This is a genomic window from Streptomyces ureilyticus (assembly GCF_011045025.1).
Taxonomy (GTDB): Bacteria; Actinomycetota; Actinomycetes; order Streptomycetales; family Streptomycetaceae; genus Streptomyces; species Streptomyces ureilyticus.
Genome location: NZ_JAAKZX010000054.1, coordinates 1 through 49,582 on the forward strand (window position 1 = coordinate 1; position 49,582 = coordinate 49,582).

Genomic DNA, 49,582 nt, shown 5'->3' on the forward strand with positions numbered 1-49,582 from the left:
GCCCCCGCCGTACGTACAGCAGCCGGTGCCGAACACCGTGCCGACGCACCATGCGCCGTACCCGCCGTACGGACAGCCGGGCACCTGGCACCCCCAGCCGCAGTTCCCGCCACGCCCGCTCCCGCCCAAGAAGAACAACGTCGGCAAATGGATCGGCACCTGCGTCGCAGTGGTTGCCGGCCTGGTATGGCTCGGCGGCTGTGTGTCGGTCCTGAAGGACATAGGTGATTCGTCGGACGGCTCCTCGAGCAGTTCCAGCTCGAGTTCCAGCAACCCCTCACCGCTCCCGGACCCCAAGCCGGCCACCTTCAAGGACATCAACATCCCCGCCGGCTACTACATCCGGTTCGCGGACTCGCCGCCCAAGCCGCTCGATGACGACTCCTACGACGACTGGGACCTCTCCTACGACTCTGACGGCGCGGACACGAAGTCGCTGAACAGCAGCGGCAACAAGATGGTCCTGCTGAACAACGCCCAGAAGGGCTCCCTCAAGACCTGCCGGAACGAGACCCGGTACGCGGATCAGGTCACGCTCGGCCAGCTCTCCCAGGGTTCCCAGCTCTGCGTTCACACCCTGTCCGGACACATCGCCCTGGTCACCTTCGAGGGTTCCGCCCCGGCGACCGATCCCAGCGACTTCGTCACGGTGGACATGACTGTGTGGCGCAATGCCGAGGAGCCCACCGACGACGGCTACTGATCCTCGTCACGCCCGCTCACTCCGACAGTTCCCAGATCAGCACCTCCGCCTGGACTGACACGGCGACCAACTCCAGCCCCTTCTCGTCCTCGGCCCGCACCGCGTCCCCGGGCCCCAGCTCATGGGGCCCGACCCGGACGGCACCGCGTACGACGTGCAGATACGTGCGCGGCGCGTCAGGTACGGCCGTCCGCTCCCCCACCGCACCCAAACGCCGCACGTGCAGCATGGCGCCCGCCTCCGGGACGGCGTACGGCGTGGAGTCGGCGATGCCGTGAACGATCTCGTACGCGGGATCGCCGCCTGGCTCCAAGGGGGCCAGCCACATCTGAACGAAGGTCAGAGGCGCGGACCCGTCGTTGCGCTCCACGTGCCGTACGCCGCCGGCCGAGCTGAGCCGCTGGACGTCGCCGGGGCGGACCACCGTCTCGTGCCCCACGGTGTCCCGGTGGGTCAGCTCGCCCTCGACCACCCAGGTCACGATCTCCGTGTGGCTGTGCGGGTGCTCGTCGAAACCCGCGCCGGGCGCGAGCCGCTCCTCGTTGCAGGCTATGACCGCGCCGAAACGGAGGTTGTCGGGGTCGTAGAAGGGGCCGAAGGAGAAGGCGTGCAGGGACTCGATCCCGGCCGCCGGGTCGCCTCCGCGGTAGCGCTCACCAGAGCGCCGTACGTCCATCACGGAGCCCACCGTAGACCCGCAGCGCCCGTCATCTGAGACCCGCCGCCGCACACTCCCGTCCGGATAAGGCAGTCTTGTCCCGTGCCCGAACCCGAATCCCACGCCACCAAAGCCGCTGCGCACGCCGCTCACGCGCACACCGCGACCCTGAAGCGGCTGGAGAAGTCGTCCGGCAGTCTCGCCGCGCAGGCCATCGCGCGCATGGACGAGACGCTGCCGTGGTACCGGGCGATGCCTCCGGAGAACCGGTCGTGGATCGGGCTCGTCGCCCAGGCCGGTATCGCCGCGTTCACCGAGTGGTTCCGGCATCCGGACGCCCCGCAGGCCATCTCCACCGACGTCTTCGGCACCGCCCCACGCGAGCTGACCAGGGCGATCACGCTGCGCCAGACCGTGGAGATGGTGCGTACGACCATCGAGGTCATGGAGTCCGCGATCGACGAGGTCGCGGCCCCCGGCGACGAGTCCATCCTGCGTGAGGCCCTCCTCGTGTACGCCCGCGAGATCGCCTTCGCCACCGCCCAGGTGTACGCACAGGCCGCCGAGGCACGCGGTGCCTGGGATGCCCGGCTGGAGTCACTGGTCGTCAACGCCGTGCTGTCCGGCGAGGCCGACGAGGGTGCCGTCAGCCGGGCCGCGGCGCTCGGCTGGAACTCGCCCGAGCATGTGTGCGTGGTGCTGGGCACGGCCCCCGACGGTGACAGCGAGCTGACCGTGGAGGCGATCCGGCGGGCCGCCCGGCACGCCAAGCTCCAGGTCCTCACCGGAGTCCTCGGCGACCGGCTCGTCGTCATCGCCGGTGGCAGTGACGATCCGCTGGGCGTCGCCAAGTCGCTGATCGGGCCGTATGCGGCGGGACCGGTCGTGGCGGGGCCCGTCGTGCCCGATCTGCTGGCCGCGACCCGGTCCGCGCAGGCCGCCGCCGCCGGACTCAAGGCGTGTTTTGCCTGGCAGGACGCCCCGCGGCCGGTGCTGGCGGACGATCTGCTGCCGGAGCGCGCGATCGCCGGCGACCCCGCGGCGCGCGAGCAGTTGGTGGAGGAGATCTACAGACCACTGGAGGAAGCCGGGTCCGCTCTCCTGGAGACTCTGAGCGTGTATCTGGAGCAGGCGAGCAGTCTGGAGGGCGCCGCGCGGATGCTCTTCGTTCACCCGAACACCGTGCGCTACCGGCTTCGACGTGTGACTGACGTCACCGGCTGGTCACCCTCCGATGTACGATCCGCCTTCACACTCCGGATCGCGCTGATCCTGGGGCGTCTGGCCGATGGAGATCCCCAGCTCTAGGCTTTTGTCGGGGCTCCACAAAACCCCTTGCTGTTCTTCGTCCCTGTCCCCACGGGCGGCGTCGGCCGTCCACAAGAGAGAGTGTGAGAGTGCTCGTACTCGTCGCTCCCGGCCAGGGCGCCCAGACGCCCGGCTTCCTGACCCCCTGGCTCGAACTCCCCGGCGCCGCCGACCGTCTCGGCACGTGGTCGGACGCCATCGGCCTCGACCTCGCCCACTACGGAACGCAGGCCGACGCGGACGCGATCCGCGACACGGCGGTGGCACAGCCGCTTCTCGTCGCGGCCGGACTCCTGTCGGCGTCCGCACTCGGCGAGGTGGCACTGAGTGCCGTCGCGGGCCACAGCGTCGGCGAGATCACAGCCGCCGCCTTCGCGGGCGTACTGGACGACACGGCCGCCCTGGAACTCGTACGCAAGCGCGGTCTGGCCATGGCCGAGGCCGCCGCGATCACCGAGACCGGCATGTCGGCGCTGCTCGGCGGTGACCCCGAGACGACGATCCCGCACCTGGAGAAGCTCGGCCTGACCCCGGCGAACGTGAACGGCGCGGGCCAGATCGTCGCCGCCGGCACCATGGAGGAGCTGGCCGCCCTGGAGGCCGACAAGCCGGAGGGCGTACGACGCGTCGTCGCGCTCAAGGTCGCGGGCGCCTTCCACACGCACCACATGGCCCCCGCGGTCGCGAGCCTGGAGCAGGCCGCGGCGGAGCTGGCCCCGGCCGACCCGAAGATCACGTACGTCTCGAACAAGGACGGCCAGGCCGTCGCCACCGGTGCCGAGGTGCTGTCCCGCCTGGTCGGGCAGGTCGCCAACCCGGTCCGCTGGGACCTGTGCATGGAGACCTTCAAGGAGCTGGGCGTGACCGCGCTCGTCGAGGTGTGCCCCGGCGGCACGCTGACCGGCCTCGCCAAGCGCGCCCTGCCCGGCGTGAAGACGCTGGCGCTCAAGACCCCTGACGACCTCGACGCTGCTCGCGAGCTCATCGCCGAGCACGCTGGCTGACAAGGAGCCCCGAGAGCATGTCGAAGATCAGGCCCAGCAAAGGCGCCCCGTACGCCCGGATCCTGGGCGTGGGCGGCTACCGTCCCACCCGGGTCGTGCCGAACGAGGTGATCCTCGAGACGATCGACTCCTCCGACGAGTGGATCCGCTCGCGCTCCGGCATCGAGACCCGTCACTGGGCCTCCGACGAGGAGACCGTCGCCGCGATGTCCATCGAGGCCTCCGGCAAGGCAATCGCCGACGCGGGGATCACCGCCGAGCAGATCGGCGCCGTGGTCGTCTCGACCGTTTCCCACTTCAGCCAGACCCCGGCCGTCGCCACCGAGATCGCCGACAAGCTCGGCACGAACAAGGCCGCCGCCTTCGACATCTCGGCGGGCTGCGCGGGCTTCGGCTACGGACTCACGCTCGCCAAGGGCATGATCGTCGAGGGTTCGGCGGAGTATGTACTCGTCATCGGCGTCGAGCGGCTTTCCGACCTCACCGACCTGGAAGACCGGGCGACGGCCTTCCTGTTCGGTGACGGCGCGGGCGCGGTCGTCGTCGGCCCCTCCCAGGAGCCGCACATCGGCCCGACCGTCTGGGGCTCCGAGGGCGACAAGGCGGACACGATCAAGCAGACCGTGCCCTGGGACCAGTACCGGATCGGCGATGTCTCCCAGCTTCCGCTCGACTCCAAGGGCGAGATCAAGTTCCCTGCGATCACGCAGGAGGGCCAGGCGGTGTTCCGCTGGGCCGTGTTCGAGATGGCGAAGGTCGCCAAGGAGGCGCTGGACGCTTCCGGACTTTCGCCGGACGATCTGGACGTCTTCATTCCCCACCAGGCCAACGAGCGGATCATCGACTCGATGGTGAAGACACTCAAACTGCCGGAGCACGTCACGGTCGCGCGTGATGTGCGCACCACCGGCAACACCTCGGCCGCCTCGATCCCGCTCGCGATGGAGCGGCTCCTGGCGACCGGCGAGGCGAAGAGCGGCGACACCGCGCTCGTCATCGGCTTCGGGGCGGGTCTCGTGTACGCCGCGACGGTCGTTACCCTCCCCTAGGCACCCCGTGCCAGGTCCCCACGGACCTGGTCCGCTGTAACACCTGCCGCTGGCGCGGCGGGCGCCACACCCTCTGGATATCTACGAAGGAGCGCCTCACATGGCCGCCACTCAGGAAGAGATCGTCGCCGGTCTCGCCGACATCGTGAACGAGATCGCCGGGATCCCGGTCGAGGACGTCCAGCTGGACAAGTCCTTCACCGACGACCTGGACGTCGACTCGCTGTCCATGGTCGAGGTCGTCGTCGCCGCCGAAGAGCGCTTCGACGTCAAGATCCCGGACGACGACGTCAAGAACCTCAAGACGGTCGGCGACGCCACCGAGTACATCCTCAAGCACCAGGGCTGAGCAGGCCGCTGAGCCCAGGGCGCTGGGGGTCCTTTCAAGAAGGACCCCCGAAGGCCCCGCCACCCGGCGGTGGCGCCGCTGATCCTCGTAAACGTTGGAGAAAGAATTCCCGTGAGCCCGACCAATCGCACCGTGGTCGTCACCGGTATCGGCGCAACCACACCGCTGGGTGGCGACGCAGCCTCGACCTGGGAGGGTCTGGTCGCCGGTCGTTCCGGTGTCAAGCCCCTGGAGCAGGAGTGGGCCGCCGAGCAGGCGGTCCGTATCGCGGCCCCGGTCGCCGTGGAGCCGGCCGAGGTCATCCCCCGGCCGCAGGCCCGCCGCCTCGACCGCTCGGCGCAGTTCGCGCTGATCGCGGCCAAGGAGGCCTGGGCGGACGCCGGTTACACCGAGAAGGCCGGCGAGGGCGCTGACGTCGACCCGAACCGCCTCGGCGCGGTCATCGCCTCCGGTATCGGCGGCGTCACCACGCTTCTCGACCAGTACGACGTACTGAAGGAGAAGGGCGTACGCCGCGTCTCCCCGCACACCGTTCCGATGCTGATGCCGAACGGCCCGTCCGCCAACGTGGGTCTCCTCGTGGGTGCCCGCGCCGGCGTGCACACCCCGGTGTCCGCCTGCGCGTCGGGCGCCGAGGCCATTGGCTACGGGATCGAGATGATCCGCACCGGCCGCGCCGACGTGGTCGTCGCCGGTGGCACGGAGGCGGCCATCCACCCGCTGCCCATCGCCGCGTTCGGCAACATGATGGCGATGTCCAAGAACAACGACGACCCGCAGGGTGCCTCGCGCCCCTACGACACGGCACGCGACGGCTTCGTCCTCGGTGAGGGCGCCGGCGTCATCGTGCTCGAGTCGGCGGAGCACGCCGCCCGGCGCGGTGCCCGCGTCTACGCGGAGGCCGTCGGCCAGGGCATCTCCGCCGACAGCCACGACATCGTGCAGCCGGAGCCCGAGGGCCTCGGCATCTCGCACGCACTGCAGAACCTGCTCGACACCACGGACCTCAACCCGGCCGAGATCGTGCATGTGAACGCGCACGCCACCTCGACCCCGGCCGGCGACGTCGCCGAACTGAAGGCGCTGCGCAAGGTCTTCGGTGACGACACCGACCACTTCGCGGTCTCCGGCACCAAGTCGATGACGGGTCACCTCCTCGGTGGCGCGGGCGGCGTGGAGTCGGTGGCGACGGTGCTCGCCCTGTACCACCGGGTGGCCCCGCCGACCATCAACATCGAGAACCTCGACCCGGAGGCCGAGGCCAACGCCGACGTCGTCCGCGGCGAGGCCCGCAAGCTCCCCGTCGAGGGCCGCATCGCCGCGCTGAACGACTCGTTCGGCTTCGGCGGACACAACGTGGTGCTGGCGTTCCGTACCGTCTAGTCCTCCTCCAGTCCGGCTGATTCCAGCCGGACCGAAGAGCGATTTCCGGTCGTACGCAGTGTGATGTGCGGCTACGTGATGAAGGGCCCCACCGGTTGGTGGGGCCCTTCATCACGTTGTGACCGCGTGTGCTTGACGTGTCCTTGAGCAGGCGTCAGACCACCTGGTGAAGCCAGCGCACCGGAGCGCCCTCGCCCGCGTACCGGAAGGGCTCCAGTTCGTCGTCCCAGGGCTTGCCGAGGAGCTTGGTGAGTTCGGACTCCAGTTCCGTCTCGCCGCTCTGGGCGCGGACGAGGGCGGCGCGCAGCCGGTCCTCGGGGATCAGGATGTCGCCGTGGATGCCGGTGACGGCATGGAAGATGCCCAGTTCGGGGGTGCAGCTGTAGCGCTCGCCCTCGGCGGTGGCGGACGGCTCGGCGGTGACCTCGAAGCGCAGCATCTGCCAGCCGCGCAGTGCCGAGGCCAGTTTGGAGGCGGCGCCGGCCTCGGCCTGCCAGGAGAGTTCGGATCTCCACGTGCCCGGCGCCGCGGGCTGCCGGATCCAGTCGAGGTTGACACGTGCACCGAGCACGCCCGCGACTGCCCATTCGACGTGTGGGCACAGCGCGCGCGGCGCGGAGTGCACGTAGAGAACTCCACGTGTCGTCACTGGGACCTCCGGGCAGAGCGTTGCATCTTGTGACTTTGCGGACCGATCTCGGTGGCAGGGCAGCCACGTGGCGAGGCTATCGTGCGAGGGCGCAAGGAGTGTGACGTACCGTCTGTCCCAGCACCCCGAAAACACTGAGGTTCACTCGGGGGGACGCCCGTACTACGGGTTGTCGTTGCACTGATAGCGAGGAGATCCGGGAATGCGTAGACGTGGCCACCGATCACGTGCTGTTGCCGTCACAGCGGCGGCGGCGCTTCTCGGCATCGTGGGGACGGCCGGCTGCGATGCGGTCGGCGGCAACGAAGCGGCCCCCACCGGCAGTACCTCGCGGTCGAAGCCGTCCACGGAAGCCACCACCTGGAACCTCAGCCCGAACTCGATCGCCGCGGTCGGCGACTCCATCACGCGGGCCTTCGACGCCTGCGAGGCGCTGTCCGACTGCCCCAAGGTCTCATGGGCGACCGGCAGCGACGCGAAGGTCGACAGCCTCGCGCTGCGGCTGCTCGGGAAGTCCGGGGCCGCGCAGCGGAGCTGGAACTATGCGAAGACCGGCGCCCAGATGGCCGAGCTGGACGACCAGCTGGCCCAGGCGGCGACGAAGAAGCCGGAGCTGGTGACGATGCTGGCCGGTGCCAATGACGCCTGCCAGCCGACGGTGGCCGCGATGACCTCGGTGCCGGAGTTCCGCGCCCAGTTCGAGGACGCGATGAACACGCTGCGCGAGACGTCGCCCAAGACCCAGGTGTTTGTGGCGAGCGTGCCCGATCTGAAGCGGCTGTGGTCGATCGGCCGGACCAACGAGGAGAGCAAGGAGATGTGGCAGCTGGGCATCTGCTCCTCGATGCTGGCGGAGCCGGACGACCTGGGGGCGGCTGCGTCGTCGCGGCGCGACAAGGTGCAGGACCGGGTCAAGGAGTACAACGCCGTACTGGAAGACGTGTGCGAGAAGGACAAGCTGTGCCGCTTCGACGGCGGGGCCGTCTACAAGTACCGCTTCGACGCAGCACAGTTGAGCACCGTGGACTGGTTCCACCCGAGTACGAGCGGCCAGAAACTACTGGCGGAGATGGCGTATCGCGTGGTGACGGCGCCGAAGCCGGACGACTTGAAACTGCCGACCGGCTCCGGCTGACGGACCCCGGCGCGCGAAGGGGCCCACCCGGGCCTCTCTGCTGCCCCTCTGCCGTCACACGTCGATCGTCGTCGTGACCCGAAGGTCCGCGATCGACCGCCCCGCCTCCACCGCGTACGAACCCTTCACGAACGCCCACGCGTCAGCGATCTCCTCCCAGATCTCGAAGGCCCGGCGCGGAAGTTCGACGCTGACCTCGACGGTCTCACCGGGCCCGGCCTCGACGCCCGCGAAGCCGGCGAGCCACCGCACCGGCCGCTCGGGGTCGGTCTCCATCGGCGCGAGGTAGACCTGGACGACCTCGCGGCCCGTGCGCGTACCGGAGTTGGTGACGCGGACGGTGGCCGTGCTGCCCTCGACCTTGACCGATTCGTACGTCCAGTCGGTGTAGCCGAGGCCGTGGCCGAAGGCGTACGAAGGGGTCCTGCCCTCCTTCTGCCAGGCGCGGTAGCCGATGAACACGCCCTCGGTGTACGGGAGTTCGCCGTCGACCGGGGTGACCTGGGTGACGGGGGCGTCCGTCAAAGAGCCCCAAGTGGTGGGCAGTCGGCCGCCCGGTTCGTACGCACCTGTGAGCACGTCCGCCAGCGCGGCGCCGCCCTCCTGGCCGGGGAACCAGTCGAGCAGGACGGCGGCGACCTCGTCTCGCCAGGGAAGTTCCACCGGGGAACCGGAGTTGACGACCACCACGGTGTTCGGGTTGGCGGCGGCGACCGCGCGGACGAGGTCGTCCTGGCGGCCGGGGAGGCGTAGGTCCGAGCGGTCGAAGCCCTCGGACTCGACGCGCTCGGTGGTGGCGACCACGACGACGGCCGTGTCGGCGTTCCGCGCCGCCTCGGCGGCCTCGGCGATCAGGTCGTCGGGGTCGTGCTGCGGATCCTGGTGGGCGAGGGCGAACATGACCGCCTTCATCGGGACGTCCCCCTCGGCCAGTTCGACGACGTATGTGAGGGAGACGTCGACCGGTTCGCCGGCGGTGAGTCCGGCCTCGGCTCGAGGCACGGGTGCGCCGAAGAAGGTGATGAAGGGGTCGTCCTTGGCGGGGCGCTGGACGTCGTCGAAGTACGTCGTGCCGTCGATGGTGAGCCGGAAGGCGCCGACGCCCTGGATGCCGAAGGTGTGCGTGCCGGGCTCACGCGGGGTGAAGCTGCCGGTCAACTCCACGGTGTGCAGCCGGTCGTAGGTGACGCCCTCGGGCAGGCCCGGACCCATCCACTTGATCTGGCCGCCGGGCGCGGATTCGGAGCCCAGGACGTTGCCGTCGGCATCCCGGCACACAGCGCGCAGCTTGAAGCCCTCGTCGAAGACGGAGAGTTCGGTGTTCGGATCGGCCCCGACAGCGTAGTTGAGGCTGCCTTCAGGGAGGGCGGCGGTGAGGCCGTCGAGCGGGGAGACGGTGCGGACGGGGAACACCGTGGCGGAGCCGCCGCCGAGGACGCGGGCGTCGCGGGCGGCGGCGCCGATCAGCGCGACCTTGCCGGGCTTCAGGGGCAGGACGTCCCGCTCGTTGCGTACGAGCACGAAGGAGCGGCGGGCGATCTCGCGTGCGAGGGCCTCGCCGTCGACAGGGTCCGGCAGTGCGGTGACGACGGGCTCGGCGCCCTGGAGGATGCCGACGCGAGCAGCGAGCCGCAGGACGCGGCGGACGGCCTCGTCGATCTTGGCCTCCTCGACCCGCCCGTCCCGCACGGCCTGGGCGAGCGGCTCGCCGTAGACGGTCCGCGGACCCGGCATGGCGACGTCCAGGCCGCCCTCGAGTGCGCCGACGGTGGAGCGGGCGGCCATCCAGTCGGAGACGTTGAAGCCGTCGAAGCCCCATTCGCCGCGCAGGACCTCGTTCACGAGGTAGTGATGCTCGGTCATCGTCGAGCCGTTGACCGAGTTGTAGGCGGTCATGATGCCCCACGGATGGGCGTTCTCGACGATGGTCTCGAAGGGGGCCAGGTACAGCTCGCGCAGGGCGCGTGCGCCGACGACGTTGTTCACGGTGAAGCGCTCGGTCTCGGCGTCGTTCGCGACGAAGTGCTTGACGGTGGTGCCGACGCCGCCTTCCTGCACACCGCTGACGTACCCGGTGCCGATCCGTCCCGTCAGATACGGGTCTTCGCTGTACGCCTCGAAGTGGCGCCCGCCGAGCGGCGAGCGGTGCAGGTTGACGGTGGGCGCGAGCAGGACGTGCACACCCTTGCGGCGGGCCTCCTGGGCGAGCAACACCCCTGCCCTGCGGGCGAGTTCGGGATCCCAGGTGGCGGCGAGCGCGGTCGGGGACGGCAGCGCGACGGACGGATCGTCGGCGGTCCAGCGCACGCCTCGTACGCCGATCGGGCCGTCGGACATGACCAGGGACTCGAGACCGATCTCGGGCAGCGCGGGCAGGGACCACATGTCCTGACCGGCGAGCAACCGCGTCTTCGCGTCGAGGTCGAGCCTGCCGAGCGCGGCTTCGACCACAGCTTCGCGTGCCTGGTCGGCCGGCGAGTTGCCTTGGTGCTCCTGGGAGTTGCCCTGATTGCCCTGCGTTCCCGCCATGCCGGTGCCTCCTCATTGACGACGTCCGTGCCGTCCGTCCATCGTGCACGCATTACCTGTAGATAGGTAGGTTCCGTTATCTGGCCGTTATGTGAATCTTCATGTGCATGTCTTACGGTTGCTATATGTCGACGACCAGGGCAATCAGGGGTGCCGAGCGGCGCGCGGAGATTCTCCGGGCCGCCCTGGAGGTGATCGCCGAGCGTGGGTACCGGGGGGCGAGCCTCGGTGCGGTCGCCGAGCGAGTGGGACTCACCCAGCAGGGCCTGCTGCACTATTTCCCGACGAAGGAAGCCATGCTCGTCGCCGTCCTGGAGGAGCGGGACCAGTGGGACGCGATGCCGGACTCCCACTGGCGCCTCGACCTTCTCGCCTCGCTCGTCGACTACAACTCGATGCGGGCGGGCATCGTGCAGACCTTCTCGGCCCTGCTCGGCGAGAGCGTCACGGAAGAGCATCCGGCACGCGATTTCTTCACCGGCCGGTACGAGAATGTGCGCGCGAACATGGTGGGGATTCTGCGCTCCGAGTACGGCGAGCGGCTGCCGAGCGGGCTCACCCCGGAGCGGGCGGCTCCGCTGCTCGTCGCGGTGATGGACGGGCTCCAGTACCAGTGGCTGCTGGCTCCGGAGAAGGTGGACATGGCTGGCGCGTTTCGGGATTTCCTCACGTTGCTTGGCGAGAAGGAGAGTTGAGGGTTTCCGGGAGTTGACGGCTTTCGGGAGTTGACGGCTCCGGGGGCTGATGGTTTCGGCGCGGTTCGGCGACTGTGGCCCATGGCGTACGCCCCATCCGTCACGCGATACTTTCCGCCACCCGGCGTTTCGTGTGACGGAAGGACCTGAACTCCCTTGACTTATATACGTGTTCGGCTCGGCGCCCTCGGAGTGGCGGCCGTTCTCGCGGGCCTCGCGACTCCGCCCGCCCTGGCTGCTCCAGCGCCCGCTCCCGCCGAGGAGCCAACGGCTGCCGCGCCCACCGTGGAGGAACAGCGCCTCGACAGGGCGGCGCCCCAGGAGATCCTGCGCCGTTCCGGATTCGACGCGGTGGCGCCGGAGTTGGTGCGGGCGCTGGGCAAGGTGCGGTCGTATGCGGAGGCCGAGCGGGTGGTCGTACGACGGGGTGGGGAACTGTGGCGCCGGGCGGTGGACCGCGCTCAGGGCCGAGGCCCGGCGGGCGGTGATCTGAGCCGGGACGATGACCGGCCGCTGTACTGGGCTCGGCTCGGGATGACGCGGGAAGTACGTCAGTGGGAGCCGGAGTTCGGCCTGACCGATGCCCAACGCACCAAGCTGCTGGGGGCACTTGAGCGGACCTCGCGCGGTCAGGACACCATCCGCTATCCGCACGGCGGCAAGGGCGTCAAAGGCGTTAAGCGGATCCTGGTGACCGGCTTCGACCCGTTCACGCTGGACCGGGACGTACGGATCTCCAACCCGTCGGGAGCCACGGCCCTCGCCCTCGACGGCACGGTGATCAAGACGGCGGACGGCCCGGCCCGTATCGAAACGGCGCTCTTCCCGGTCCGCTGGCAGGACTTCACCGAGGGGACGGTGGAGCGGACGCTGCGTCCGTACCTCCCCCGCGTGGACCTGTTCACCACGGTCAGCCAGGGCCGGGTGGGCCGTTTCGACGTCGAGCGCACCAACGGCGCCTGGCGGGGCGGTTTCCCGGACAACGAGAACCTGTCGCGCACGGAGACCGTCCCGGTGAACGACCCGGCCTCGCAGCCGCAGTGGACGTCAACGACCTTGCCGTACAAGGAGATTGTGGCCGCCGATACGGGCCGCTTTCCCGTGTACGACAACACGGAGGTGACCGAGATCCCGGCGGGCGGCACGGATCCGGTCGTACGTCCCGGGGGACCGACGCCGGGCTCGACGGCGCGGGCCGGAGGCGGCGGGGACTACCTCTCCAACGAGATCGCGTACCGGGCGACGCTGTTGCGCGACCGCCTCGGCCTGCGCGGCTCGCTGCCCGGCGGGCATGTGCACACGCCGGTGCTCCAGTTCGGCACGGGCAACACGGATCCGGCGACGGGTACGGTCACGGATCCGCAGTTCGTCCAGAACCGGCTGGACATCATCGGGCAGGTCCGCGAGATCGTGAGGGTGGCGGCGGGGGCGTCCCGGTAGGTCAGGACGCGTATCGGCAGATCACCAGGTGACGGAGCCGCCCCGAACCTGGCCCTGCCCCTGACCGTGGCCCTCGCTCTCGTCCTCTCCGTCCCCGTCTCCCGTCTGCTCGCCCAGCAGGTCGCGGGCCATCAGTGTGGCGCCCGCGACCGCGCCGGGCATCAGGAACACGGCGACGAACGGTACGACGAAGGCGAGGGCGAGGGGGGTGCCGAAGCCCCACACCAGGGTCTTGCGGGCGCGCAACAGGCGGAGGCGGTCGCGGACTTCGACGCGACGACGCTGCATCGCGACCGACGTCAGCTCCTCGGTCAGGAAGAACCCGGTGACGAAGAACCCGATCACCGGCACGACGGTCTGCCCGACGAACGGGATGAACCCGAGCGCGAACAGCAACACGCCCCAAGCCGCCGCCCTGAAGACGATCCGCAGACTGTCCCGCCCTGAGATCACCAACTCCCGCCACAACGACAGCCCCGACTCGGGCGCCGTCCCGTCCGGCGAGACGTCCCGGTCCACGGACTCGGAGAGCTTCTCGTAGAAGGGCTGGCCGATGAGCAGCGTCACGGCGGTGAAGGTAACGACAGCGAGGAGCAGGGCGAGCGCGAAGAGTACGACGGTGAGGAACCCGCGGAAGAGTCCCAGCCAGGGGCTGTCCCAGTCGTCGGCGAAGGGGGTGGCCCAGGTGACGAGGTCGCTGCCCCACAACGCCAGGGCAACCAGCGCGCCCAGATACAACACAAGCGTGATCAGCCCCGGGATCAGCCCCACCCCGAACTGCTTCCCATGCCGGGCAACCCAACGCTGCCCTTGCACCAAGTAGCTGAACCCCACGCGCAGATCATGCATGGGGGCACCCTATCGGGGTCGTCGTGCACGGCACCCCGGGAGTTGGGGCTCCTCCGCCGGAACGGTGGCCCACCGTTCGGCGAGCCGGAACGTGCAGTGCCTTCCTGGGCTGACGTCCGCGCACACTGGATCAGCCTCTGGACGCACGCTCACCGTGACCGTACGACCTCAGCGTCATTGGCGGTCGCTTCTTTGGGGTGACGCGCTCGACATCCGCGAACTGGAGGATTGGTGCGGGCGAGGAGGACATCCGCCGCCCGACCGCATCAGCGAGTGGAGGCCCCATGAGTCCTGTGAGTTCCCGTTTCCGCACCCGCAAGGCGGCTTTCTTAGCCGTGGTCGTTGCGATCGCGGCTTCCGCCACCGCGGTCACTGGAGCCACCACAGCGCTCGGCAGCCCCCGAGAGCGGCCATCGCCGTGGTTTCGCGTAGTACGCGCAGCGCCTCCGCTCCCGAACCGTCCCGCGGGTCGAAGGTGTTGATGGCGATACGGGTGATATTGCCCGCGGTGTCCAGAAGTTGGCCGGTGATGTCGGTGGTGTTCCGTGCGATACGTGCCACGTCATCCCTGCTGGGGAGCGACGGAATCGTTGCCATGGACTACTCCTCGCCTGACGCCCTGCGCGTCGGCGTCTGGCCCCCGTCGCGCCGACGCCCACCCACAGCATGCCCGCTCGCCCACGCCAACGCCCTCTTGTTGCGGGTGAATTGAACCGGTACACCTCCCGGTACCGATTAACAGGAGGTACGCGTGCGTCTGCCGAGACCCGCCCTGATCGCCACCGCCACGGCCACCGCGGCGGCAACGCTCCTGCTCAGCCCACACGGCGCCGTAGCCGACCCGGTGCCCCAGCCCCCGACCCGCGAGAGCGAGACCGAAGCCGCCACCGGATCAGCATCCAGAGCGGCCGAGAGCACCGCCGACCGAGCTCTCACCTCCCCCGCCCCGGACCTCGCCACCGACTCCCGCGGTTACCCCCGCGAGCAGACCCTCACCCCGGACCCGCAGAACCCCGCGGACAAGTCCCTCAAGCTCGGCCTCACCCCGTACCACGCCATCGCCCCGAAGCTGAACGCCCTGCAACGGCTCGGCGACCGCGTCAGCGTCGAGATCGCGGGCCGTTCGGCAGGCGGTCACCGTCTGTACCTGGTCACCGTCACCGCCCCGGAGTCGACGAAGCAGGCCCGCGCTCAGGATCGTATGCGCGAGCTCATCGAGAACGCGCCCCAGGCCGCCGCCAAGGACCCCGCCCTCAAAGCCGCGTACAAAACACCCGTCTTCTTCAATAACAACATCCACGGCAACGAATGGGAGGGCACCGACGCCGCCCTCAAGCTCATCGAACGGCTCGCGAAGGCGAAGGACAAGGACACCACCGGCCTCCTCGCCCGCAACCGCCTCTACTTCAACATCACCGCGAACCCCGACGGCCGTGTCGCCGGCACCCGCGCCAACGCCAACGGCTTCGACATGAACCGCGACTTCATCACCGCCTCGCAGCCCGAAGTCCGGGCGATGCGGCAGATCGAGATCGACAAGCAGCCGGCCGTCATGCTCGACCTGCACGGCTACGTCAACGGCACCCTCATCGAGCCGACCACTCCCCCGCACGGCGAGAACTACGAGTACGACCTCTTCCTCAAGAACACCTACGCCAACGCCCTCGGCATGGAGTCCGCCGTCAACGGCCTCGGCTACACACCCGAGGACGACGGGGTCGAGCCGGCCCAGATCCCCTTCCGCGACCAGGAGGAGGGCTGGGACGACTGGCCGCCGATCTTCACCCCGCAGTACGCGGCCTTCCACGGCACGGTCGCCGCGCACACGGTCGAGATCCCCCTCAGGGTGAACAACGACGCGTACGACGAGCTGCCGGTCGCCGAGCTGCGCCGTCGTGCCGCGATCAACGTGGACGTGGCGGGCGCGGCGATGGACGCGACCCTCAACTTCGCCCAGAGGCACCGCACTTCACTCATCGCCGACCAGATCGAGGTCTTCCGGCGGGGTGCGACGGGTGCCGCGCAGGTGCCTGTCTCGCCGGAGACGGTGCCGGGTGTTCCGGGCATCGGTCCGGAGGACGTCTACACGACTGACTTCCCGCGCGCGTACGTCATTCCGTCCGGTCGTGGTCTGGGGGTTCCCCCGCTCGAGCGAAGCCGAGAGTGGGGGAGGTCCGCCACCGCCGCGGCCCGTCTCGTCGACCATCTGCTCGCCAACGACGTCCAAGTCCGGCGGGCCACAAGGGACTTCAGGCTCGGCGGCAAGTCGTATACGCGGGGCTCGTACGTCATCGACATGCACCAGCCCAAGCGCGGTCTCGCCAATGTGATGCTGGCGGACGGGCGGGACATCAGCGACAAGGTGTCGACGATGTACGACATCTCCGGCTGGAGTCTCGGCCGATTGTGGGGCGCGACGGTCACGGACGTACGGAGGAGCGGGTTCTACGTCCCCTCCCGCCCGGTCCACGAGGCCGCCCGCGTCGGCTATGTCGCCCCGTACGGCAACCTCCGTCTACGCCTGGACGACGCCCGCGAGATCGCAGCCCTCAACTCCCTTCTGACAGACGGAGTTTCAGTACGGAGGTCGAGCGACGGCAGCGCGATCATCCCCGCGTCGGCCCGGACGAAGGCGGCAGCGCTCGCCAAGAAGTACGACGTGGCCTTCGACGCGACGAAGGCCACGGGCGGCACCCCGCTCCACCGCGTACGCGTCGCCGCGGCCGTCACCCCCGGCGAGCTCTTCGCCCTCCGCGAGATGAACTTCGACGTCACCCCGGTGTCCACGGCGATTCTCAACGCGGGCTTCGACTGGTCGAAGGCGGACGTCCTGTTCGCATCTGCGGGGCTCGACCACGAGGAGCTCAACGCCGAGGCTCGTACCGCCCTGAACCGCTTCCTCGCCCGCGAGGGCCTCGTCGGCCGCGGAGCCACCGGAGCCGCGCTCAACGCCGCCGCGGACCTGCTCGCCGTGAAGCCGGTCGAGGGGAATGGGGATGCCAACGGCGTTGTGCGCGTGGCCAATTCACGCGGCGGCGTCACGCAGGGCGCTCCGGAGCACAGCTTCGTCTACACCCCCATGTGGTTCACGGACCTGGGTTCCGGAGTCCGTGTGGAGCAGTCGTACGCGACCGGGAATCCCCTGGTGTCCGGTCACTGGCGACCGTTGGATGACGGCACCGGCGGACCCGCGCAGGCAGCGGGCCAGGCGGCGGTCGTCAGCGGGCCGCACGCCGTTCTGTTCGGCACGGAGCCCCTGTTCCGCGCGCATCCGAAGGGGGTGTTCGCGCAGGTGGCGCGGGCCTTGTTGACCGTGTCCTGAGGTCCTGACAGGGGCGGCGGGACGCCGTTCGGTGTCTTCTCGTGCGCGAAGGGGGCGGCCTGCCTGATGGTCGCCCCCTTCTCAGCTTTCGTCCGACCAGTCGGACATTGTTCGAAAACTCTTGACGGTCCCCCACACCCCGGCTGACACTCTCGCAACGCGACGTCACACAGACGAAACAGCGGGGTCTCGTCTCGGGGGTCAGGGCCCGCCATCACGCGCCTCACTTCGTTCCTTCAGCGATAAGCGACGAACGACGTCTCAACGAGGAGACTGAAATGCCGCAGACCGACCGGCCTCGCAGACGCGCGAGACGCCTGGCGGGCCATCTCGCCGGGCTGACCACCGCGTCACTGTTCCTGGGTCTCGCCGGGCCCGTCTCCCCCGTGCAGGCGGCGGAGATCACCGACGGACTGGCCCTCTGGTACAAGCTCGACGCCGGCTCGGGAAGTGTGGCGGCCGATGCCTCGGGGAACGGCCGGAACGGCACCGTCAGCGGCACCGCCAACTGGTCCGGCAGCGGCGAGGGACTCGCCTTCAACGGCTCCGACACCTACATCGATGTGCCGGACGACATCATGAGCGGCATGGACTCGATCAGCGTCTCGATGGACGTGAAGATCGATTCCACGCAGGCCACCCCGTACTTCCTCTACGGCTTCGGCAACACCAGCGGCACCGCCGGCAACGGCTACCTCTTCACCACCGGCGACGGCTTCAGGACCTCCATAGCCACCGGCAACTGGTCGACGGAGCAGACCACCAGGCCGTCCGGGTCCGGCAATCTGAACCGCTCCGTCTGGAAGCAGGTCACGTACACGCAGACCGGCAACACGGGTGTGCTGTACGAGGACGGCGTGGAGGTGGCCCGCAACACCTCGGTCACCATCACCCCCGGCGCCATCGGCTCCGGCAAGACGACCGCCAACTACATCGGCAAGTCCGTGTACCCGGGTGACAAGCTCTTCAAGGGCCAGATCCGCGACTTCCGGGTCTATGACCGGGCACTCGGCGGCTCGGAGGTCGAGGAACTCTCCCTCCCCGTCGCCACCCAGGGCGTCGCCGACGACAAGGCCGCCCTCACCCTCGGCGACACCACCGGCGTCGTCTCCGACCTGACCCTGCCCGCCACGGGCACCGCCGGCGGCTCGAAGATCAGCTGGGCCACGGACAACGCCGACGTGGTCTCCGCCACCGGCAAGGTCACCCGCCCCGCCGCCGGTGAGCCGGACGGCCGCGCCACGCTCACGGCGACCCTGAAGAAGGGAACCGTGACCGACACCAAGAGCTTCGACATCACGGTCTCCCCCGCCTTCGACGACGCCACGGCCACCGAGCAGGCCGCCGAGGCGCTGTCCGTCCACAACCTCGACGACGTACGCGGCAACCTCACCCTCCCCGCGACCGGTGACCACGGCACGAAGGTCGCCTGGTCGTCCGCGAAGCCGGACGTCATCGACGCCGACGGCCTGGTGAAGCGCCCCGCGCACGGCGACGGCGACACCACCGTGGAGCTGACCGCGACGGTCACGAAGGGCGACGCGAAGGCGACGCGGACCTTCACCGCCAAGGTGCCGGAACTGCCGAAGAAGGAAGCCCTCAAGGGCTATATGTTCAGCTACTTCACCGGCGAGGGCACCTCGGACGGCGAGCAGCTCTACGCCGCCCTCAGCAAGGGCAACGACCCGCTGAACTGGCGGGAGTTGAACGAGGGCAAGCCGGTCCTGACCTCCACGCTCGGTGAGAAGGGTCTGCGCGACCCGTTCATCATCCGCTCCCCCGAGGGCGACAAGTTCTACCAGATCGCCACCGACCTGCGGATCTACGGCAACGGCAACTGGGACGCGGCCCAGCGCACCGGCAGCAAGTCCATCATGGTCTGGGAGTCCACCGACCTGGTGAACTGGACGAACCAGCGCCTGGTCAAGGTCTCCCCGGACTCGGCGGGCAACACCTGGGCCCCGGAGGCCTATTACGACGAGAAGCTCGGCGAGTACGTCGTCTTCTGGGCGTCGAAGCTGTACGACAACGAGGCGCACACCGGCGACACGTACAACCGCATGATGTACGCCACCACCCGCGACTTCCACACCTTCAGCGAGCCCAAGGTCTGGATCGACCGCGGCTACTCGGTCATCGACTCGACGATGATCGAGCACGACGGCACGTATCACCGTCTGTCCAAGGACGAGCGGAACAACACCTCCTCCACTCCGAACAGCAAGTTCATCTTCCACGAGAAGAGCGACTCGATCCTCGACCCCTCTTACGACTTCGTCGCCGAGGGCATCGGCAAGGGGGAGATGAGCGCCGCCGAGGGGCCGCTGGTCTTCAAGTCCAACACCGAGGAGAAGTGGTACGCGTTCCTCGACGAGTTCGGCGGCCGCGGCTACATCCCGTTCGAGACGACGGACCTCGACTCCGGCAACTGGACGCCGTCCACCGGATATGACCTGCCGTCAAAGCCCCGTCACGGCACGGTACTTCCGGTCACGCAGGCCGAGTACGACCGGCTGCTGAAGGCCTATCAGTCGGACGAGCTCGTCAAGTCGGTCGAGGACGTGAAGGTGACGACGGGCATCGGTGAGGCACCGGTCCTGCCGGGCACCGTGATCGCCGAGTACGCGGACGGCGCCAAGCGGCCCGTCGCCGTCACCTGGGACGACGTCCCGGCCTCGGCGTACGCGCAGGCCGGCACCTTCACGGTGGAGGGCAGCCTGCCCGACGGCGCCGCACTCAAGGCCAAGGCCGAGGTCACGGTCTCGGCTCAAGGCCCGGACGTGCCCGCCGACCTGCTGCTGCGCTACGACTTCGACGAGACCGGCGGCAACATCGCCCGTGACTCCAGCGGGCACGGCTACCACGGCACGTACGTCCGTACGCCCGACTTCGGAACGGGGGTCAAGGACGGCTCCTTCAAGATGTCAGGCGGTGCCGGCTCCTCCACCACCTCCCCGTACGTCAGCATCCCGAACGGCGTTCTGAAGGGCGCTGACAGCGTCACCGTCTCCACCCACGTGAAGTGGAAGGGCGGGGACAACTTCCAGTGGCTCTTCGGGCTGGGGCCGGACAGCGACAAGTACCTCTTCGCCACCCCGTCCAACGGCGCCGGCAAGGTCTTCTCCGCGATCACCAAGGCCACTTGGTCGGGCGAGACGCAGATGATCGGCGGCTCGCAGCTCACCCCGGACAAGTGGAAGCACGTCACCGTCACGGTGAACGGCGCGACCGAGACGGCGGTCCTCTACGTCGACGGCGCCGAGGCGGCCCGGGCGACCGGCGTCACCATCAAGCCGTCCGAGATGTACGACGCGTCGAAGGGCTACTCCGGCTACATCGGCAAGTCCATGTACGCCCCCGACCCGTACTTCGGCGGCGAGGTCGACGACTTCCGGATCTACAACCGGGCGCTGTCGCCCGCCGAGATCCTGGAGCTCAGCGGGAACACCACGGGGATCGCCTCGGCGACCCACCCCGCGCTGAAGACCGACGCGATCATCGACGACGCGGACAGCAGGATCACGCTCCCGCTGACCGCGGGCAGTGATGTGACCGCCCTGGCGCCGGAGTTCGGCCTCGCCCACGGCGCGACGATCAGCCCCGCGTCCGGCACCCTGCGCGACTTCACCGGGCCGGTGACGTACGAGGTGACCGGCTCGGACGGCGAGAAGCGCACCTGGACGGTCCGGGCCCTGGAGATGAAGAGCCCGGTCCTGCCGGGGCTCACCGCCGACCCGAACATCGTCAGGTTCGGCGACACCTTCTACATCTACCCGACGACTGACGGCTTCCCGGGCTGGAGCGGCACGCAGTTCAAGGCGTACTCCTCCAAGGACCTGGTCAACTGGGAGGACCACGGCGTCATCCTCGACCTGGGACCGGACGTCAGCTGGGCCGACAGCCGGGCCTGGGCGCCGACGATGGGCGAGAAGGACGGGAAGTACTACTTCTACTACTCGGCCGACACGAACATCGGCGTCGCGGTCTCCGATTCGCCCACCGGCCCGTTCAAGGACCCCCTGGGCAAGCCGCTGGTCCCGCGTGGCGCCTACCCGGGCCAGATGATCGACCCGGCGGTCTTCACGGACGACGACGGCCAGTCGTATCTGTACTGGGGCAACGGCAGGGCGTATGTCGTGCCGCTGAACGACGACATGGTGTCGTTCGACGCCTCGAAGGTCACCGACATCACCCCGAGCGGCTACAACGAGGGCACCTTCGTCATCAAGCGCAAGGGCACCTACTACTTCATGTGGTCGGAGAACGACACGCGGGACGAGGACTACCGCGTCGCCTACGCCACCGGGAACTCCCCGACCGGTCCCTGGACCAAGCAGGGCGTGATCCTGGAGAAGGACCTCTCGCTGGGCGTCAAGGGCCCCGGCCACCACTCGGTGGTGAAGGTGCCGAACTCCGACGACTGGTACATCGCCTACCACCGTTTCGCCATCCCGGGCGGTGACGGCACCCACCGTGAAACCACCCTCGACAAGCTGGAGTTCGACTCCGACGGCCTGATCAAGAAGGTCGTCCCGACCCTGGAGAGCATCGACCCGGTCACCGTCGTCCGCGCGGGCCCGGACGCCTCCGGCACCGAGGGCAGCGCGATCTCCCTCACCGGCACCATCTCCGGAGCCGGCGACCCGAAGTGGTCGGTGGAGGACGGAGCGCCCTGCGTCTTCTCCGACCCCGACGCCATCCTCACCGCGATCACCTGCGACGACGACGGCACGTACGAGGTCACGCTGACCGGTGGCCGCAGCAGCGACACGCTCACCGTGACCGTGGACAACGCGTCCCCGGTGATCACGGCCGGTACGGGCCCGTCGTCGCCGGTGTCGGTGGGCAAGAGCGCGGTCGTCACGGCCGACTTCACCGATGTCGGCTCCGGCGACACCCAGACCTGCCGGGTCGACTGGAAGGACGGCACCGAGCCCACCGCCGGCAAGGTCACCGCCTCCGGCTGCGAGGCCGCGCACACCTACACCAAGGCGGGCCTCTACCGTCCGGAGATCACCGTCAAGGACGACGACGGCGGCTCGGACAGCAGGAAGCTGGCCGAACTGGTCGTGTACGACCGGGCGGCCGGTCCCGTGGCGGGTGCGGGCATCATCGCCTCCCCGGCCGGCGCCTACCCCGCCAAGCCCTCCCTGAAGGGTCCGGCGGCCTTCTCCTTCGGCGCCAAGTACAAGAAGGGCGCCACCGTTCCGAGCGGCAACGCCACCTTCGACTACGCGGCCGCCAAGCTGAAGTTCCGTTCCACTTCCTCCGACTGGCTGGTGGTCACGGATTCCGAAGCCCAGTACCAGGGCTCCGGCACGGTCAACGGCACCGGCGGCTACGGCTTCCGTATCACCGTCACCGATTCCCCTGACACGTACCGCATCAAGATCTGGAAGAAGTCCACCGGCGACGTCGTCTACGACAACCGCACCGGCAGCAAGGCCTTCGGCATCATCTTCAGCTGACGGACCGGCTCGCCACGATGGAGCGGCGTCCGGGGCATGTGCCCCGGGCGCCGCTTCGTGTGTGAGGCGGGCCGCAAACTCGGCAGTAAGGCTGCCGCGACCTCGGCGCGCACTTTAGCCTTCAAACAGAATTCTGTTCACCGAGGGCTCTTGCGTTTCACAGCTCAAGATCTCGAGCCGGGAGAAACGAGACTCGAAGAGGATGAGCCGGCACCAGGACACCGCGCGAGAAGGACCGAAGGACCCCTTCGACGAGGCCGGTTCGGCACAGGCGGTCATCGACAGCACCGGCGCCGTCGTCGAATGGGGCGAGGGCGCCCAACGGCTGCTCGGGCACACGGCGCCTGACGTCGTCGGCCGGCCCGCGGAGCGGCTGCTGGCCCCGGGCAGCAAGATCGTACTTCCGGAGGCGGCGGCCGACCGCTGGAGCGGCGGCCTCACCCTGCGCCACCGCGACGGCCATGAGGTGTCCGTGTGGCTGCTCGCCCACCGCAGTCGGCCGGAGTCCGGCGACCGCGTCGAGTGGCGGGTGATCTGCCCGCTGGGGGACAGAGGCCCGCTGCCGTCCGACGACCCTTTGTCGGCAGCGCTGCTGGCGCAGTCTCCGTGCCCCATGGCGATCTACGACGACCGGTTACGGCTGCACAGGATCAACGAGGCGATGGAACGCGTCATCGGTCTGCCCGAGGAGCGCATCCGCGGCCTGCGGCTCACGGAGATCGGTGGCAAACGGCAGAGCGAGGAACTCGAGCGGCATCTGCGCCGGGCGTTCCGCACCGGGCAACAGCAGGACGTGGACGTCTACTTACGTACGGGCGGGGAGGAGCACGCACACCCGTGGTCGGCGAAGTTCGCGCCCCTGACCGACGCCGACGGCGTGGTGCGCGGGGTCTGTCTGACCGCCCACGACATCACGGAGCAGGATCTGGCCCGCCAGCGGCTGCAGTTGGTCAACGAGGCGAGCATTCGCATCGGCACCACGCTCGACGTCACGCGCACCGCCCAGGAACTGGCCGATGTGTGCGTCCCCGGTCTCGCCGACTTCGTGAGCGTCGACCTCATGGATCCGCCGGACGACAGTGGCGCGTCCCCGGCGAGCACGCCGGACGCCCCCGTGGTCCTGCGCCGTGCCGCCCATCGGTCCATCACGCCGGGCTGCCCCGAAGCCGTGATCGAGCCGGGCGAGGCCGACACATATCCGGCCTCGTCGCCGCAGGCGGACGCGCTGCTGGCCGGGCGGACGACCGTGCGGTCGGACCCGGTCGCCGCCCTCCAGGAATGGCTCGCCGGGGACTCGATGCGCACGGAGCGGGTCAAGGAGTACGGCCTGCACTCGGCGATGTCGGTCCCGATCCGGGCCCGTGGCGCGACCCTCGGCGTCGCCGTGTTCGTGCGGTACCGCAGCCCCGAGCCCTTCACCACCGAAGATGTGCTGCTGGCCGAGGAGATCACGGCCAGAGCGGCCGTCTGCGTCGACAACGCCCGCCGCTTCTCCCGCGAGCGCGAGACCGCGCTGGTCCTGCAACGCAGCCTGCTGCCGCAGACGCTGCCCCGAACTGCCGCGCTGCAGACGGCTTCGCGCTACCTTCCGGCGGCGCGCGCGGGGGTGGGCGGGGACTGGTTCGACGTCATTCCGCTGTCCGGGCTGCGCGTCGCCATGGTCGTCGGTGATGTCGTCGGCCACGGGATCCAGGCTTCCGCCACCATGGGGCGGCTGCGCACGGCCGTACGCACGCTCGCCGACGTCGACCTGCCGCCGGACGAGCTGCTGACGCACCTGGACGACCTCGTCGTACGACTTTCCGCGGAGGCCGGGAACGGACATGCCACCGGCGAGGTGGGCGCCACCTGTCTGTACGCGGTGTACGACCCGGTCTCTCGCCGCTGCTCGTTCGCCAGGGCCGGCCATCCGCCACCGGTCATGGCCGTCCCGGGCGGTTCCCCCCGGCAGATCGACGTGCCCGCGGGCCCGCCGCTGGGCGTGGGCGGACTGCCCTTCGAGTGCATGGAACTCGAACTGCCCGAAGGAACCGTGCTCGCCCTGTGCACCGACGGCCTGATCGAGAATCGTGTCCGGGACATCGACGGGAGTTACGAGCTCCTGTGCCAGGTGCTGGCGCGATCCGCCGGTTCGCTGGACGAGACGTGCCAGGACCTCGTACGGACCCTGCTGCCGCCTGACGGTGCGGCGGACGACGTGGCGCTCCTGCTGGCCCGCACTCAGGGCCTCGCCGCCTCCCAGGTCGCGACCTGGGATGTTCCTCCTGCCGCGGCCCTGGTGGCACGTGCAAGGAAGTACGCGACCGAGCAGTTGGGCGTCTGGGGTCTGGACGAGGCGGCGTTCGCGGCCGAACTCGTGGTGAGTGAACTGGTCACGAACGCCATCCGGCACGGCAGTCCGCCCGTCCGGCTGCGCCTGATCCACGATGACGCCACGCTGATCTGCGAGGTGTCGGACGGCAGCGACACGGCCCCGCATCTGCGCCGGGCCAAGACCTTCGACGAGGGCGGCCGCGGACTGCTGCTCGTCGCCCAGCTCACCGAGCGCTGGGGCAGCCGCCACACGGACGACGGCAAGACCATCTGGGCGGAACTGTCGGTGAGCTGATGAACGCGACAGCAAGGGAGCCCCTCTCAGCGGGGTAACTCCCTTGCTGTCACGGTGCGTTGACCGGAGCCTGCGTCCGGGTCAGGCTTTCTTACGAGTCGTCATCGCCCGCTGGATCAGGATGAACGCGCACAGCAGCACACCCGTGGCGATCTTCGTCCACCAGGAGCTGAGCGTGCCCTCGAACTGGATGATGCTCTTGATCAGGCCCAGGACGAGGACGCCGAACAGGGTGCCGATCACATAGCCGGAGCCGCCCGTGAGCAGCGTGCCGCCGATGACGACCGCGGCGATCGCGTCGAGCTCCATGCCGGTGGCGTGCAGCGGGTCACCGGACTGGATGTACAGGGTGAACAGCAGCCCGGCGAGCGCCGAGCAGAAGCCGCTGATCGTGTAGACGGCGATCTTCGTGCCGCCCTGCGGAAGGCCCATCAGCAGCGCCGACTGCTCGTTGCCGCCGACGGCGTACACCCGGCGTCCGAAGCGCGTGTAGTGCAGGACGTAGAACGCCCCGGCGAGGACGACCAGCGCGACGATCGCGCCGATCGAGAGGAAGCCCGCCCCCAGGTTCACCTGCGCCCCGGCCATGCTGCTGACCGAGGGGTCGCCGATGGAGATGGACTCCTTGCTGATGACCAGGCACAGGCCCCGGAAGAGGAAGAGGCCGGCGAGGGTCACGATGAAGGGCTGGATCTCGAAGTTGTGGATCACATAGCCCATCAGGAAGCCGCCGAAGGCGCCCACGGCCAGCGCCATGGGGATGACGACCAGGATCGGCAGGCCCTGACGCTCCACCAGCCATGCCGTGAACATGGTGGTGAAACCGATGACGGAGCCGACGGAGAGGTCGATGCCGCCGGAGAGGATGACGAAGGTGACCCCGACGGCGGCGACCAGCAGATAGCCGTTGTCGATGAACAGGTTCATGAAGACCTGCGGTTCGCCGAACCCGTAGTTCTGGTACCGGCTGAGGCCCGCCACGTACATCGCGAGGAAGAGCCCGGCCGTCACCAGGACGGGCAGCCGCCGGTCGCCGAGCAGAGTCGCGGCCCTGGACGGCGCCGGCGTACGGCTCTCGGGGGCCGTGGGGGTCTTCGTGGTCGTGCTCATCACGACACCTCCATCTTGGGAGCGGCCTCGGGCGCCGGGGCGGTGTCCGCCGGGGCCGCGGCGGGCTGACCGGTGCCGCCCTTCGCGCCGGGCTTGGTGCCGAACTTGCCGCGGAAGACCTTGGCGCGGAACTTCGGGGACTGCAGCAGGCAGACGACGATGACGACGGCGGCCTTGAAGACCAGGTTGGTCTGGGTCGGCACACCGATGGTGTAGATCGTGGTGGTCAGGGTCTGGATGACGAGGGCGCCGACCACCGTGCCGCCGATGGAGAACCGGCCGCCCAGCAGCGAGGTGCCGCCGATCACCACGGCGAGGATCGCGTCGAGTTCGATCCACAGGCCGGCGTTGTTGCCGTCCGCGGCCGAGGTGTTGGAGCTGATCATCAGGCCCGCGATGCCCGCACACACCGCGCAGAACACGTACACCATGATCTTGATGCGGCGGGACCTGATGCCCACCAGACGGCTGGCCTCCGCGTTGCCGCCGACCGACTCCACGAGCAGGCCGAGCGCCGTACGGCGGGTCAGCATCACGGTCACGGCGACGACGACCGCCACCACGAAGATGGAGAACGGCAGGGTCAGCCAGTAGCCGCCGCCGATCATCTTGAACGGCTCGCTGTTGACGGTGATGATCTGCCCGTCGGTGATCAGCTGGGCCACGCCACGTCCGGCGACCATGATGATCAGCGTGGCGATGATCGGCTGGATGCCCATCCGGGCGACGAGGAAGCCGTTCCACAGTCCGCAGATCACCGCGGCCAGCAGGCCGATGCCCATGGCCAGGAAGACACCGGACAAGGCGCTCTGATCGGACTGATCACTGATGTACGAACAGGTCAGGGCCCCGGTGATGGCGACCACGGCGCCGACGGAGAGGTCGATTCCGCCGGTGGCGATGACCAGGGTCATGCCGACCGCCACCAGGATCAGGGGCGAGCCGAACAGCACGATGGAGACGAGGCTGCCGTGGAGGTGGCCGTTCGTCATCCGGATGGAGAAGAAGTCAGGGGTGAAGGGAACGTTGACGAGCAGCAGGACGACCAGGACCGCGACGGGCCAGAACAGGTGGTGGTGGGTCAGTGCTCGCCATCGGGGAGTGGTGGTCACTGGTGTTCTCCGCTCGCGATGGTCTCGAGGATCTTGCTGGTGGTGATCTCGGGCCCGTTGGTGAGCCGCGCCACCAGCCGGCGGTCACGCAGCACTCCGATGGTGTGGCTGAGCCGGAGTACCTCCTCCAGCTCGGCCGCGATGTACAGCACGGCCATGCCCTCCTCGGACAGCGAGACCACCAGCTTCTGGATCTCCGCCTTCGCGCCGACGTCGATGCCGCGCGTCGGCTCGTCCAGGATCAGCATCTTCGGCTGGGTGATCAGCCAGCGGGCGAGCAGCACCTTCTGCTGGTTGCCGCCGCTGAGCTGGCCCACCCGTGCCTCCGGGTTGGCGGGGCGGATGTCCAGCGCCTTGATGTACTTGGCGACCAGTTCATCGCGCTGGGAGACCGGGATGGGCCGGGTCCAGCCGCGGGCCGCCTGGAGGGCCAGGATGATGTTCTCCCGCACCGTCAGATCCGGTACGAGGCCCTCGGTCTTGCGGTTCTCCGAGCAGAACGCGACGCCGGCGCCGATCGCGTCGTTCGGCGCGCTCATCGAGACCTGCTTGCCGCCGATGGTCAGCTTGCCGCTGTCCGGCTGGTCGGCGCCGAAGAGCAGCCGGGCGAGTTCCGTACGGCCCGACCCGAGCAGGCCGGCAAGGCCGACGACCTCGCCCTTCTTGATCTCCAGGTCGAAGGGGGCGATGCCGCCCGTCCTGCCGAGGCTGTCCGCCTTGACCAGCGTCTCGCCGACGTCGGAGTGCAGCTGGTGCTCGTGGAGCCCCTCCAGCTGGTCCAGGGCCTTGCCGATCATGAGCTCGATCAGTCCGACCTGGTCGAGCTCGCTCACCATGTGCTCGCCGACGAGGCCGCCGTTGCGCAGGACGGTCATCCGGTCGCAGATCTCGTAGATCTGGTCGAGGAAGTGCGAGACGAAGAGGATCGCGACGCCCTCATCCCTCAACTGCCGCATCAGGCGGAACAGTTCGAGGACCTCGTCGCGGTCCAGGCTGGACGTCGGCTCGTCCAGGACCAGCACTTTGGTGCCGGATCCCTCGCCGTCGCTGTCGCCGGTGCCCACCGACCGTACGATCGCCACCAGCTGCTGGACGGCCAGCGGGTACGAGGACAGGGGCGCGGTCACGTCGATGTCGAGGCCGAGCCGGTCGACCAGTTCCGCCGCTTCCTTGCGCATCCGGTTCCACTGGATGCGGCCGAAGCGGGTGGGTTCACGTCCGATGAAGATGTTCTCCGCCACCGACAGGTTGGGGCAGAGGTTCACCTCCTGGTAGACCGTGCTGATCCCGGCCTGCTGCGCCTGCAGCGGGCTGTCGATCTGCACGGGCTGCCCGTCGAGGGTGATGGTGCCGTCATCCAGCGCGTAGACGCCGGTCAGCACCTTGATGAGGGTGGACTTCCCGGCTCCGTTCTCGCCCATCAGGGCGTGGATCTCGCCGGGGAAGAGCCGGAAGTCGACACCGGACAGAGCCCGTACCCCCGGAAATTCTTTGACTATGCCCGTCATCTCCAGGACGGGCCGCGGCTCTGCCATGGCAGCGCTCCTCGTTGAATTCATGGAATTCGTTTCGGCCCGCAGGGAGCCCCGGGACCAAGGGTCTGGTCGGCCGTGGGCTCCCTGCCGGTGGGTGCGATCGGTCAGTACTTGCGGCTCGGGAGGACTTCCTTGGCCTGGTCCTGCATGAAGTCGCTCTCCTCGGTCTTGATCCAGCGCTCGACCGTCTCGCCGTCCTTGACCTTCTGCACGACCTCCATCAGCTGGGGGCCGAGCAGCGGGTTGCACTCGACGATGGCGTTGATCTTGCCCTCGGACATGGCGACGAAGCCGTCCTTCACGCCGTCGACCGTGACGATCAGGATGTCCTTGCCGGGCTTCTTGCCGGCCGCCTCGATGGCCTGGATGGCGCCGATGCCCATGTCGTCGTTGTGCGCGAACAGCACGTCGATGTCCGGGTTGGACTGCAGGAAGGCCGCCATGACCTGCTTGCCGCCGGCGCGGGTGAAGTCACCGGTCTGGCTGACGACGATCTTCCAGTCGTCCTTGTGGTCGGCGTCCATGACCTCCTTGAAGCCCTTGGCACGCTCGATCGCGGGGGCGGCACCGGTGGTGCCCTCCAGCTGTGCGATCTTCACGGCACCCTTGTGGCCGGCCTTCTCGAGGACCTTCTCCAGGATCTTGGCCGCGCGCCGGCCCTCGTCCGTGAAGTCCGAGCCGACGAGGGTGACGTACAGGGACTCGTCGGAGGTCTCGACGGAGCGGTCGGTGAGGACGACCGGGATCTTCTTGGCCTTGGCCTCCTTGAGCACCGCGTCCCAGCCGGTGACGACCACCGGCGAGAAGGCTATGACGTCCACCTTCTGGGCGATGAAGCTGCGGATCGCGGAGATCTGGTTCTCCTGCTTCTGCTGCGCGTCGGAGAACTTGAGGTTGTAGCCCGCCTCCTTGGCCGACGCCTTGACCGAGTCGGTGTTGGCGCTGCGCCAGCCGCTCTCCGAGCCGACCTGGGAGAAGCCGAGGGTGAGCTTCTTGCCGCCGCCGCTGCCGCCGGAGGAGGAGGTGGAGGAGCCCTCGTCCTCCTTGGCGCAGGCCGCCAGGCCGCCCGCAGCCGCCACGCCGACCGCCGCGGTGAGGAAGTTCCTTCTGTTGAGCATCTGTCTTCTCCTTTGAAGAGCCGGCCCGGGTATGGACCCGCTGGTACTCGATGGGACCGGCCGCACAACGTCCAGCCTGTCGATCATTGTTCGAAATACCGGCCGCGTAGGTGCGTATGCGACCGATGGGTGTCGCGTCAGTTCAGCACGCCCTCCGGCTGAGGGGCGTACGGAAACGTACTGGCGCGAACGACGAGTTGCGGTTCGATGGCGATCCGGGGTGCCCCGGACAGAGCCCGGCCCTCCACGAGGTCGAGAAGCAGGGCGATGCTCCGCTTGCCGACGGTCGAGAAGTCCTGCCGGACGGTGGTGAGTGGCGGAGCGAAGAACTCCGACTCCGGGATGTCGTCGAAGCCGACCACCGCCACATCCTTGGGAGTTCGCACCCCCGCCTCACGCAGGGCCCGCAACACCCCCAGCGCCATCTGGTCGTTGGCGACGAAGACGGCGGTGAGCCCGCGGCCCACCCAGCCGGCCAGTTCCTGGCCGGCGCGGTAGCCCGACAGCGGACTCCAGTCCCCGTGCAGCAGCGTGGGCGGCTCGATACCGGACTCCTCGAGGGTCGCCCGCCAGCCGACGACCCGGTCGGCCGCCTCCTGCCAGTCCTCGGGCCCGGAGAGGTGCCAGACCTTGCGGTGCCCGGCGGCCAGCAGATGACTGGTGGCCAGTCGCGCCCCCAGGTGCTGGTCCACGCTGACGCTGGGGATGTCCCCTTCCGGCTGCCCACCGCCGACGACAACCACCGGGAAAGGGCTGGAGAGTTCGGCCAGGGCGTCCACCGCCGACCGCTGGGGGGCGATGGCGATGACCCCCTCCACCCCGCCCTCGCTGAGGTGGTCGAGGGCCTCGGACAACGTCTCCACGGTCAGCTTGCGCAGACTCACCGTCGAGACGAGATACCCCTCGGCACGTGCGGCCTCCTCGATCGCGAACAGCGTGCTGGCCGGCCCGAAGAGGGTGGTGTTGGAAGCGACCACACCCAGGGTGCGGGTGCGCCGGGTTGCCAGGGCTCGTGCGGAGGAGTTGCGGCGGTAGCCCAGTTCCTTGATCGCGTGCAGCACCTTGGTCCGGGTCTCGTCCCGCACATTGGGGTGGTCCCCCAGGACGCGGGAGACGGTCTGGTGCGAGACCCCTGCGAGTTGTGCGACATCCGCCATCGTGGGCGGTCGAAGCTGTGCGTGTGCCACGGCCGCGCCTCCTTGGATGCCGTTGAACACCGTTGGCCGGCGAGGGTCGCCGACTGGTGAATGCGGACGTCATTGTGAGCGCTAACAATCCATGACGGTCAAGAGGGCTGCAAGGAGAAGGCGTCACGGTTGAGTAACGTGGCGCTCTTCTGGGTTGGGCGAACCGAAGAGGCCGCACCCATATTGAATGGGTGCGGCCTCTCCCTGGCGGTCCTGAGGCTCCGTCAGCTTTTGGGCTGAGGGGCCGTCAACTGTCAGAGCTTGACGATCATTTTGCCGGTGTTGTCGCCGCGCAGGACGCCGAGGAACGCCTCCAGGTTGTTCTCGATGCCCTCGACGACCGTCTCGCGGTACTTCATTTCGCCGGAGCGGATCCAGGGGCCGACCTCCTGGACGAACTCGGACTGCAGGTCGTAGTGGTCACCGACCAGAACACCCTCGACGCGGAGCCGGTTCTGGAGGATCTTGACCATGTTGCGCGGGCCGGGAGTCGGCTCGGTCGCGTTGTACTGCGAGATCATGCCGCAGATCACGACCCTGCCCCGCAGGTTGAGCGCGCCGATCGCGGCCTCGAGGTGCTCGCCGCCGACGTTGTCGAAGTAGACGTCGATGCCGTCCGGGGCGGCCTCCTTGAGCTGCTCCCAGACCGGGCCGTTCTTGTAGTTGAAGGCGGCGTCGAAGCCGTACTCCTCGACCAGCAGCTTGACCTTCTCGTCGGACCCGGCGGAGCCGATGACCCGTGAGGCGCCCTTGAGCTTGGCGATCTGCCCGACCTGGCTGCCGACGGCACCGGCCGCACCGGAGACGAAGACCGCGTCACCCTCCTTGAAGGCGCCGACGCGCAGCAGCCCCGCGTACGCGGTCAGGCCCGTCATGCCGAGCGCACCGAGGTACGTGCTCAGCGGCGCCGCCTCGGGGTCGACCTTGACGGCCTGCTTGGCGGCCACGACGGCGTACTCCCGCCAGCCGAGGAAGTGCAGGACGTGGTCGCCGACCGCGAAGCCCTCGGCGTTCGAGGCGACGACCTCGCCGACGGCGCCGCCCTGCATGGGCTCACCGAGTTCGTAGGGGGCGACGTACGACTTCGCGGCGCTCATACGGCCGCGCATGTACGGGTCCACGCTGAGGTACTGGTTGCGTACCAGCACCTGGCCCGGGCCCGGCTGCTCGACCTCGGTCTCGACGAGGGCGAAGTCCTCGGGCTTCGGCCAGCCGGCGGGGCGGCTGAGGAGGTGCCATTCGCGGTTGATCATGGGGAGCCTTTCAATTTACTTCAGTACCTGAAACAAGCATGCGCCCGAATATTTCAGTTTGTCAAGTAATGCGGGTACGCTGGAGCGCATGGCCGCCCCGCAGAAGACCCGCCCCGATGCCCTGACCCTGGAGGTCGTCGACCTCATCGGCACGGTGGTGGCTCGCTACCACGAGGAGTACGACGACGCTGCTGCCGAGCATGCGCTGACGGGGGCGCAGGCTCGGTTGCTGAGCCTGCTCTGCCTGGAGCCGTTGCCCATGCGGCGACTGGCCCAGAAGCTCAAGTGCGAGCCGTCGAATGTGACCGGGATCGTGGACCGGCTCGAGTCGCGCGGGCTCGTCGAGCGGCGGCCCGACCCCGGTGACCGGCGGGTGAAGTTGGCGGCGGTCACCGATGAAGGGCGACGGGTCGCCCGGGGGCTTCGTGAGTCGCTCCACTTTGCGCGTGAGCCGTTGGCGGAGTTGCCCCGGGATGAGCGGTTGGCTTTGCGGGACCTGCTTCTGCGGATGCTCGGGACTGCATCCTGAGCTTTGGGCGCCACCTTGAGGCCCGCTGCCCGAGCCGTGACGCACCTGAGAGTGCCGTCCGGCACAGGGCCCGACACTCCCCAAGATTAGAACCGTTCTTTTTCTTGAATCGTTCGTGTTAGGCGATGTAGGTTGGGCGCCATGACCGCCTCCCAGTCCCCGAGCACCGCCGATGAGCTGCGCGGTGTCGGTCTGCGGGTGACGGCCGGCCGTGTCGCGTTGCTGGAGACCGTTCGCCGTGGTGATCACCTCGGTGTCGAGGCGATCGCCTCCGGGGTGCGCGAGCGGCTGGGCCAGGTCTCCCTGCAGGCCGTGTACGAGGGGCTGCACGCGCTCGTCGCGGCGGGCCTCGTACGCCGTATCGAACCGCCCGGCAGCCCGGCCCGGTTCGAGGGGCGTGTCGGGGACAACCATCACCATCTCGTGTGCCGGTCGTGCGACGTCCTCGCGGACGTCGACTGTGCGGTCGGCCATGCCCCCTGCCTCACCGCGTCCGACAGCCGCGGCTTCTCCGTCGATGAGGCCGAGGTCATCTACTGGGGCGTGTGCCCCGACTGTTCCACCCCCCGCGGTACCTGATGAGCACCGTGATCCACTAGTAGTTCGGAAGGATTCCCCCAATGGCCGAGAACCCCGACGCAATCGTCACCGATCCCAAGGCGGAGGGCGCGGGCGGCTGCCCGGTCGCGCACGGGCGTGCCCTGCACCCGACGCAGGGCGGCGGCAACCGCCAGTGGTGGCCGGAGCGGCTCAACCTGAAGATCCTTGCCAAGAACCCCGCCGTGGCCAACCCGCTGGGCGAGGAGTTCGACTACGCCGAGGCGTTCAAGAACCTCGACCTGGCCGCGGTGAAGCAGGACATCGCCGAGGTGCTCACCAGCTCGCAGGACTGGTGGCCCGCCGACTTCGGCAACTACGGCCCGCTGATGATCCGTATGGCCTGGCACAGCGCCGGCACCTACCGCATCAGCGACGGCCGTGGTGGCGCCGGCGCCGGTCAGCAGCGCTTCGCCCCGCTCAACAGCTGGCCGGACAACGGCAACCTGGACAAGGCGCGCCGTCTGCTGTGGCCGGTCAAGAAGAAGTACGGCCAGTCCATCTCCTGGGCCGACCTCATGATCCTCACCGGCAACGTCGCCCTGGAGCAGATGGGCTTCGAGACCTTCGGCTTCGCCGGTGGCCGTGAGGACGTCTGGGAGCCCGAGGAGGACGTGTACTGGGGCCCCGAGACCACCTGGCTCGACGACCAGCGCTACAGCGGTGACCGCGAGCTGGAGAACCCCCTCGGCGCCGTCCAGATGGGTCTCATCTACGTCAACCCGGAGGGCCCGAACGGCAACCCGGACCCGATCGCCGCGGCCCGTGACATCCGCGAGACGTTCCGCCGGATGGCGATGAACGACGAGGAGACGGTCGCCCTCATCGCGGGCGGTCACACCTTCGGCAAGACGCACGGCGCCGGCCCGGCGGACGCCGTCGGCAACGACCCCGAGGCCGCCTCCATGGAGGAGCAGGGCCTGGGCTGGAAGAGCACCCACGGCACCGGCAAGGGCGGCGACGCCATCACCTCCGGCCTGGAGGTGACGTGGACGGAGACGCCCACGCAGTGGAGCAACAACTTCTTCAAGAACCTCTTCGAGTACGAGTACGAGCTCACCCAGAGCCCGGCCGGCGCGAACCAGTGGGTGGCGAAGAACGCCGAGGCGATCATCCCCGACGCGCACGACGCGTCGAAGACGAAGCTCCCGACGATGCTCACCACCGACCTGTCGCTGCGCTTCGACCCGATCTACGAGCCGATCTCGCGCCGGTTCTACGAGAACCCGGCGGAGTTCGCGGACGCCTTCGCCCGCGCCTGGTACAAGCTGACCCACCGCGACATGGGCCCGAAGTCGCTGTACCTCGGCCCGGAGGTCCCGGAGGAGACCCTCCTGTGGCAGGACCCGCTGCCTCAGGCCGAGGGTGAGACCATCGACGCCGCGGACATCGCGTCCCTCAAGGCCAAGCTCCTCGACTCGGGTCTGACCGTCTCGCAGCTGGTCAGCACCGCGTGGGCGTCGGCCTCGACGTTCCGCGGCAGCGACAAGCGCGGCGGCGCCAACGGTGCGCGCATCCGCCTGGAGCCGCAGCGCAGCTGGGAGGCCAACGACCCCGACCAGCTCGCGACGGTCCTGCGCACCCTGGAGAGCATCCAGCAGGAGTTCAACTCCGGCGCCAAGAAGGTCTCCCTGGCCGACCTGATCGTGCTCGGCGGCTCGGCTGCCGTGGAGAAGGCCGCCAAGGACGCCGGCCACGACGTCGAGGTGCCCTTCACCCCGGGTCGTGTGGACGCGACGGAGGAGCACACCGACGCGGAGTCCTTCGCCGCGCTGGAGCCCAACGCCGACGGCTTCCGCAACTACCAGGGCAAGGGCAACCGCCTGCCGGCCGAGTACCTGCTGCTCGACCGTGCCAACCTGCTCACCCTGAGCGCCCCCGAGATGACGGCCCTCGTCGGCGGTCTGCGCGTCCTGGGCGCCAACCACCAGCAGTCCTCGCTCGGCGTTCTCACCGAGACGCCCGGCAAGCTGACGAACGACTTCTTCGCGAACCTGCTCGACCTGGGTACGACCTGGAAGTCGACGTCCGCCGACCAGACCACGTTCGAGGGGCGCGACGCCGCCACGGGCGAGGTCAAGTGGACGGGCACCCGCGCCGACCTGGTCTTCGGCTCGAACTCCGAGCTGCGTGCGCTGGCCGAGGTCTACGCGAGCGACGACGCGAAGGCGAAGTTCGTGCAGGACTTCGTCGAGGCGTGGGTCAAGGTCATGAACCTGGACCGGTTCGACCTGGCCTGATCGCTCCGGTCACTGGGATCACTCCGATTACGACCTGAGTGACCTGAGTACGACGTCCGGGCCGACCCGCTGGGGTCGGCCCGGACGTTGTCGGTTCTGGTGCCAGAAGCGGAGTTACGAGCAGAAGAACAGGAACCGCGTGCACGTCTCCGTGGGCGTCGGCTCCGGCGCCGGAGGCTTCGTCGTCGGGCCGGGATCCGGGGTGTCGGGGTCCGACTGGGGCGGGCGCGTGGGGTCCTCGGGATCCTCCTGCGTCGGCGTCGGCGTGGGCGAGGGCTTCTTGCTCTCGTCCTCGTCCTTGCCCTTGTCTCCCGGCTTCCTCGATTTCGAGGGCGAAGGAGAAGCCGACGCCTCCGGCGACCGGGAGTCCGTCACGGCGGAGCCTGCCGCCCCGCCCTCCGACGAGCCCGACCCTCCGTCCTGAGAAACCCCCGAACCCGAGCCCTCGTCGTCCGTGGCGGTGTTCGGCTGCCCCGACGGCGACTCCCTGCCCAGCTCCGCGAGGCTCAGCCCGCCGGCGGCGAGCAGCAGCCCCGCCCCGATCAGCAGCGCCCGCTGCCGGCGACGCCGGTGCACCGCCGCCCGCCTGTCCCGCCGGGTCTCCCGCGCCCCGCGGTGGGACCGGCCACGGGACCGGCGTCCACCGGCGGCCGAGGAGTCCTCGGGGCCGTCGGAGTCGCCGTGTCCGTCGTCGCCCGCGGGCGCACCCGCGCCCTCCCGCGCGTGTGCGGCGTCCAGCGACGCGGCGTACGCCCGGCAGGCTTCGGCCGGTGTGCCGCACCCCGGACAGGCGAGGGCGCCGTTGAGGTGCCGTTGGCACGGGTGGCAATAGTCCATGACGCCGGAAGACTAGATTCCGGGCAGGTAACGTTCCTAGGGGTAGCTGTGAAAGTTGTGTAGGGAGTGGCCTGTTCAGGCATACCGAAGCCCTGTTCAGGCAGGCCGAGGCGCGGACAGCCCGGACCATTCCACGCCATCCCACCGCCTTCGCGCCAAAACCGTTACGCGTTCGACCGCTCGACCCATTGACACTCCGACCGCCGGATCCTTACTGTCGCGACAGCATTTCGAACGTGTGACGAAATCTCGAACAGGGCCGACGAGTACAGGGAGCAGCTGCAGTGCGCATCACTGGAATCAGCACGCACGTGGTAGGGACGCCGTGGCGGAACCTGACCTACGTCCAGGTGCACACCGATGAGGGGCTCACCGGAGTCGGTGAGACCCGCATGCTGGGTCATACCGACGCGCTGCTCGGCTATCTGCGGGAGGCAGAGGCCAACCACATTCTCGGCTCCGACCCGTTCGCTGTCGAGGACCTCGTCAAGCGCATGAAGTACGGCGACTACGGCCGCGCCGGCGAGATCGTGATGTCCGGCATCGCCGTGATCGAGATGGCCTGCTGGGACATCAAGGGCAAGGCCCTCGGCGTCCCCGTCTGGCAGCTGCTCGGCGGCAAGGTCACCGACAAGGTCAAGGCGTACGCCAACGGCTGGTACACCACGGAGCGCACTCCGGAGGCGTACCACAAGGCCGCCCAGCAGGTCATGGAGCGCGGCTACAAGGCCCTCAAGATCGACCCCTTCGGGACCGGCCACTTCGAGCTCGACCACGAGGCGACCCTCTACTCCGTCTCCCTCATCGAGGCCGTGCGGGACGCCATCGGGCCCGACTCCGAGCTGATGCTGGAGATGCACGGCCGCTTCTCCCCCGCCACCGCCGTACGGCTCGCCAAGGAGCTCGCGCCCTTCAAGCCGGCCTGGCTGGAGGAGCCGGTTCCGCCGGAGAACCTCAAGGCGCTGGAGAAGGTGGCGGCGAAGGTGGACATGCCGGTCGCGACCGGTGAGCGCATCCACGACCGCATCGAGTTCCGCGAGCTCTTCGAGAGCCAGGCCGTGGACATCATCCAGCCCGACGTCGGCCACATCGGCGGCATCTGGGAGACGCGCAAGCTGGCCGCGACCGCCGAGACCCACTACATGCTCGTCGCCCCGCACAACGTGGGCGGCCCGGTCCTGACCGCCGCCTCCCTCCAGGTCGGCTTCAGCTCCCCGAACTTCAAGATCCTCGAGCACTTCAACGACTTCGCGGACGCGGACATCAAGAAGGTCGTCAAGGGCGCGCCCCAGGTCGTGGACGGGTACTTCCACCTCTCCGACGCCCCCGGTCTCGGCGTCGAGCTGGACACGGACGCGGCGGCCGAGTTCCCCCAGCAGCAGGCCCGCTTCGACCTGTGGGCGGACGGCTGGGAGCAGCGCAAGCCCAAGGGGTCCCAGTGAGCACTGCCGTCGTCATCGAGGCGCCGGGCGAGCACCGGCTGGTGCCGCACGAGCCCGTCGCTCCGGCCGCCGGGGAAGCTCTCGTACGGGTCCACGCGAGCGGCATCTGCGGCAGTGACCGTGAGGTGTACGAGGGCAACCGGCCCGAGGGGTACGTCCGTTACCCCCTCACGCCCGGCCATGAGTGGTCCGGCACGGTCGCGTCGGTCGGCTCCGGGGTCCCAGAGTCCCTCGTAGGCCGCAAGGTCGTGGGCGAGGGCTTCCGCAACTGCCAGGTCTGCGACCGCTGCCACGCGGGCGAGACGACGCTGTGCTCCGCCGGGTACGAGGAGACGGGCTTCACGCAGCCCGGCGCGATGGCGGGCACGCTGACGCTCCCGGCACGGCTGCTGCACGTCCTGTCCGACGACGCGGACCTGACCGCCGCCGCCCTGCTTGAGCCGGCCGCCTGCATCGCCGCCGCCGCGCTCAAGGCGAACGCCCGGCCGGGCGAGAGGGTGGCCGTCGTCGGCACCGGGACGCTCGGGATGTTCGCCGTGCAGTTCCTGAAGGCCGGCTCCCCGGGCGAGCTGCTCGTGGTCGGCACCCGCCCGGACCGTGCGGTGCTCTCCAAGGACTTCGGCGCCACGGACTTCCGTACGAAGGACGAGGAACTCCCCGACGACTTCGACGTCGTCATCGAGACCGCCGGGTCCGCGGACGCGGCGCGCACCGCCGCCGCTCTGCTCCGGCGGGGCGGACGGCTCGTCCTGACCGGTATCCCGGCTCCGGGTGCCGACGGACTCGACCCGACCGATCTCGTCGTACGGCAGCTGGAGGTGCACACCGTGTTCGGTGCGGCCCCGGACGCCTGGGCGCACACGGTGCGGGTCTTCGGCGCCGGTCTGCTCAATCCGCTGCCCCTGGTCACCCACGAGCTGCCGCTGGAGGAGTTCGCGAAGGCCATCGAGCTCGTCGGCTCCGGCGACCCGAAGGTCGGCAAGGTACTGATCAAGCCATAGTTCCCGTAGTTCCCGTGGCGCCCGCACCGCCCCACGAGCCGCACGCCGGTACGGAGACCCTGACGCTCCGTACCGGCGTGCTCCCAAACCCCACGAACCATGTCCGAAACATCGAACGCGAAGGACAGCTAGTGACCGACCCTTCCGCCACGGCAGCCCGACGACCCGGTGAGCCGGCGCTCTCCGCTCTCGGCCTGGGCGCGCCCGCCCCCGATCCTGCCGACGCCTCACCGCACACCTTCCCCGGTGGCGGCCGCTGGCGCACCGAGATCCCCTCCTGCGAGGGGCCCGAGGCGCTGGCCGTGGTCCTCAAGGAGTCTTCGCGCCTCGATGTGCCGATCCACCGGATCAGCCAGGGCAGCGGCATCTGGATGCTGAACGACGCCGAGATCACCGAGATGGTCGAGGCCACCGCCGAGCGCGACATCGAGCTGTGTCTGTTCACGGGCCCGCGCGGCACGTGGGACATCGGCGGCTCGACCCGTACCGACTCGCGCGGCGGGGGCCTGCGCGCCCGCGGCCATGACGCGGTGGCCGGATGTCTCGAAGACGCCGTCCGCGCAACGGAGTTGGGCGTAAAGTGCCTCCTCGTGGCTGATGAGGGCGTGCTGTGGACGCTGCACCGCGCGCGTGCGGCCGGGATCATCCCCGCCGACACGACGCTGAAGGTCTCCGCGCTGATCGGCCCGGTCAACCCGGCCGCGTACGCCGTGTACGAGCAGCTCGGCGGAGACTCCATCAACGTGCCCAGCGACCTGACCCTGGACCACCTCACGGAGATCCGCCGGGTCAGCGCGGCCCCCATGGACATGTACATCGAGGCCCCGGACGATCTCGGCGGCTATGTGCGCATGTACGAGGTCGCCGAGCTGATCCGGCGCGGCGCCCCGCTCTACCTGAAGTTCGGCCTGTCCAAGGCCCCCGGAATCTACCCGTACGGGGCCCATATGCGGGACCTGACGCTGAGCACGGCCAAGGAGCGGGTGCGGCGCGGCCGGCTCGCTCTCGACCTGCTGGAGCGGCACGGAGCGGACGGCGATATGGCACCACTGGGCTCGCGGCTGCCCGGCGAGCTGAAACGATTCGGGATTCCCTCATAACGTTCCGGATAAACCCCCTTCACAAAAGCTCACGCAGCCGCACACAATCCGACAGCCTCGCCAGTTTCGGCGCACCCTCACACATCAAGGATGATGATCATGCGCAACCGCAGAAGTGCACTCGCCGTCATAGCCGCGGCCTCCTCCCTGGCCCTGACGCTGTCTGCCTGCGGGCAGAGCGGCGAGGGCGGCAGCGAGGAGAACAAGGGGGACGCCAAGGGCTCCACCGTCGGCATCGCGATGCCGACCAAGTCCTCGGAGCGTTGGATCGCTGATGGTGCCAACGTCGAGAAGCACCTGAAGGACGCGGGTTACAAGACCAAGCTCGTCTACGGTGAGGACGACCCGGACCAGCAGGTCTCCCAGATCGAGAACCTGATCACCCAGGGTGTCAGCGCCCTGATCATCGCGGCCATCGACAACAAGTCGCTCGACAACGTTCTCCAGCAGGCCAAGGACGCCGACATCCCGGTGATCTCGTACGACCGCCTCATCCTCAACAGCCCGAACGTGGACTACTACGCCTCGTTCGACAACGAGAAGGTCGGCCAGCTGCAGGGCCAGTACATCGCCGACAAGCTCGGTCTGGCGGACGGCTCCAAGAAGGGCCCGTTCAACGTCGAGCTCTTCGCCGGCTCGAACGACGACAACAACACCAAGTACTTCTTCCAGGGCGCGATGAGCGTCCTGCAGCCGTACATCGACAAGAAGCAGCTGGTGGTCAGGTCGGGCCAGACCAAGCTGAACCAGGTCACCACCCTGCGCTGGGACGGCGGCACCGCCCAGAAGCGCATGGACGACCTGCTGACCGCCGCGTACAAGAAGGAGCGCGTCGACGCGGTCCTCTCGCCGTACGACGGCATCTCCATCGGCATCCTGTCGGCGCTGAAGTCGGACGACTACGGCTCCGCGAACAAGCCGCTGCCGATCGTCACGGGCCAGGACGCCGAGGTCGCCTCGCTGAAGTCGATCAAGGCTGACGAGCAGACGCAGACGGTCTTCAAGGACACCCGTGAGCTCGCCAAGGTGGCGGGCAACATGGTCGACTCCCTGCTCAACGACAAGAAGCCGAAGACCAACGACACCGAGACGTACCAGAACGGCGCGAAGGTCGTTCCCGCGTTCCTCCTGGAGCCGGTGAGCGTCGACAAGACCAACTACCAGAAGGTCGTCGTCGACTCCGGCTACGTCAAGGCCAGCGACGTCAACTGATCGCCGCACCAGCACCAAGGATTGGAAGGCACGACCATGGCGGGACCCGTCCTGGAAATGCGCTCGATCGTCAAGACCTTTCCCGGCGTCAAAGCGCTGTCGGACGTCACACTGACCGTCCAGCAGGGCGAGGTCCATGCCATCTGCGGGGAGAACGGCGCCGGCAAGTCGACCTTGATGAAGGTCCTCTCCGGCGTCCACCCGCACGGAAGTTACGAAGGGGACATCCTCTTCGAAGGTGAGATCTGCACCTTCAAGGACATCAGGGCGAGCGAGCAGCACGGCATTGTGATCATTCACCAGGAGCTTGCCCTGGTGCCGTATCTCTCCCTCGCGGAGAACATCTTCCTCGGCAACGAGCACGCCACCCGCGGGATCATCAGCTGGTCCGAGACGCTGAAGCACGCCACCGAGCTGCTGCGGCGGGTCGGTCTCAGCGACCACCCCGACACCCGCGTCGCCGACATCGGCGTGGGCAAGCAGCAGCTCGTGGAAATCGCGAAGGCCCTGTCGAAGAAGGTGAAGCTGCTCATCCTGGATGAGCCGACCGCGGCTCTGAACGACGAGGACAGCGGCAAACTCCTGGATCTCATCCTGGAGTTGAAGAAGCAGGGCATCACCTCGATCATCATCTCCCACAAGCTCAACGAGATCCGCAAGGTCGCGGACTCGGTGACGATCCTGCGCGACGGCCGCTCCATCGAGACGCTCGACGTGAAGGCCAAGGAGACCACCGAGGACCGGATCATCAGCGGGATGGTCGGCCGCGACCTCGAGCACCGCTTCCCGGAGCGCACCCCGCACGAGCCGGAGGTGGGCGCGGCTCCGGCCCTGGAGATCCGCAACTGGACCGTGCACCACCCGATCGACCAGCAGCGCAAGGTGGTCGACGATGTGTCGCTCCAGGTGCGCCGCGGGGAGATCGTCGGCATCGCGGGACTGATGGGCGCCGGGCGCACCGAGCTCGCGATGAGCGTCTTCGGGCGTACGTACGGCCGGTACCACGGCGGCAAGGTCTTCAAGGACGGCAAGGAGATCCGTACGAAGCACGTGCCCGAGGCGGTCAAGCACGGCATCGCGTACGTCACCGAGGACCGCAAGCACTACGGGCTCAACCTCATCGACACCATCGGCCGCAATATCTCCCTCAGCGCGCTGGGGAAGGTCTCCAAGCGCGGCGTGGTCGACGAGCACGAGGAGCGCCAGGTCGCCGAGGACTTCCGCAAGTCCATGAACATCAAGGCGCCGACGGTCTTCGAGCAGGTGGGCCGGCTCTCGGGCGGCAACCAGCAGAAGGTCGTCCTCAGCAAGTGGATCTTCGCCGGGCCCGATGTGCTGATCCTGGACGAGCCGACCCGCGGTATCGACGTGGGCGCCAAGTTCGAGATCTACACCGTGATCGACCAACTGGCCGCGCAGGGCAAGGCGGTCGTCTTCATCTCCTCCGAGCTGCCGGAACTGCTCGGTATGTGTGACCGCATCTACACGATGGCCGCGGGGCGGCTGACCGGCGAATTCTCGCGTGCGGAGGCCACGCAGGAAGTGCTGATGCGCCAGATGACGAAGGACAAAGAGGTAACGCGATGAGCACCGATGTGACCGACAAGAGCCCGGCCCCCGCGCCGCCGGGCAAGGCCGCCGACGGCGGCGGCCTGCTCCAGCTGATGCTGGACGGCATGCGCCGCAATATGCGGCAGTACGGCATGCTGATCGCCCTCGGTCTGATCGTGGCGCTGTTCGCGGTGTGGACCGACGGCGACCTGCTCCTGCCGCGGAACGTCTCCAACCTGGTGCTGCAGAACAGCTACATCCTGATCCTCGCGATGGGCATGATGTTGGTCATCATCGCGGGCCATATCGACCTGTCGGTCGGCTCGCTCACCGCGTTCGTCGGCTCGATAGCCGCGGTGCTGATGGTCAAGAACGACCTGCCGTGGCCACTCGCGGTGGTGCTGTGTCTGCTGCTGGGCGCCGCCGCCGGTGCGATGCAGGGCTTCTTCATCGCGTATCTGGGCATTCCATCGTTCATCGTCACCCTCGCGGGCATGCTGCTCTTCCGCGGTCTGACGGAGATCTTCCTGGAGGGTCAGACCCTCGGCCCGTTCCCGAAGGGGCTGCAGAAGGTCGCCAACGGCTTCCTGCCCGAAGTCGGCCCGAACACCAACTATCACAACCTCACCCTGCTGCTCGGCTTCGCCCTGATCGCCTTCGTGATCTACCAGGAGATGCGGGACCGCAAGCGGTCGCAGGAGTTCTCGCTCGAAGTGCCGCCCGTGAAGCTGTTCGTGCTCAAGATCGTGGCGCTGGTCTCCGCCCTGCTCACGGTGACGCTGCTGCTCGCCAGCTACAAGGGCGCCCCGGTGGTCCTGCTGATCCTCGGTGTGCTGGTCGTCGGCTTCGGCTACGTCATGCGCAACGCGATCGTCGGCCGTCACATCTACGCGATCGGCGGCAACCTCCCGGCGGCCAAGCTGTCGGGTGTGAAGGACAAGAAGGTCACCTTCCTGGTCTTCCTGAACATGGGCATGATGGCGGCCCTGGCGGGTCTGGTCTTCGCCGCCCGCTTCAACGCGGCCTCGCCCAAGGCCGGCCTCAACTTCGAACTCGAGGCGATCGCCGCCTCGTTCATCGGCGGCGCGTCGATGAGCGGCGGCGTCGGCACGGTCCTCGGCGCCATCATCGGCGGCCTGGTCCTGGGTGTGCTGAACAACGGTATGAACCTCGTCGGCGTCGGTACCGACTGGCAGCAGGTCATCAAGGGCATGGTGCTGCTGGCGGCGGTCGGCTTCGACGTGTGGAACAAGCGCAAGGTCGGTTCGTAAGAAATCCATAGGTCGTACGGGGGTCCGAAAGGGCCCCCGTACCCATGTCCGCCCACGGCCACAGGAGGCAGGAAGCCCGTGAAGGAGCTCTTCGGCAAGCTCGCCGACGGCACGGAGATCTACCGCTGGTCGCTGGAGAACGGCGGCACCCGCCTGAAGGTCCTCTCCTACGGCGGCATCGTGCAGTCCCTGGAGATCCCCGACAGCCGCGGCCGGTACGCGAACGTGTCCCTCGGCTTCGACACCATCGAGGACTACGTCGCCTCCAGCCCGTACTTCGGCGCGCTGATCGGCCGGTACGGAAACCGCATCGACCAGGGCCGGTTCACCCTGGACGGCAAGGCGTACCAGGCGGACGTCAACGACGGCGCGAACGGTCTGCACGGCGGCGCCGAGGGCTTCGACAAGCGGGTCTGGGACATCGAGCCCTTCACCGAGGGCCCCGACGTCGGCCTGTACCTGCACCACACGTCCGTCGACGGCGAGATGGGCTTCCCCGGCACGCTGAAGACGAAGGTCACGTACACCCTGACCGGGCAGGGCGACTGGCGCATCGACTACGAGGCCACCACCGACAAGGCGACGGTCGTCAACCTCACCAACCACGTGTACTGGAACCTCGCGGGCGAGAGCAGCGGTTCGGTCTACGACCACGAGCTGGAGATCGCCGCCTCCCGCTACACCCCGGTCGGCAAGGGCCTCATCCCCACCGGTGAGCTGGCCCCCGTCGCGGGCACCCCCTTCGACTTCCGCGTCAAGAAGACCGTCGGCGAGGACCTCCGCGAGGCGCACCAGCAACTGCTGTACGCCCAGGGCTTCGACCACAACTGGGTGCTCGACAAGGGCATCACGGCGAAGCCGGAGCACATCGCGACGCTCCGCGACCCGGCCTCCGGCCGCACCCTGACGGTCTCGACGACCGAGCCGGGCCTGCAGTTCTACTCCGGGAACTTCGTCGACGGGACGCTCGTCGGCTCCGGCGGCTCCATCTACCGCCAGGGCGACGCGCTGTGCCTGGAGACCCAGCACTTCCCGGACTCCCCGAACCAGCCGGAGTTCCCGCCCACCACGCTCCGGCCAGGTGAGACGTACCGCTCGACGACTCTCCACTCGTTCAGCTACTGAAACATGCTGGGGAGAACAAATCCCCTCAGCTTTCCCATGAGTTGAACACCGACGCAGCCACGTCCGTACAAGGGGACGGCCCGCATATGTCCGCGCGGGCCGCCCCACAGACGGAGGGTCCATGGCCGACAACGTCACCTCGCTGTTCCGCACCGGCGCGCACAGCCCCTCAATGGCCGCGCTGGCACGAGAGAGCGGCGGGGAGTCGGGTCCGCTGGACTTCTGCATCCCCTGCAATCCGTACTTCCCGACGCCGGCGATGTTCGACGAGCTGACGCACCGGCTGCGCGAGATCATCACGTTCTACCCGAGCAGCGCCGACACCATCACCGGTGAGCTGTGCAACCTGCTCCAACTGCCCCCGCAGTGCGTCGCGATGGGCAACGGGTCGACCGAACTGATCACCTGGATCGACCACTTGCTGGTACGCGAGTCCCTGGCCATCCCCGTCCCCACCTTCGGCCGCTGGACCGACCAGCCGATGGAGACCGGCAAGCGCGTCGACATGTTCCCGCTCCAGGAGAGCAACGGCTTCGCCCTCGACCCGGCGCAGTACATCCAGTTCATCCGCTCCCGCGGCAGCCGGGTCGCCGTCATCTGCAACCCGAACAACCCCGACGGCGGCTTCCTGCCCCGCCAGACGATCCTCGCCTTCTGCGACGCCCTCGCCGATCTGGACCTGATCATCATCGACGAGTCGTTCCTGGAGTTCGCCGACGCGGAGGCCGAGCCGAGCGTCGTCGAGGACGCGGTGATGCGCCCCAACGTGGTCGTGCTGCGCAGCCTCGGCAAGAACTTCGGCCTGCACGGCATCCGCTTCGGCTACCTGGTCGCGAACCCCTCCCTGGCCGGCAAGATCCGCTCCATGCTGCCGAAGTGGAACCTCAACTCCTTCGCGGAGACCGTGGTGTTCATGCTGCGGGACCATGGCGCCGAGTACCTGGAGAGCCTGCACCAGGTCCGCCGCGACCGCCTCGACATGTCCCGCCAGCTGTCCCAACTGCCCGGCCTGACGGTGTATCCGTCCCAGGGCAACTTCCTCTTCGTGCGCCTCCCCGTGGGCGCCGAGGGCACCGTGGTCCGGGATCAGCTGCTCACCGAGCACCGGATCCTGGTCCGCGAGTGCGGCAACAAGATCGGCTCGTCCAGTCGCTTCCTGCGACTCGTCGTCCGGCCTCAGGTGGATGTGCGTCGCCTGGTGTCCGGCCTGGAGTCGGTGCTCTACGGGTCCAGGAGGGGAGCCGCCGTGCCCGAGCCGAGCAACAACTACAGCTCGGGTACGGCGGCCGTGGACCGCCTGGTCAGCTCCACGAACGGATCGGGCATGCAGGGGCTGGCCGCCGCGGCCCAGGGGCAGGGCCAGCAGCGGCAACAGCCGCAGCTGGCGCCGGTCGCCCAGGCTCAACAGCAACAGCAGCAACCGCAGTTGGCGCCGGTCGGCCAGTGGCCGCAGCAGCAACAGCAACCGCAGCTGGCGCCCGTGGCTCAAGGGCGGCAGCAGCAGGGGCTGCTCACCGCTGTGGGCGCCATGGGTCAGGGACAGGGCCAGGGCCAGGGCCAGGGCCAGCAAGGTATGGGCCAGCAGCAGCCTCAGCAGCAGCCCATGACCGCCATGGCTCAGGCCCAGCAGCAGGCCGGCCTGAGTCCGGTGGGCGGAGGCCAGCCGCAGCAGCAGCCGGGGCTGAGCCCGGTGGCCGCGAACGGCCAGCCCCAGCAGGAACCGTGGCTGACCCCCGTGGGCCAGCCCCAGCAGCAGCCCGGCCTGACGCCGGTCGCCCAGCCCGGTCCGCAGCCGATGCCACAGCCCACGCGCTGGCCGGCCGCCGCCGCATCCAGAGGCACTCCTTGGCCGGAGGCCCCCGCAAACAACCGGGTCGGCTGACCGACGAGCCGGACCGGTTGCCCGGAGGCCTCGCTCTTCCCGCGACGAGGCCTTCGCCGGCCGGGAGGATCGGGCCGCGTCGCCCAGGACCTTCGCCAGCGGGTCCCATGTCCTCCCGGCCGCGGTCACACCGTGGCGTGGCTGCTTTGGACCGCCAGCACGGTCAGTAAGACCGCCAGCAAGGTCAATAGGCGACGGGCCATCCGCTGCTCCAGTTCAGGAGGTTGACGCCGAGCTTGGGAGTGCCGTTGTCCTGGCCGTCGTAGTAGTGGTAGACGATCAGGTCGCCGTCCGCGTCGTTCATGATCGACTGTCCGCCGGGGCCGATGTAGCGGCCGTGCGACTCCAGCACGGGCGTACCGCCGTTGTTCATCATGGCGACGCCGTTCTTGTCGCGGTACGGCCCCGTGATGCTGGTGGCGCGGCCGACCTTGACCTTGTACGTGGAGCTGGTGCCGGCGCAGCAGGTGTCGTACGAGGCGAAGAGGTAGTAGTAGCCGTTGCGCTTGACGATGTAGGGCGCTTCGACGGCCTTGGTCCCGGTCGGGCGGGAGGCGAGCGAGTACCGGGTGGTGTTGGAGGAGAGCTGCTTCCCGGTGGACGGGTTGATCTCGATCATCTTGATCCCGCTCCACCAACTGCCGAACGACAGCCACCACTTGCCGTCGTCGTTCACGAAGAGGTTCGGGTCGATGGCGTTGTAGTCGGTCGACGAGCTCGACGTGTGGACGACGCCCTGGTCGCTCCAGCTGCCCGGCTGACCGGTGGTCGAGGTCGCAAGCCCGATCGCCGAGTTCTGGGAGCCGAACGACGAGACGGAGTAGTACATCAGGTACTTGCCGCCGTGGTACGAGATGTCGGGCGCCCAGGCCTCCGGCACGGAGGAGTAGTTCCGCCACCAGCCCGGCCGGCTGGGGAAGGCGTCGCCGCCGTTCCTGAAGGCGATGCGGTCGCCGGACGTCTTGCTGGAGATGCCGCCGCCGGTGGCGTAGAGCAGGTACTGGCCGGAGGAGGTGCGGATCATCGTCGGGTCATGGGTGACGATGTCGCCGGTGACGCGGCCGGGGTTCGGGTATGCGGACGCCGTGCTCGGGACGAGGGCGAGCAGGATCGCGGCGGGGAGGGCGAGGAGGGCGGTTCTTCGCGAGGCGCTTCTGGAGGTGTATCGGGCGCTGTTTCTGAAGGTACTTCGGGAGGTGCGGCTCACGCGGATCCTCCTACGAGTGGGGTCGTTCTACGGAGGTCGTTCGAGATTCTGAACAGCGGTCACCACTTCGAACGGGACCGTAGAATCGAACCCCTTGCGCGTCAACGGTTCGCGCAGCAACTCCCCTTGCGCCGGTCGTCGAACGCCATTCGACAACTCACCGCTCGCAGAAGCGACTTGACGTGAGGGCGGGGTCGGCGGGCCGGCTGCGCGAGACGATGCGCAGACCGGTGGCGTCCACGACGCGCATCTGCAGCGAACCGCAGCCGCAGCGGGTCCACACCGTGACGCCCGCCGCGGTGGTGTGCCGGGACACCACCTGGAAGGGCTCGGCATGATCCGGCCACCCGCAGTGCGGGCACGCCCCGCCGGCCCTGCGGTCGGCTGTGCTGGTCATCTCGGACTCCTCGTGCTGTAGCGGCTGGGCTGACCGTCGCGACACAGCCAGGGTGCATCGAGGCCTTTGTGTGTCCAGGTTGACTTCCTGGACCTCACCGTGAAGCGTGGGCTTCATGATTGACCTGCGCCGACTGCACGTCCTGAGAGCGGTCGACCACTACGGAACGGTCACCGCCGCCGCCCGCGCCCTGCACTTCACTCCGTCCGCCGCCTCGCAGCAGATCCGGCAGCTGGCCCGTGACCTGGGTGTCAACCTGCTGGAACCGCAGGGCCGCGGCGTACGCCTGACTCCGGCGGCCCGGAGCCTGCTCACCCACGCCGACGCGATCCAGGCCCGCTGGGAGCGCGCGGAGCTCGACCTACGGGCCGACCACAGCGAGCCCGCCGGGTTGCTACGGGTGAGCGGTTTCCCGGTGGCCATCTCGATCCTGCTCGCCCCGATGGCCGCGCAGCTGCGCGAACGCCACCCGCGCCTCACCGTCCAGATCCAGGAGCTGGACGTAACGGCGTGCTTCGACCTGCTCTTCGAGGGTGAGATCGACTTGGCGGTCGTCGAGGCGACCCCCCTCAACCCGCCGCTCAGCGACACCCGCTTCGACCAACAACCGCTCCTGGACGACCCGTTCGACCTGGTCGTCCCGAAGGGGCACCGCCTGGCCGGCCGGGACCGCGTCGACCTCACGGAAGCCGCCCACGAGCCCTGGATCGCCCCCGTCCCCGAGAGC

36 protein-coding genes and 2 pseudogenes are annotated in these 49,582 nt (G+C 68.7%); 24 read left to right on the top strand and 14 right to left on the bottom strand.

Annotation, left to right across the window (positions count from 1 at the left end; all coding sequences use genetic code 11):
* A pseudogene (locus tag G6048_RS18810) lies at positions 1-703 on the top strand (serine/threonine-protein kinase); the annotation flags it as partial.
* Positions 704-719: 16 nt separating this feature from the next.
* Here G6048_RS18810 and G6048_RS18815 read toward each other — a convergent pair.
* Positions 720-1,382, bottom strand: coding sequence for a pirin family protein (locus G6048_RS18815; protein ID WP_165340719.1), 663 nt, complete (start codon positions 1,380-1,382; stop codon positions 720-722).
* Positions 1,383-1,463: 81 nt separating this feature from the next.
* Between G6048_RS18815 and fasR the strand changes: the two genes are divergently transcribed.
* The 5 genes from fasR (at position 1,464) to G6048_RS18840 (ending at position 6,454) form a co-directional block, all read left to right on the top strand.
* A complete protein-coding gene (fasR, locus tag G6048_RS18820; protein ID WP_165340720.1) occupies positions 1,464-2,669 on the top strand; it encodes a fatty acid biosynthesis transcriptional regulator FasR in 1,206 nt (401 codons plus the stop codon).
* 89 nt (positions 2,670-2,758) lie between these two features.
* Entirely contained in the window at positions 2,759-3,673 is a 915-nt protein-coding gene (locus tag G6048_RS18825; RefSeq protein ID WP_165340721.1) for an ACP S-malonyltransferase, read from the top strand.
* A gap of 17 nt (positions 3,674-3,690) precedes the next feature.
* A complete protein-coding gene (locus G6048_RS18830) occupies positions 3,691-4,722 on the top strand; it encodes a ketoacyl-ACP synthase III (protein WP_165340722.1) in 1,032 nt (343 codons plus the stop codon).
* Positions 4,723-4,822: 100 nt separating this feature from the next.
* Entirely contained in the window at positions 4,823-5,071 is a 249-nt protein-coding gene (locus G6048_RS18835; RefSeq protein ID WP_152775753.1) for an acyl carrier protein, read from the top strand.
* Between the two features lie 111 nt (positions 5,072-5,182).
* Positions 5,183-6,454 (top strand): beta-ketoacyl-[acyl-carrier-protein] synthase family protein, encoded by a 1,272-nt coding sequence (locus G6048_RS18840; RefSeq protein WP_165340723.1) that lies wholly within the window; start codon positions 5,183-5,185, stop codon positions 6,452-6,454.
* 154 nt (positions 6,455-6,608) lie between these two features.
* On the opposite strand, the gene G6048_RS18845 is transcribed toward G6048_RS18840, so the two are convergent.
* The gene (locus tag G6048_RS18845; protein WP_165340724.1) at positions 6,609-7,103 is read right to left on the bottom strand and encodes a DUF3145 domain-containing protein; all 495 of its coding nucleotides are present in this window, start codon (positions 7,101-7,103) and stop codon (positions 6,609-6,611) included.
* A 202-nt stretch (positions 7,104-7,305) separates the two neighbouring features.
* Here G6048_RS18845 and G6048_RS18850 point away from each other — a divergent pair, with 202 nt between their 5' ends.
* The gene (locus G6048_RS18850) at positions 7,306-8,238 is read left to right on the top strand and encodes an SGNH/GDSL hydrolase family protein (protein WP_165340725.1); all 933 of its coding nucleotides are present in this window, start codon (positions 7,306-7,308) and stop codon (positions 8,236-8,238) included.
* Between the two features lie 54 nt (positions 8,239-8,292).
* Here G6048_RS18850 and G6048_RS18855 read toward each other — a convergent pair whose 3' ends face one another.
* Positions 8,293-10,767 carry a glycoside hydrolase family 3 protein gene (locus tag G6048_RS18855; protein WP_165340726.1) on the bottom strand — a complete coding sequence of 825 codons (2,475 nt, stop codon included), beginning with the start codon at positions 10,765-10,767 and terminating at the stop codon, positions 8,293-8,295.
* A 107-nt stretch (positions 10,768-10,874) separates the two neighbouring features.
* Between G6048_RS18855 and G6048_RS18860 the strand changes: the two genes are divergently transcribed.
* A complete protein-coding gene (locus tag G6048_RS18860; protein WP_165340727.1) occupies positions 10,875-11,462 on the top strand; it encodes a TetR/AcrR family transcriptional regulator in 588 nt (195 codons plus the stop codon).
* A 156-nt stretch (positions 11,463-11,618) separates the two neighbouring features.
* On the top strand, positions 11,619-12,902 hold the full coding sequence (locus tag G6048_RS18865; protein ID WP_165340728.1) for a C15 family peptidase: 1,284 nt from the start codon (positions 11,619-11,621) through the stop codon (positions 12,900-12,902).
* 21 nt (positions 12,903-12,923) lie between these two features.
* On the opposite strand, the gene G6048_RS18870 is transcribed toward G6048_RS18865, so the two are convergent.
* Both G6048_RS18870 and G6048_RS18875 read right to left on the bottom strand, forming a co-directional pair.
* On the bottom strand, positions 12,924-13,751 hold the full coding sequence (locus tag G6048_RS18870; RefSeq protein ID WP_165340729.1) for an EI24 domain-containing protein: 828 nt from the start codon (positions 13,749-13,751) through the stop codon (positions 12,924-12,926).
* Positions 13,752-14,120: 369 nt separating this feature from the next.
* Positions 14,121-14,348, bottom strand: coding sequence for a hypothetical protein (locus G6048_RS18875; RefSeq protein WP_235990024.1), 228 nt, complete (start codon positions 14,346-14,348; stop codon positions 14,121-14,123).
* Positions 14,349-14,502: 154 nt separating this feature from the next.
* Between G6048_RS18875 and G6048_RS18880 the strand changes: the two genes are divergently transcribed.
* The 3 genes from G6048_RS18880 to G6048_RS18890 all read left to right on the top strand — a co-directional run bounded on the left by G6048_RS18880 (position 14,503) and on the right by G6048_RS18890 (position 25,149).
* A complete protein-coding gene (locus G6048_RS18880; protein ID WP_165340730.1) occupies positions 14,503-17,073 on the top strand; it encodes a M14 family zinc carboxypeptidase in 2,571 nt (856 codons plus the stop codon).
* Positions 17,074-17,351: 278 nt separating this feature from the next.
* On the top strand, positions 17,352-22,541 hold the full coding sequence (locus G6048_RS18885; RefSeq protein ID WP_165340731.1) for a family 43 glycosylhydrolase: 5,190 nt from the start codon (positions 17,352-17,354) through the stop codon (positions 22,539-22,541).
* A 202-nt stretch (positions 22,542-22,743) separates the two neighbouring features.
* Positions 22,744-25,149, top strand: a complete 2,406-nt coding sequence (locus tag G6048_RS18890; RefSeq protein WP_165340732.1) for a SpoIIE family protein phosphatase — start codon at positions 22,744-22,746, stop codon at positions 25,147-25,149.
* Between the two features lie 81 nt (positions 25,150-25,230).
* Here G6048_RS18890 and yjfF read toward each other — a convergent pair whose 3' ends face one another.
* The 6 genes from yjfF to G6048_RS18920 form a co-directional block, all read right to left on the bottom strand.
* Positions 25,231-26,259, bottom strand: coding sequence for a galactofuranose ABC transporter, permease protein YjfF (gene yjfF, locus G6048_RS18895; protein WP_165340733.1), 1,029 nt, complete (start codon positions 26,257-26,259; stop codon positions 25,231-25,233).
* Positions 26,259-27,371 carry an ABC transporter permease gene (locus G6048_RS18900; RefSeq protein ID WP_165340734.1) on the bottom strand — a complete coding sequence of 371 codons (1,113 nt, stop codon included), beginning with the start codon at positions 27,369-27,371 and terminating at the stop codon, positions 26,259-26,261. The genes yjfF and G6048_RS18900 overlap by 1 nt, the downstream gene beginning before the upstream one ends.
* Positions 27,368-28,906, bottom strand: a complete 1,539-nt coding sequence (locus G6048_RS18905) for a sugar ABC transporter ATP-binding protein (RefSeq protein ID WP_165340735.1) — start codon at positions 28,904-28,906, stop codon at positions 27,368-27,370. Before G6048_RS18905 ends, G6048_RS18900 begins: the two co-directional genes overlap by 4 nt.
* Before the next feature lie 104 nt (positions 28,907-29,010).
* A complete protein-coding gene (locus tag G6048_RS18910) occupies positions 29,011-30,024 on the bottom strand; it encodes an ABC transporter substrate-binding protein (protein ID WP_165340736.1) in 1,014 nt (337 codons plus the stop codon).
* A 137-nt stretch (positions 30,025-30,161) separates the two neighbouring features.
* Entirely contained in the window at positions 30,162-31,211 is a 1,050-nt protein-coding gene (locus tag G6048_RS18915; protein WP_165340737.1) for a LacI family DNA-binding transcriptional regulator, read from the bottom strand.
* Positions 31,212-31,465: 254 nt separating this feature from the next.
* On the bottom strand, positions 31,466-32,464 hold the full coding sequence (locus G6048_RS18920) for an NADP-dependent oxidoreductase (protein ID WP_165340738.1): 999 nt from the start codon (positions 32,462-32,464) through the stop codon (positions 31,466-31,468).
* A gap of 88 nt (positions 32,465-32,552) precedes the next feature.
* Between G6048_RS18920 and G6048_RS18925 the strand changes: the two genes are divergently transcribed.
* The 3 genes from G6048_RS18925 to katG all read left to right on the top strand — a co-directional run bounded on the left by G6048_RS18925 (position 32,553) and on the right by katG (position 35,830).
* On the top strand, positions 32,553-32,993 hold the full coding sequence (locus tag G6048_RS18925; RefSeq protein WP_165340739.1) for a MarR family winged helix-turn-helix transcriptional regulator: 441 nt from the start codon (positions 32,553-32,555) through the stop codon (positions 32,991-32,993).
* A 141-nt stretch (positions 32,994-33,134) separates the two neighbouring features.
* Positions 33,135-33,572 (top strand): Fur family transcriptional regulator, encoded by a 438-nt coding sequence (locus tag G6048_RS18930; RefSeq protein ID WP_165340740.1) that lies wholly within the window; start codon positions 33,135-33,137, stop codon positions 33,570-33,572.
* A 41-nt stretch (positions 33,573-33,613) separates the two neighbouring features.
* Positions 33,614-35,830 carry a catalase/peroxidase HPI gene (gene katG / locus G6048_RS18935; protein WP_165340741.1) on the top strand — a complete coding sequence of 739 codons (2,217 nt, stop codon included), beginning with the start codon at positions 33,614-33,616 and terminating at the stop codon, positions 35,828-35,830.
* A 114-nt stretch (positions 35,831-35,944) separates the two neighbouring features.
* On the opposite strand, the gene G6048_RS48720 is transcribed toward katG, so the two are convergent.
* On the bottom strand, positions 35,945-36,667 hold the full coding sequence (locus tag G6048_RS48720) for an SCO2400 family protein (RefSeq protein ID WP_206341767.1): 723 nt from the start codon (positions 36,665-36,667) through the stop codon (positions 35,945-35,947).
* A gap of 284 nt (positions 36,668-36,951) precedes the next feature.
* Here G6048_RS48720 and G6048_RS18950 point away from each other — a divergent pair, with 284 nt between their 5' ends.
* From G6048_RS18950 to G6048_RS18985, 8 genes and pseudogenes are all read left to right on the top strand, one after another.
* Complete coding sequence (locus G6048_RS18950) at positions 36,952-38,109, top strand: mandelate racemase/muconate lactonizing enzyme family protein (RefSeq protein ID WP_165340744.1); 1,158 nt, start codon at positions 36,952-36,954, stop codon at positions 38,107-38,109.
* Positions 38,106-39,110 (top strand): zinc-dependent alcohol dehydrogenase, encoded by a 1,005-nt coding sequence (locus G6048_RS18955; RefSeq protein ID WP_165340745.1) that lies wholly within the window; start codon positions 38,106-38,108, stop codon positions 39,108-39,110. The genes G6048_RS18950 and G6048_RS18955 overlap by 4 nt, the downstream gene beginning before the upstream one ends.
* A 131-nt stretch (positions 39,111-39,241) precedes the next feature.
* Positions 39,242-40,210, top strand: a complete 969-nt coding sequence (locus G6048_RS18960; RefSeq protein WP_165340746.1) for a hypothetical protein — start codon at positions 39,242-39,244, stop codon at positions 40,208-40,210.
* Between the two features lie 99 nt (positions 40,211-40,309).
* Positions 40,310-41,422, top strand: a complete 1,113-nt coding sequence (chvE, locus tag G6048_RS18965) for a multiple monosaccharide ABC transporter substrate-binding protein (RefSeq protein WP_408056146.1) — start codon at positions 40,310-40,312, stop codon at positions 41,420-41,422.
* 36 nt (positions 41,423-41,458) lie between these two features.
* Entirely contained in the window at positions 41,459-43,009 is a 1,551-nt protein-coding gene (mmsA, locus tag G6048_RS18970) for a multiple monosaccharide ABC transporter ATP-binding protein (RefSeq protein ID WP_165340748.1), read from the top strand.
* Positions 43,006-44,244: a multiple monosaccharide ABC transporter permease gene (gene mmsB, locus G6048_RS18975; RefSeq protein WP_165340749.1), complete on the top strand. Its 1,239-nt coding sequence runs from the start codon at positions 43,006-43,008 to the stop codon at positions 44,242-44,244. The genes mmsA and mmsB overlap by 4 nt, the downstream gene beginning before the upstream one ends.
* A gap of 57 nt (positions 44,245-44,301) precedes the next feature.
* A pseudogene (locus G6048_RS18980) lies at positions 44,302-45,369 on the top strand (aldose epimerase family protein); the annotation flags it as partial.
* Between the two features lie 121 nt (positions 45,370-45,490).
* Positions 45,491-47,251, top strand: coding sequence for a pyridoxal phosphate-dependent aminotransferase (locus G6048_RS18985; RefSeq protein WP_165340750.1), 1,761 nt, complete (start codon positions 45,491-45,493; stop codon positions 47,249-47,251).
* A 184-nt stretch (positions 47,252-47,435) separates the two neighbouring features.
* Here the strand turns inward: G6048_RS18985 and G6048_RS18990 are convergent, their stop codons facing one another.
* A complete protein-coding gene (locus G6048_RS18990; RefSeq protein WP_328826343.1) occupies positions 47,436-48,362 on the bottom strand; it encodes an arabinan endo-1,5-alpha-L-arabinosidase in 927 nt (308 codons plus the stop codon).
* A gap of 253 nt (positions 48,363-48,615) precedes the next feature.
* Positions 48,616-48,855, bottom strand: a complete 240-nt coding sequence (locus G6048_RS18995; RefSeq protein WP_165340752.1) for a hypothetical protein — start codon at positions 48,853-48,855, stop codon at positions 48,616-48,618.
* A gap of 115 nt (positions 48,856-48,970) precedes the next feature.
* Here G6048_RS18995 and G6048_RS19000 point away from each other — a divergent pair.
* Positions 48,971-49,582: LysR family transcriptional regulator (locus tag G6048_RS19000; RefSeq protein WP_165340753.1), on the top strand; the 612-nt coding region annotated here is incomplete at its 3' end.

Bases quoted from the DNA above. Each gene is read 5' to 3' on its own strand.
- mmsB (WP_165340749.1), top strand. From the start codon at position 43,006: ATGAGCACCGATGTGACCGACAAGAGCCCGGCCCCCGCGCCGCCGGGC.
- G6048_RS18925 (WP_165340739.1), top strand. From the start codon at position 32,553: ATGGCCGCCCCGCAGAAGACCCGCCCCGATGCCCTGACCCTGGAGGTC.
- chvE (WP_408056146.1), top strand. From the start codon at position 40,310: ATGCGCAACCGCAGAAGTGCACTCGCCGTCATAGCCGCGGCCTCCTCC.
- G6048_RS18870 (WP_165340729.1), bottom strand. From the start codon at position 13,751: ATGCATGATCTGCGCGTGGGGTTCAGCTACTTGGTGCAAGGGCAGCGT.
- G6048_RS18995 (WP_165340752.1), bottom strand. From the start codon at position 48,855: ATGACCAGCACAGCCGACCGCAGGGCCGGCGGGGCGTGCCCGCACTGC.
- G6048_RS18985 (WP_165340750.1), top strand. From the start codon at position 45,491: ATGGCCGACAACGTCACCTCGCTGTTCCGCACCGGCGCGCACAGCCCC.
- yjfF (WP_165340733.1), bottom strand. From the start codon at position 26,259: ATGAGCACGACCACGAAGACCCCCACGGCCCCCGAGAGCCGTACGCCG.
- G6048_RS18855 (WP_165340726.1), bottom strand. From the start codon at position 10,767: ATGGCGGGAACGCAGGGCAATCAGGGCAACTCCCAGGAGCACCAAGGC.
- G6048_RS18835 (WP_152775753.1), top strand. From the start codon at position 4,823: ATGGCCGCCACTCAGGAAGAGATCGTCGCCGGTCTCGCCGACATCGTG.
- G6048_RS18920 (WP_165340738.1), bottom strand. From the start codon at position 32,464: ATGATCAACCGCGAATGGCACCTCCTCAGCCGCCCCGCCGGCTGGCCG.
- G6048_RS18890 (WP_165340732.1), top strand. From the start codon at position 22,744: ATGAGCCGGCACCAGGACACCGCGCGAGAAGGACCGAAGGACCCCTTC.
- G6048_RS18830 (WP_165340722.1), top strand. From the start codon at position 3,691: ATGTCGAAGATCAGGCCCAGCAAAGGCGCCCCGTACGCCCGGATCCTG.
- G6048_RS18885 (WP_165340731.1), top strand. From the start codon at position 17,352: ATGCCGCAGACCGACCGGCCTCGCAGACGCGCGAGACGCCTGGCGGGC.
- katG (WP_165340741.1), top strand. From the start codon at position 33,614: ATGGCCGAGAACCCCGACGCAATCGTCACCGATCCCAAGGCGGAGGGC.
- mmsA (WP_165340748.1), top strand. From the start codon at position 41,459: ATGGCGGGACCCGTCCTGGAAATGCGCTCGATCGTCAAGACCTTTCCC.
- G6048_RS18850 (WP_165340725.1), top strand. From the start codon at position 7,306: ATGCGTAGACGTGGCCACCGATCACGTGCTGTTGCCGTCACAGCGGCG.
- G6048_RS18905 (WP_165340735.1), bottom strand. From the start codon at position 28,906: ATGGCAGAGCCGCGGCCCGTCCTGGAGATGACGGGCATAGTCAAAGAA.
- G6048_RS18860 (WP_165340727.1), top strand. From the start codon at position 10,875: ATGTCTTACGGTTGCTATATGTCGACGACCAGGGCAATCAGGGGTGCC.
- G6048_RS18930 (WP_165340740.1), top strand. From the start codon at position 33,135: ATGACCGCCTCCCAGTCCCCGAGCACCGCCGATGAGCTGCGCGGTGTC.
- G6048_RS18910 (WP_165340736.1), bottom strand. From the start codon at position 30,024: ATGCTCAACAGAAGGAACTTCCTCACCGCGGCGGTCGGCGTGGCGGCT.
- G6048_RS48720 (WP_206341767.1), bottom strand. From the start codon at position 36,667: ATGGACTATTGCCACCCGTGCCAACGGCACCTCAACGGCGCCCTCGCC.
- G6048_RS18875 (WP_235990024.1), bottom strand. From the start codon at position 14,348: ATGGCAACGATTCCGTCGCTCCCCAGCAGGGATGACGTGGCACGTATC.